This is a genomic window from Paenirhodobacter enshiensis (genome assembly GCF_000740785.1).
GTDB lineage: Bacteria > Pseudomonadota > Alphaproteobacteria > Rhodobacterales > Rhodobacteraceae > Rhodobacter > Rhodobacter enshiensis.
Genome location: NZ_JFZB01000003.1, coordinates 54,862 through 109,414 on the forward strand (window position 1 = coordinate 54,862; position 54,553 = coordinate 109,414).

Genomic DNA, 54,553 nt, shown 5'->3' on the forward strand with positions numbered 1-54,553 from the left:
CTTGCGGACGTTCTTGGCATCCGGCTTCGGCCAGGTCTTGCCGACGCGGATCTGCGAATTCTTGGGAAGCTTGAACTGAGCCATGGTTTTCACCCTCTCCAGTCGGTTCTGGCATAAAGCGCCCGCGTCGGCAGGCTGCCGTGTCTGTCTCTTGCGCACGGGATACGCGGCACCGATGCGCCGCGTCCTCCTCCCGCCCCGCCCGTCATCTCACGCCCCGCCGAACAGCTTGAGCCCGTTGTTCGCGATGCACTGCGTCGTCGCGGGCCGCTGGAAGACGGTCATGACCGTTTTCACGGTCTCGTCGGTGATGCCGAGCTTGGCCCCCTTGGCGATCGTCAGAACTTCGCCCATCGAGGCATTGTCGATCACGCAGTCGGTGACCGGCGCCGCATTGACGCCGGGCAGCTTCTTCGCGACGACCGTGTTGACGACCCCCTTGGCCTGATCCCGCACGGAGGTCTCTCCGGCGGAACAGGCCGCCAGAGAGAGGCCGAGCACGAGGGCCAGAGCCGCGCGCATCAGTAGACGCGCGCCTTGGGCGCGATCCGCTTCAGCTCGATGCCGCCATGGGCTTCGTCGGTCAGCGGGTCGATGTGCACCGGACGGTAGGTCAGCGTGACCTTGTTGCCGTCGACGTGGCTGATCGTGTGCTTGCGCCAGTTCACGTCGTCGCGGTCCGGATGATCCTCGGTCGCATGGGCGCCGCGCGATTCCTTGCGGGCCTCCGCGCCGACGATCGTCGTCAGGGCGTTCGGCATCAGGTTGGTCAGCTCGAGCGTTTCCATCAGGTCCGAGTTCCACACCAGCGAGCGGTCCGAAACCTTCAGATCGTCGAGCTTGGCCGCGACGGCGGTCATCTTCTCGACACCCTCGGCCAGAACCTTGTCGGTGCGGAACACCGCGGCGTCCGACTGCATGGTCTTCTGCATCTCGAGACGCAGATCGGCGGTCGGCACCGCACCGTTCGCATAACGCAGCGCGTCGAACCGGGCGAAAGCCTTGTCGATCTGGGCCGCGTTCGGCGTCGGGTTGGCGGAAGCGCGGTCGATGACCTCACCGGCGCGGATCGCGGCGGCGCGGCCGAAGACCACGAGGTCGATCAGCGAGTTCGAGCCGAGACGGTTCGCCCCGTGCACCGAGGCGCAACCGGCCTCGCCCACGGCCATCAGGCCGGGAACCAGCGCATCGGGGTTGTCCGCGGTCGGGTTGATGACCTCGCCCCAGTAGTTCGTCGGGATACCGCCCATGTTGTAATGCACGGTCGGCAGAACCGGGATCGGCTCCTTGGTCACGTCGACACCGGCGAAGATACGCGCCGATTCCGAGATGCCCGGCAGACGTTCGGCCAGCGCTTCCGGCGGCAGGTGCGAGAGGTTCAGGAAGATGTGATCCTTGTGCTCGCCCACGCCGCGGCCTTCGCGGATCTCGATCGTCATGCAGCGCGAAACCACGTCGCGCGACGCGAGGTCCTTGTAGTGGGGCGCATAGCGCTCCATGAACCGCTCGCCTTCGGAGTTGGTCAGATAACCGCCTTCGCCGCGTGCGCCCTCGGTGATCAGGCAGCCCGAACCATAGATGCCGGTCGGGTGGAACTGCACGAACTCCATGTCCTGCAGCGCCAGCCCGGCGCGTGCCACCATGCCGCCGCCGTCGCCGGTGCAGGTATGCGCCGAGGTCGCCGAGAAATAGGCACGGCCATAGCCGCCCGTCGCCAGCACGACCATCTTGGCCGAGAACAGGTGGAACGTCCCGTCATCGAGCTTCCAGCACAGCACGCCCTGGCACACGCCGTCGTCCGACATGATGAGGTCGATGGCGAAATACTCGATGTAGAATTCCGCGTTGTTCTTCAGCGACTGGCCATAGAGCGTGTGCAGAATGGCGTGGCCGGTGCGGTCGGCCGCGGCGCAGGTGCGCTGCACGGGCGGGCCTTCGCCGAATTCGGTGGTGTGGCCGCCGAACGGACGCTGATAGATCTTGCCCTCTTCGGTGCGGCTGAACGGAACGCCGTAGTGCTCCAGCTCGTAGACCGCGGCGGGGGCGTGACGCACCAGATATTCCTGCGCGTCGGTGTCGCCCAGCCAGTCAGAGCCCTTCACGGTGTCGTAAAGGTGCCACTGCCAGTTGTCGGGGCCCATGTTGGACAGCGAGGCGGCGATGCCGCCCTGCGCCGCGACGGTATGCGAGCGGGTCGGGAAGACCTTGGACACGCAGGCCGTGCGCAGCCCCTGCTCCGCCATGCCGAGCGTGGCACGCAGGCCGGCGCCGCCGGCGCCGACGACCACGACGTCATAGTTGTGGGTTTCGTAAGTGTATGATGCCATTTGCGTCGTCCCGGATTATTTCATCGCTTCGATCAGCGTGCCGAGGAACACCATCTTCCCCAGTGCGTAAAGCACGGTGAACATGATGACATAGGCAACGCCGTTGGCCGCGATGACCGCCAGTTCGCGGGTGATACCGCCGGTATAGTCCTCGATCATCGTCTTGGCGCCGCGCGCGAAGTGCAGCATCCCCACGACCGCGACCAGAGCCGTCACGATGGCCGGGAACGGACGCGAGAACAGCAGCACGACCTCGGCCTGAGGCCGGCCGATCGCGGTGCCGAGAACGAAGACGAAGCAGGGAACGAGGAAGACCAGCGACACCGCCGTCACGGTCATGAACCAGTGGTCATGCGTTCCCGTGCGGGCGGCGCCAAGGCCTTCGGCGCTCTTGCGGGGGGTCAGATAGCGCATTCGATGCTCCTCAGACCAGGATGATGGTGATGATCGTCAGCACCGTCGCGCCGATGAAGCAGGCCCAGCCCAGCTTCTCGGCGGTTTCGATCTCCAGCCCCTTGCCGGCGTCGAAATACAGGTGACGCAGCCCCGCGAGCAGGTGGTACCACACCGCCCAGGCGGACAGCGTGTAGACCAGCGCCCCGAACCACGAGGTGACGATCGCGTTGACGAAGTCGAAATAGCCGGGGCTCGTCGCCGCGGCGAGCAGCCACCACGCCGTCAGAAGCGCGGTGACGATCAGCGCATTGCCCGTGATACGCGTCATGATCGACGAGATCGAGGTCATCTGCGGGCGGTAGTACGGGCCGATCATGAAGGGGGAAAGGGGCCGTTCGACCCGTTTCGGTTCAGCCATGTTGGTTCCCTCTGTCGCTTGGCCGCCGGACGCCCTCTCCTCAAGGACACACGCGCGACTGGCCGGATTGCCGTTCCTGAATAGCGCAATTTTCAGACAAGTCACGCACCGAGAACGGCCATTTCGCCGTTTCCCGGCTGCGAACAGCCGAAATCTGCGTTTTGTGATCACATTTTTTTGGCTGTGATCACGATTTTCGCGCCCCTTGACCCCGTCGCGTGATTCTCCCCGAATATCATGACAATAACACTATGATATTCTTGAAATTCCGCGTCAGGCAACAGCCGCATCACAGATCGCCGAGCTTGACCGACGGGTCATAAGCCGTGCCCGGCACGTCTTTCACCACGGCCTGCGCGCAGCGCATCACGCCCTTCGACGCATCGAACGCATAGGCGGGGGAACCGTGCAGCTCCCACCCGGCCGACAGTGCCTTCGACACTTTGTGGCAAAACGCGGACGTGTCGTCCTCGGTCAGCAAGCGATAGAATTTCATCGTCTTTTCTCCATCCGGATCCCTGCGGGCAGATCCCCGCTGGCTGTCGCGCAGGGGCTCAGCCTGCCCGTCCCGCGCCCCGCCTCACTTTCGATTCGCCCCAAATATCCCGGGGGTGAGGGCCGCAGGCCCGAGGGGGCAGAGCCCCCTTTTCTTCCTCGGGGCGCGCAAACCCCGTCACCGCACGAGCCGCTCCTGCCCCGCCTCGCTGCGTGCCATCGCAGCGATGGCCGCCGCCTGACCAAGCACCCGGCGCGCTGCCACGACATGCAGATTCTCGACGATATGTCCGTCCAGAACCGCGACTCCATGGCCCGCTGCCGCTGCATGATCGTAAGCCGCAATCTGTCGCTGCGCGAGGGCGATCTCGTCCGCGGAGGGCGCGAAGACCGCATTGGCGGTATCCAGCTGCGCCGGATGGATCAGCGTCTTGCCGTCGAACCCCATATCGCGACCCTGCACGCACTCGGCCTCGAGCCCCGCCATGTCGCCGAACGCATTGTAAACGCCATCGAGGATCACCAGCCCCCGCTCGCGCGCGGCCATCAGACACAGCCCCAGCCCCGTCTGCATCGCCAGCCGGTCGGGCCGGTAGCGACACCCCATCTCCTTTTGCAGATCGTTCGTGCCCATCACCATGCCGGCAAGGGCCGGGTGCGCTGCGATGGCGCGCGCTTCGAACAGGCCGGAAATCGTCTCCATCATCGCCCAGAGCGGCACCCCCGGCAGCACTGCCGCCACCCGGTCGAGATCGCCCGGTGCCGAGACCTTGGGCACCAGAACGGCGTCATATCCCTCCCGGCTGGCCAGCGCCGCCAGATCCGCCGCCGCCCAGGGCGTTTCCGGCCCGTTGATCCGCACCAGCCGGAACCGCCTGCCATAGTCCGTGCCCGCCAGCGCCGCCAGCAGCCCCGCCCGCGCGCTGTCCTTCTCAGAGGGCGCCACGGCATCCTCCAGATCGAAGATGATCGCGTCGCAGTCCAGCCCCGCGGCCTTCTCCATCGCCCGCGGGCGCGCGCCTGGGATATAGAGCGCCGAGCGGAACGGCCGCACCGGGGCCGCTGTCGTTTCGGGGATCATGTCGCCTCCTCCTGTTCCTCCGCCGCCACAGAATCATGCCCGCGGCGCGCCGGCAAGCACCCCGCGCGCCCTTGTCAGCGCTAACGGACCCCGTTACCAAATCCCCACGCCCCGAACCGAGGATCTTCCATGCCCCGTCCCAAGATCGCCCTGATCGGTGCCGGCCATATCGGCGGCACCCTCGCCCATCTCGCTGCGCTGCGCGAACTGGGCGATGTCACCCTGTTCGACGTGACCGCGGGCACGCCCCGCGGCAAGGCCCTCGACATCGCCGAGGCGGCGCCCCCGGCCGGCTTCGACGCGGTTCTGACCGGCACCGACAGCTATGCCGACATCGAAGGCGCCGACATCTGCATCGTCACCGCCGGCGTGCCGCGCAAGCCCGGCATGACGCGCGACGATCTGCTGAGCGTGAACCTCGGCGTGATGAAGGCGGTGGGCGATGGGATCCGCACCCATGCCCCGGGGGCCTTCGTGATCTGCATCACCAACCCGCTCGACGCGATGACCTGGGCGTTGCAGCGCTACTCCGGCTTGCCGGCGGAACGGGTGGTGGGCATGGCGGGCGTGCTCGATTCGGCGCGGATGCGGCATTTCCTCGCCCTCGACATGGGGGTTTCGGTCAAGGACGTCTCGGCCTTCGTGCTGGGCGGGCATGGCGACACGATGGTGCCGATGATCCGTCACGCCACCGTCGCCGGCATCCCCCTGCCAGAGCTGATCGCCGCCGGCTGGACCACGGCGGAGCGCGTCGATGCCATCGTCGAACGCACCCGCAACGGCGGCGCCGAGATCGGCGCGCTCCTCGGCACCGGCTCGGCCTATTACGCGCCGGCGACCGCCGCACTTGAGATGGCCGAGGCGGTGCTGAAGGATCAGAAGCGCGTACTGCCCTGCTCGTGCCGGCTGAGCGGAGAGTTCGGGCAGAGCGGGCTGAACATCGGTGTTCTGACCATCCTCGGCGCGGCCGGCGTCGAGCGGATCGTCGAACTGTCCCTGACCGAAGACGAACAGCGCGAGTTCGAGGCCTCGGCCGCCGCGGTGCGCACGCTCATCGGGGCGTGCAGGGCGCTCGACCCTGCGCTCTGAGATCAGCGGGCGCGCAGGGGTTCCGGATCGAAGCCGAAAGCCTCGGCCGCGCGGACGATCAGCGCGGCCTCGCGCGCGATCAGCGCGCCGTCGAAGGCCGCGGCGCTCAGATCGGGCGGAGCGGGCAGGCGATGCGCGATACGCGCCGCGATCTGCGGGTCGGCATCCCACAACACCCCGCGCGCCCGCAGAACCCCGGCCTGAGCCGGGCTGAGGCAGCGCGCCGCAAGCCATTGCTCGCGGATCGCGGCCGCGTCGCCCGCAACCGCCGCCAGCGCGCTGAACTGCGCGCGACGATGCGCCCCATGCGGCGGCGCATTGGCATCGCGGTCAGCCAGCGCCCGGCGCACCATCTTCAGCGCGTAATGCAGCAGCGTCAGCCCGTCGAAATGCAGCAATCGCAGAAAGCCCGTCTCGGCCCGCACCAGATCGCGCCCTTCGCCACCGTAATCGCGCATCGGCTGATGGATGCCGAGAAAATGCCCCCGCCCGGCCCGCGCGATCGCCTTGCCGAGATGATGCCCCGCCAGCCCGACATTCAGCATCTCCATTGCCTTGCGGTCATAGACGGTGCGTCCCCGGGTCGGAAACTCTGGCCAGGGCAGGCGGAACGGCCCATCCAGAAGCCCGCCGGACGATGCCCCCGCCTCGCCGATCAGCCGCACGCGCTCGGCCACGCCGACATGCACCCAGTCGGTGCGCCGGCGCGCGAGGCGCAGCAGCAGCGCCACCGAAGGCGCCGGCAGGCCGAAACGGCGCACCGGCATCAGGAACTCATCGGCGTCGCAATGCAGCACCCAATCGAGTCCCGACTGCGCCAGCACCCGGCTGGCATGATACTTCTGTCGCATCAGATGGCGGCGCGGAGCCCGCCCCCTGTTCTGGCCGGTGTTCTGAAAAGCCCAGCCATCGGCCCCCGCATCGGTCAGCACCGCCCCCGGAACGCCGGACAGAAGATCGCGCGCTTCCTCGTTCGGACGGTCGAGCAGCACATGAACCTGGGCCGCGCCCAGCTCCAGATGATGCGCAACGAAAGCCGCGATCAGCGCCCCCGGCTCGTCGACCAGCGCCGCAACGCCCCAGCTGTCCATCTGCTCCGTCCGCCTTCCCGCATCCGTATCGCGGCGCAGTCTGGGCGATTCCACCCTCTGTCACAAGGGCACCCCGACTCCTCGTCATCCCCTGTCGCATCCTTGCCGCACAGGGGCGCCGGGCCTCGCCGGGTTTTGTGATCACGCATTTTGCGGGTGTGATCACAAATGTCGGTTTTCCGCCGATCCCGGGACATTCGACGCATTTATAAGTTTTTCAGCCCGTCCGTCTGTGTCAAAGCGGAACGGGAAATTCCAACGGAAGAGCGTCCGTCATGCACATACACGAGTATCAGGCCAAACAGCTGCTGAAAAGCTGCGGCTGCCCCGTGTCGAACGGCCGCGCCGTCCTGAAGGCGGACGAGGCGCTCGGCGCGGCCTCGGCGCTCGATGGGCCGCTGTGGGTTGTAAAGGCTCAGATCCACGCCGGTGGGCGCGGCAAGGGACATTTCAAGGAAGCCGAGGCCGGCACCGCCGGCGGCGTGCGCATCGCGCGCTCCGCCGAGGAAGCGGCGGCGCTGGCCAAGCAGATGCTCGGCCGCACGCTGGTGACGCGCCAGACCGGCCCGGCCGGCAAGGAAGTCAACCGCATCTACATCGAGGAAGGTTCGGACATCGCGCGCGAGATGTATCTGGCGCTGCTGATCGACCGCAAGACCTCGCGCGTGTCCTTCGTCTGCTCGACCGAGGGCGGCATGGACATCGAGGAGGTCGCGGCCTCCACCCCCGAGAAGATCCTGACCTTCACCGTCGATCCGGCGACGGGTCTGTCGGATTTCCACGGCCGGCGCATCGCCTTCGCGCTCGGGCTGACGGGCGCGCAGATCAAGCAATGCGTGGCGCTGATCCGCAACCTCTATGCCGCCTTCATCGGCAAGGACATGGAGATGCTGGAGATCAACCCGCTCGTCGTGACCACCGCGGGCGATCTGCGCGTGCTCGACGCCAAGGTCGGCTTCGACAACAACGCGCTGTACCGTCACCCCGACGTGCAGGCGCTGCGCGACGAGACCGAGGAAGACCCGAAGGAACTCGAAGCCTCGAAGTTCGAGCTGAACTACATCGCCCTCGACGGCGAGATCGGCTGCATGGTGAACGGCGCGGGTCTGGCGATGGCCACGATGGACATCATCAAGCTTTACGGTTCCAGCCCGGCGAACTTCCTCGACGTCGGCGGCAGCGCCGACAAGGAGCAGGTGACCGAGGCGTTCAAGATCATCACCTCGGACCCGAACGTGAAGGGCATCCTGGTCAACATCTTCGGCGGCATCATGCGCTGCGACGTGATCGCCGAGGGCATCCTCGCCGCGGTGACCGAGGTCGGGCTGAAAGTGCCGCTGGTGGTGCGCCTCGAAGGCACCAACGTGGAACTCGGCAAGAGCATCATCCGCAACTCGGGGCTGAACGTGATCCCGGCGGACAACCTCGCGGATGCCGCGCAGAAGATCGTCAACGCGGTGAAGGGCTGAGAGCATGTCTATTCTGATCGACAAGACCACGCGGGTTCTGTGTCAGGGGCTGACCGGCTCTCAGGGCACGTTCCATACCGAACAGGCCATCGCCTATGGCACGCAGATGGTCGGCGGCGTGACGCCGGGCAAGGGCGGGACCGAGCATCTCGGCCTGCCGGTGTTCAACTCGGTCCATGAGGCGGCGGCGAAAACGCAGGCCAATGCGACCGTGATCTACGTTCCGCCGCCCTTCGCGGCCGATTCGATCCTCGAGGCGATCGACGCCGAGATCGAGCTGATCGTGTGCATCACCGAGGGGATCCCGGTCCTCGACATGATGAAGGTGAAGCGCGCGCTGTCGGGCTCGAAATCGCGTCTGATCGGGCCGAACTGCCCGGGTGTGATGACGCCCGACGAGTGCAAGATCGGCATCATGCCGGGCAACATCTTCCGCCGCGGGTCGGTGGGCGTGGTGTCGCGCTCGGGCACGCTGACCTATGAGGCGGTGAAGCAGACGACGGACATCGGCCTCGGCCAGTCCTCGGCCATCGGCATCGGCGGCGACCCGATCAAGGGGACGGAACATATCGACATCATCGAGATGTTCCTCGACGATCCGGAAACCCACTCCATCATCATGATCGGCGAGATCGGCGGTTCGGCCGAGGAAGAAGCGGCCGAATACCTGACCGAGCAGAAGCGCAAGGGCCGCTGGAAGCCGGTCGCGGGCTTCATCGCCGGGCGCACCGCACCCCCCGGCCGGCGGATGGGCCATGCGGGCGCCATCGTCTCGGGCGGCAAGGGCGATGCCGGCTCGAAGGTCGAGGCGATGCGCCGCGCGGGCATCGTCGTCGCCGACAGCCCGGCGGGCCTCGGCGAGGCGATGATGCAGGCGATCAAGGGCGCCTGACACGAAATTGCGGGGCCGGACAGGCCCGGCGATCCCCCCCATCCCGACGAAATGGGGGGCATCTCGCAGCGGGGCGTAACGCGCTCCTCACGCGGGTGTCACCTCGGGCCGCTTGCGGCCCGGCCACGAAAGGTAGAGTTCGGCGAATGGCGCAGCCTCGCGCCACGTCCCCACGCGGCCCGGCCTCCGGACCGTCTGTCGATCGACCCCCACGGAGTGTGGAAAAGATGAAACTTCTGACCCTGGCCTCTACGGTCACACTCGCGGCGCTGGCGCTGTCCGGCTGCATGCAGGCGAATGGCGCGGCCGTCGCCCCGACCGGCCCCGACGATCTGGGCAAGCTCGCCCCGCCAGTGCCCAAGGACGACCGTTCGCATGGCGACTTCCAGAAAATGACCGGCATCAACGGCGACGCCATCGCCGCGATCAGCGGCACGCCGGCGATGTCGTATATCTATTACGATCCGGTTGCCGCGAACCATGCCGCGCTGCCGAATGCCCCGGCGAAGCTGTGCCAGTCCTACGGCAAGAAACTGAAGACTTTCCGCACCACCCAACCCGCTGACCGGGCGCTTCAGCCCGGCATGGACGTGCTGGCGGTGCAATGCTCGGGCTGACGTCAGCCCGTTAACCCCAGATCCGGGTCCGGCCGCCGATCGGCCGGACACCCAGGTTGCAGACAAGGACAACCGTCATGAACGACCAATCTTCCAACGAGGCCTTCGAAGCCTCGAGCTTCCTGCAAGGCGCCAACGCGGATTACGTCGAGCAGCTCTACGCCAATTACGCCAAGGATCCGGCCTCGGTCGATGCCAGCTGGCAGGCGTTCTTCGCCTCGCTCGGCGATGCAGAGACGGATGTGAAGCACGCCGCCAACGGCCCGGCCTGGACCCGGACCGACTGGCCGCAGTCGCCCTCGGGCGAGCTGATCGGCGCGCTGACCGGCGAATGGCCGGCGGTTCCGGCGAAGGAAGCCAAGGCGGCCGGCGACAAGATCAAGGCGAAGGCGGCCGATGCCGGCGTCCAGATCAGCGAAGAGCAGGTCCAGCGCGCTGTCCTCGATTCGGTGCGCGCGATCATGATCATCCGCGCCTTCCGCATCCGCGGCCACCTGATCGCCGATCTCGACCCGCTGCACATGCGCCCCGAAGAGGTCGTTCATTACCCCGAGCTCGACCCGGCGTCCTACGGCTTCACCGCCGCCGACATGGACCGGCCGATCTTCATCGACAACGTGCTCGGCCTCGTGCACGCCTCGATGCACCAGATCCTCGACATCCTGAAGCGCACCTATTGCGGCACCTTCGCGCTGCAGTACATGCACATCTCGAACCCCGAGGAATCGGCCTGGCTGAAGGAGCGGATCGAAGGCTACGGCAAGGAGATCCAGTTCACCCGCGAGGGGCGCCGCGCTATCCTCAACAAGCTGGTCGAGGCCGAAGGCTTCGAGAAGTTCCTGCACGTCAAATACATGGGCACCAAGCGCTTCGGCCTCGACGGCGGCGAAGCGCTGATCCCGGCGATGGAGCAGATCATCAAGCGCGGCGGCGCGCTCGGGATGAAGGAGATGGTGATCGGCATGCCGCACCGCGGCCGCCTGAACGTGCTGACCAACGTGATGGGCAAGCCGTTCCGCGCCATCTTCAACGAATTCCAGGGCGGTTCCTACAAGCCCGATGACGTCGACGGTTCGGGCGACGTGAAGTATCACCTCGGCACCTCGTCGGACCGCACCTTCGACGGCAACACGGTTCACCTGTCGCTGGTCGCGAACCCCTCGCACCTCGAAGCGGTCAACCCGGTGGTTCTGGGCAAGGTCCGCGCCAAGCAGGACCAGCTCAACGACACCGACCGCACCCAGGTTCTGGGCGTGCTGCTGCACGGCGATGCGGCCTTCGCCGGCCAGGGCATCGTGGCCGAGTGCTTCCAGCTCTCGGGCATCCGCGGTCACCGCACCGGCGGCACCATCCACATCGTGGTGAACAACCAGATCGGCTTCACCACGGCGCCGCATTTCTCGCGCTCCTCGCCCTATCCGACGGACATCGCGCTGATGGTGGAAGCCCCGATCTTCCACGTGAACGGCGACGATCCGGAGGCCGTGGTTCACGCCGCCAAGGTCGCGACCGAGTTCCGCCAGAAGTTCCACAAGGACGTGGTTCTGGACATCTTCTGCTATCGCCGCTTCGGTCACAACGAAGGCGACGAGCCGATGTTCACCAACCCGCTGATGTACAAGGCGATCAAGGGCCACAAGACGACCCTGCAGCTGTACACCGACCGGCTGGTCAAGGACGGCCTGATCCCGGAAGGCGAGATCGAGGACATGAAGGCCTCGTTCCAGTCGATGCTGAACGGCGAATTCGAGGCCGGCAAGACCTTCAAGCCGAACAAGGCCGACTGGCTCGACGGCAAGTGGACGGGGATGCAGCCGGAGGGCCGCGAATACACCCCCGGCGACACCGCCGTCTCGCCCGAGACCTTCGCCGAGGTCGGCAAGGCGCTGGTCAGCTATCCGGATGGATTCGACCTGCACAAGACGGTCAAGCGCAACCTCGAACACAAGGCGAAGATGTTCGAGACCGGCGAGGGCTTCGACTGGGCGACGGGCGAGGCTCTGGCCTATGGCTCGCTGCTGGCCGAGGGTCACGGCGTGCGTCTGTCGGGTGAGGACTCGGCGCGCGGCACCTTCTCGCAGCGCCATTCGGCCCTGATCGACCAGACCACCGAGGAACGCTTCTACCCGCTGAACCACATCAAGCCGGGTCAGGCGCATTACGAGGTGATCGACTCGGCGCTGTCGGAATACGCGGTGTGCGGCTTCGAATACGGCTACTCGCTGGCGGAACCGAACACGCTGACCCTGTGGGAAGGCCAGTTCGGCGACTTCGCCAACGGCGCTCAGATCATCTTCGACCAGTTCGTTTCCTCGGGCGAATCGAAGTGGCTGCGCATGTCGGGTCTCGTGCTGCTGCTGCCGCACGGCTACGAAGGCCAGGGGCCGGAGCACAGCTCGGCGCGTCTCGAACGCTATCTGCAGATGTCCGCGCAGGACAACTGGATCGTGGCGAACGTCTCGACGCCGGCGAACTACTTCCACATCCTGCGCCGCCAGATCAAGCGCAGCTTCCGCAAGCCGCTGGTGCTGATGACGCCGAAGTCGCTGCTGCGTCACCCGCTGTGCGTGTCGAAGGCCGAGGAATTCACCACCGGTTCGACCTTCCACCGCGTGCTGCACGATGACGCCGAGCGCGGCTATTCCGCCACCCAGCTGAAGCCCGACGCCGAGATCAAGCGCGTCGTGATCTCTTCGGGCAAGGTTTACTACGATCTGCTCGCCGAGCGTGACGCCCGCGGTCTGACCGATGTCTACCTGCTGCGTCTGGAACAGTTCTACCCGTTCCCGGCGAAGTCGCTGGAGCGCGAGCTGTCCCGCTTCAAGGGCGCCAAGGTGATCTGGTGCCAGGAAGAGCCGAAGAACATGGGCGGCTGGACCTTCGTCGAGCCGAACATCGAGGAGGTGCTGGTCAAGATCGGCGCGACGCACAACCGGCCGCGCTATGCCGGTCGCGTCGCCTCGGCCTCGCCGGCCACCGGCCTCGCCAAGATCCACAAGGCCGAGCAGGAAGCGCTCGTCAACGAAGCTCTGGAGGGCTGATCCATGACCGAAGTCCGCGTTCCCACGCTTGGCGAGAGCGTCTCGGAAGCCACCGTCGCCACCTGGTTCAAGAAGCCGGGTGACGCGGTGAAGGCCGACGAGATGCTGTGCGAGCTGGAAACTGACAAGGTGACCGTCGAGGTTCCGGCCCCCGCCGCGGGCGTGCTGGCCGAGATCGTCGCCAAGGAAGGCGAGACCGTGGGCGTGAACGCCCTGCTCGCCACGATCAGCGAAGCGGGGGCCGGTGCGGCCCCTGCCCAACCGAAAACCGAAAGCGCGGCTGCCCGGCAGACCGCAGCGCCGCAGTCGAATGAGGTCAAGATGACGGATGTGATGGTGCCCACCCTGGGCGAGAGCGTGTCGGAAGCCACGGTTGCCACCTGGTTCAAGAAGGTCGGCGATGCCGTCGCGCAGGACGAGATGCTGTGCGAACTCGAAACCGACAAGGTTTCGGTCGAGGTCCCCTCGCCCGTCGCCGGCGTGCTGACCGAGATCGTCGCCCCCGAGGGCGCGACCGTCGCCGCCGCCGCCCGTCTGGCCGTGGTCGCCGAAGGTGCGGCCGGTGCCGTCGCCGCTCCGGCGGCCGCCGCTGCCCCGGCCGCTGCCGCCGCTCCGGCCGGCAAGGATGTCGAGAACGCTCCCTCCGCCAAGAAGGCGATGGCGGAAGCCGGTCTCTCGGCCGCTCAGGTCACCGGCACCGGCAAGGACGGCCGCATCATGAAGGAAGACGTCGCTGCCGCGAAGGCCGCGCCGGTTGCCGCGCCTGCCGTGACCATCGCCCCGGCTCCGGCCTCGGTGCCGCGTTCGCCGGTTCCGGCCGATGACGCCGCCCGCGAGGAGCGCGTCAAGATGACCCGTCTGCGCGCCACCATCGCGAAGCGCCTGAAGGACGCCCAGAACACCGCCGCTCTGCTCACCACCTACAACGAGGTCGACATGACCGCGGTGATGGAGCTGCGCGCGGCCTACAAGGAGCAGTTCGAGAAGAAGCACGGCACCAAGCTCGGCTTCATGTCGTTCTTCGTGAAGGCCTGCTGCCACGCGCTGCAGGAGGTTCCCGAGGTCAACGCCGAGATCGACGGCGGCGACATCATCTACAAGCACTATGTCCACATGGGCGTTGCCGTCGGCACGCCGAACGGTCTGGTGGTTCCGGTCGTGCGTGACGCCGACCAGAAGGGCTTCGCCCAGATCGAGAAGGAAATCGCCGCCTACGGCAAGCGCGCCCGCGACGGCAAGCTGACCATGCAGGAAATGCAGGGCGGTTCGTTCACCATCTCGAACGGCGGCGTCTATGGCTCGCTGATGTCCTCGCCGATCATCAACCCGCCGCAGTCGGGCATCCTCGGCATGCACAAGATCCAGGACCGTCCGATGGTCGTGAACGGCCAGATCGTCATCCGCCCGATGATGTATCTCGCGCTCAGCTACGATCACCGCATCGTCGACGGCAAGGGCGCCGTGACCTTCCTCGTGCGCGTCAAGGAAGCGCTCGAGGATCCGCGCCGCCTGCTGATGGATCTGTGATCCGCACGCCCGGGTGACACGCGGGAGGCGGCCTGCCGCCTCCCTCCCTTTCCCTCTCCGGCCGGAATGCTCTTCCGGGGGCACCGCCGGAGACCCGGAGGCCGCTGACGCCTCCGGCATCCGTCAAAGGACTCTCCAAATGGCTGAATTTGATGTGATCGTGATCGGCGGCGGCCCCGGCGGCTATGTCTGCGCGATCCACTGCGCCCAGCTGGGCCTGAACACCGCCTGCGTCGAAGGGCGCGGCACGCTCGGCGGCACCTGCCTCAACGTCGGCTGCATCCCCTCGAAGGCGCTGCTGCACGCCACGCACGAGCTGCACGAGCTGCACGAGAACTTCGACAAGATGGGCCTCACCGAAGCCAAGGTGAAGGTCGACTGGAAGAAGATGCAGTCCTACAAGCAGGACGTCATCGACAGCAACACCAAGGGGATCGAGTTCCTGTTCAAGAAGAACAAGGTCACCTATGTGAAGGGCTGGGGCGAGATCGTCGCCGCCGGTCAGGTCAAGGTCGGCGACGAAGTGCATACCGCCAGGCACATCGTCATCGCCACCGGCTCGGAGCCCTCGGGCCTGCCGGGTGTCGAGGTCGCCTTCGACGAGGAAGTGATCGTCACCTCGACCGGCGCACTGTCGCTGCCGAAGATCCCGAAGTCGATGATCGTCGTCGGCGCCGGCGTGATCGGCCTTGAAATGGGTTCGGTCTATGCCCGCCTCGGCACCGAGGTGACGGTGGTCGAATATCTCGACGCCATCACCCCCGGCATGGATGCCGAGGTCGCCCGCAGCTTCCAGAAGATCCTGTCCAAGCAGGGCCTGAAGTTCGTTCTCGGCGCTGCGGTGCAGAAGGTCGAGAAGGGCAAGGGCAAGGCCTCGGTCAGCTACAAGCTGCGCAAGGACGACAGCGAAGCCACGCTGGAGGCCGATGTGGTCCTCGTGGCGACCGGCCGTCGCCCCTACACCAAGGGTCTCGGGCTCGAGGCGCTCGGCCTCGAGGTGCTGCCGCGCGGTCAGGTCAAGACCGATGCGCATTTCCAGACCAGCGTGCCCGGCATCTACGCCATCGGCGATGCGATCGTCGGCCCGATGCTCGCCCACAAGGCCGAGGACGAGGGCATGGCGCTCGCCGAGATTCTCGCCGGCAAGGCGGGTCACGTGAACTATGACGTGATCCCCGGCGTGATCTACACCACCCCCGAGGTCGCTTCGGTCGGCAAGACCGAAGAAGCGCTGAAGCAGGAAGGCCGCGCCTACAAGGTCGGCAAGTTCAGCTTCATGGGCAACGGCCGCGCCAAGGCGGTGATGCAGACCGAAGGCTTCGTGAAGATCATCGTCGACGCGGCGACCGACCGCATCCTCGGCGCCCATATCATCGGGCCGTCGGCGGGCGAGCTGATCCACGAGATCTGCGTCGGCATGGAATTCGGCGCCGCCGCCGAGGACATCGCGCTGACCTGCCACGCCCACCCGACCTTCTCGGAAGCGGTGCGCGAGGCGGCTCTGGCCTGCGGTCTGGGCGCGATCCACGCCTGATCCGTCAGAACACCCGAAATCGAAAGGGCGGCCCTCAGGGGCCGCCCTTTTGCTGTCCGGAGATCATCCGGCTGAGCCGGAGCGCGAAGGGCTCAGTGCCCCTCGCCTTTCGCCACGGCGTCCATCTTCGCCTGGAACTCGCGGCGCAGCGACTTGCGCAGCTCGGCCGCGCGCCAGCGGTGACGCTCCTCGGCGGTCTCGGGCTCCAGCGTCGGCACCGGGGTCGGCTTGCCGTCATCGTCGACCGCGACCATGGTGAAATAACAGCTGTTGGTGTGACGGCGGGTGCCCTTGGGGATGTTCTCCGCCTCGACCCGGATGCCGATTTCCATCGAGCTGTGGCCGGTGAAGTTCACCGACGCGGCGAAACGCACCAGCTCGCCCACGAGGATCGGCTCCTTGAAGGTCACCTGATCGACCGAGAGCGTCACCGCGTAGCGCCCCGAGTAGCGCGATGCGAGCGAGAATGCCACGCGGTCGAGCCACATCAGCAGCGCACCGCCGTGCACCTTGCCCGAGAAATTGGCGAGTTCCGGCGTCATCAGCACCGTCATCTCAAGCGTCTTGCGTTCCGATTCGGTCAGAGCCTGGGTCATGGGGAGAAATCCTTGTTTCCTGCGCGCACTTTGCGCGTGCAGCAAGAAAGATCAACCCCGCCGCGGCGTCATGCTGCGGTGCAGCATCGCCGTTTGCCCGCGATCACTGCGCCAGATGGCGCAGCCCCTGCGTGACGTCGGTGCGCACCGCGAGGCGCAGGCCCGGCTCGTCACCCGCCCGCAGCGCGGCCAGGATCAGCCGGTGATGGCGCGGCGGCTCGTTGCGGCGCAGCTTGCTGTAAAGCGCGCACATCGTCGGACCGAGCTGCAACCACACCGTCTCGATCACGGCGAGCATCGCCGGCGCCTGCGCGCGCAGGTAAAGCGTGCGGTGGAAATCCAGATTGGTGCGGATATAGGCCACCGGATCCTGTTTCGCGACGGCCTCGGCATTGGCGGTATTGATGACGCTCAGCCGGTCGATCAGCGCCAGATGCGCCCGCGGCAGCGCGCGCGAGGCCAGTTCCGGCTCGATCAGCGCGCGCAGGGCCGCCAGCTCCTCGATGCGCTCGTTCGACAGTTCCGGCGTGGTGACGCGCCCCGAGGACGAAAGGGTCAGCGCCCCCTCGGCGATCAGCCGGCGCAGCGCCTCGCGCACCGGGGTCATCGAGAGGCCGTATTGCCGGCCGAGCCCGCGCAGCGTCAGATGCTGTCCGGGCACAAGCTCGCCGAACATGATCTGCGTGCGCAGGGTGCGATACAGCCGATCATGCGCGGCGGTCTCGATCGGGCGTGTGGAAATGGTGGTCATGGTTCACAATTGGTCCGGCGGACAGCGCCGTCAACCTCCGTCCCCCCGAAAACGGATCGCCTGCAACGCGCCGCCCTCGCGCTTCAGCCAGGCGCGATGCGTGGCGTAATCGGGGCGCAGCCGCGCCACCACCGCCCAGAACGCCGGCGAGTGGTTCATCTGCGCCAGATGCGCCACCTCATGGGCCGCGACGTAATCGAGGACCGAAGGCGGCGCCATCGCCAGCCGCCAGGAATAGCTGAGCGATCCGTCCGCCGCGCAGGAGCCCCAACGCGAGCGCGTATCGCGCAGCGTGATCTTGCGAAACGGCCGGCCGAGCGCCGCCGCATAGCGCTCCGTCGCCTGTTGCAGCCGCAGCCGGGCGAGATGGCGCAGATAGGTCTCGACCCGGATCCCCAGGCGCGCCGGATCCTCGCCCACGACCAGCCAGTCGCCCTCGATCACCGGCGCCCGCGCCCGGCCGGGCACCAGCAGCAGCGCCCGCCCCTCGACCGGCAGGGTCATGCCGAAGGCGACCGGCTGCGGCCTCGGCATCCGCGAAAGCGCCTGACGCAGCCAGCCCGCCTGCGCGCGGGCGAAGGCCAGCCCCTCGGCCACCGAGGCCCGTTCGGGCAGCGTCAGCGAGACCGAGGCATCGATTCGCGACACCCGCAGACTGATCCGCCGCGCCCGCGCCGAACGCTTCAGCAGCAGCGTGACTCCGGGCAGTTCCGGCAGGACATGGGGTTGCGGCGGAACGGACATGGCCGGGGGGCCCCTTTCGGCGGGTTTCGGGCCCTGTCGCACCGCCCCTGCCCCGGAACGACCGCGCGATGCGAAAAGGCTTTGACACCCCGCGGGTCTTGTGGCAGTTGGCCTCGACTCTGTGCGAAAGAGCTTGCCAGGAGAATTCCATGCCGAAAGAGGAATGGGGCGTCAAGCGCCTCTGCCCGCATTGCGCGAGCCGCTTTTACGACCTGAATAAAGACCCGATGACCTGCCCGGTCTGCGACAGCAGCTTCACGCTCGAAAGCCTGACCAGCGCTGGCCGCAACCGCGCCCTGGTGCCGGAAAAGGCCCATGCCCGCGAGGCCGATCTGGACGTCGAGGATCTGAACGACGACGATCTGGACAATCCCGCCGCGGATACGGACATCGACGACGATCTGCTCGAGGACGACGACGACGATAACGTCTCGCTCGACGACATCGCGGATGTCGGCGGCGGCGAAGACGAACACTGAGCCCCTCAGGCGCGCCTGAGCGGGACGGGATCGGGGCGCAGGTCGGACCTGCGCCCCTTTTTCGTTTGCCCGGGATCCTTGCCGTGCCCCCGTTGCCAGCCGTCCGCAAAGGCGCTAGCCAGAACCACACCCCATTTCCCGTTTGCCCACGGAGGCCCAGATGAGCATCGACAAGGAAAGTGACGTCGCCGGAGACCTGCAGATCGGGCCGACCTCGCTCGGCATGGTGCGGATCTACGTGACCGGCGCCGGCTTCGAGCTGCCCTTCGACTTCGAACCCGAAGAGGCCGAGGACATCGCCGAGGAGCTGATGGCCGCTGCCGAACAGGCCCGCGCCATCGCCGACCGCGACGACAAGGACCAGAAGGGCAAGCCCGCTCCGAAGGGCAAACGCTGACCCCTGCGCCCCGGCCGCAAGCGCGAATTCGCGCTTGCAATCCCGCCGGCCTGCCGCTACACGGACGCCCGGAGCCGCCTTAGCTCAGTTGGTTAGAGCACTAGATTGTGGATCTAGGGGTCCCCCGTTCGAACCGGGGAGGCGGTACCACTCTCCCGAACATCGACGACATGACGTGTCTGCTTTTCGTGACACCTATGGCCCTCGCCGACCTGCCGCACGCGAAATCTCTCGTATCCGGATGAGCTGCTCTCCCCCTTCTCCCTGAACGGATCGAGGTCACGGACCCGACAAGCGCCCCGGAACGCCCTTCGGGTCCAGGGCGAGAGGCGACGCGTCCCTCCAGCCTGATGCCGACACGATCCGGCCCCCTCGCGCCAACCACCGACAGACACCCGATCCGACATCGGGCCCCGCAACAAGTCCGGACAACCGAACCGACGGCTCCGCCCCCGCCTCTTTCGCTTTGCTAAAAATATCCCGGGGGTGAATTTGCCTGAAAGGCAAAGAGGGGGCAGAGCCCCCCTTCGGACATCTCCGCCGAGACTCCCGGCGTCACAGCCGAATCGTCGAGATCTGCCTGCCGTAATCGGCTTCGCCCGCGTGGGTGGTGCGGCGATAGGAATAGAACCGCTCCGGATCCGAATAGGTGCAACGCCCGATCCAGCTCGCCTCGCCGATCCCCGCCTCGCGCAGCCGATGAAGCCCGAATCCCGGCAGATCGAACATCGGCCGCCCGTTCGGCCCACCCGAGAAGAACCGCCCATAGGCGTCATCCTCGACCAGAAAACTCTCCATGAAGTCATCCCCGACCTCATAGGCGCGCTGCGAGATGCACGGCCCGATCACCGCGACGGTCTCCTCGCGCCGCGCACCGAGCTTCTCCATCGCGTCGAGCGTCGCCTCCAGCACGCCGTTCAGCGCCCCCTTCCAGCCGGCATGCGCCGCGCCGATCACCCCGGCCTTGCGGTCGGCGAACAGCACCGGCTCGCAATCGGCGGTCAGGATGCTCAGCACCAGCCCCGGCCGGTCGGTCACCGCGGCATCGGCGCGCAGCGATTCGGAGGGCACATCCTGCAGCGTCACCACATCGGGCGAATGCACCTGATTGATCCCCACCAGCGCCTCGGGCGCGGCCTCCATCGCCTCGGCGACACGGCGGCGGTTCAGCGTGACGATCTCGCGCTGATCGCTCGATCCATAGCCGCAGTTCAGCCCCTGGAAGATGCCCGAGGACGCCCCCCCCTTGCGGGTGAAGAACCCGTGGCGAATCCCCCGAAGCTCGGGTGCGGTCAGAATTTCGAGGGTGCTGGACATGTCATAGCCTGCGTAGGGACAATCACGCGGCGTCGTCGAACCCCGGCGGCAGCGGAGCATGCGCCGGACGAATGGCGAGGCCTTTGAACAGGTGGCCCATTTCATCGGGGTGGGTCAAGCGCCGATGCGCGGCCACATGCGTTTCCAGCCGCTCCCCGCTCAGCCCGCGCGCCAGCGCCTGCGCCCGCGCCGTGATGCCGAGACGTTCGAGCAGCACGCCCTGCGCCGTCAGCCCCGAGACCTCTGCCCCCGCCGCCCGCGCGGCCTGCGCCAGCACCTCGAAATCGACATGCGCGGTCAGATCGGCAGCACCCGGCTCGGCGAAAGGATCGCAGGGCGCATGATCCTTCAGCGCCTGAAAGGTGTCGCCCAGACTGTGCCAGCCGCCGTAATCGACGATCAGCGCGCCCCCGCCGTGGCGCGCGATCCGCCCGGCGATCGCCGCGACGATCCCGGGTGCGGCGGGGCACAGCTCGACCACATCGCCCTCGCGGGTATCGGCAAGCCGCGGCTCCAGCGCGGCGACCGGCAGGGGCGCGGCGAGCCCCGGCACCAGACGATCCCCCTCGGCGCCGACGATGCGCTCCGCCCAGGCGGCACCGCGGCGCTCGTATTGCCGGATCGGCAGCGCGTCGAAGAACTCGTTCGCGACGAGGAACAAGGGCGCCTCGGGCAGATCCTCCACCCGGTCGAGCCAGGTGACGGCCCGGCCCTTCAGCGTCTCGCGCTGCACCCCGCGCAGCGTCGCCGAGGCCTCGATCAGATGGATGCGCGCGGCCTCCGCCATGCCCGGCACGGCGCGCATCGCGCGCAGCATGTCAGCCATCAGCGTGCCGCGCCCGGGCCCGGCCTCGGCCAGCACGAACGGCGCGGGCCGCCCCTGATCGAGCCAGACCTGCGCCAGACACAGCCCCAGCATCTCGCCGAACATCTGGCTGATCTCGGGGGCGGTGATGAAATCGCCCGCCCGGCCGAACGGATCGCGGGTGGCGTAATAGCCATGCGCCGGATGCAGCAGGCATTCGGCCATGTAACGGTCCAGCCGCATCGGCCCGGTCGCCGCGATCTCAGCCGCGATGATCCGGCCGAGTTCGGTCATGCCCGCGCCCGCTTCAGCGCGCGGATCGCGAAGAACAGTCCCACCGCGATCATCGGCAGCGACAGGATCTGCCCCATCGTCAGCCCGTAATCGCCGAATTGCAGCGCATAGCCGAGCGGATTGCCCGGCCCCTGGAATTCCGCATCGGGCTGACGGAAGAACTCGACGAAGGCGCGCGCGCAGCCGTAGCCCGTCAGGAACACCCCGACCGCCAGCCCCGGCCGCAACAACCCGCGCCCGAACAGCGCCAGCCCCCACAGAACCGAGCCGAGCACGATCCCCTCGAGCCCCGCCTCGTAAAGCTGCGACGGATGACGCGCGCAGAACCCGTCGATCTGCCCGGCGATGTCGTTGCACATCTGCGCCGCCTCGACCGGGAAGATCACGCCCCAGGGCTCATCCGTCGGCCGGCCCCACAGCTCGGGCTTGATGAAATTGGCGATCCGCCCGAGGAACAACCCGATCGGCGCCACCATCGCCACCGCATCGGCCAGCCGCAGCAGCCCGATCTTGTTGCGCCAGGCGAACCAGATGCAGGCGAGCGTGACCCCCAGAAACCCGCCATGGAAGGACATGCCGCCCTCCCACACCTTCAGCACCTCGGCCGGATGGGTCAGGTAATAGCCCGGCTCGTAGAACAGCACGAAACCGAGCCGCCCGCCCAGAACCACGCCCAGAACCACCGCGGTCAGCAGATCCTCGACCTTCTCGGGCGCCATCGGCGGGCTGCCGCCCCACAGCTTCGGGCGCCGCATCAGCGCGACGATGATCCGCCAGCCGGCCAGCAGCCCGACGATATAGGCCAGCGCATACCAGCGGATCGGCAGCCCGATGACCGGAATGACGAAGGCGTTCGGGTCGATATCGGGGAAGGAAATGGCCATGATCCGCTCTCAGCTGTGCGCGCGCGGCACAGGGGGGCCGCATCGCGGCGCAGGAAGCCCCGCACAGGACCGGAAGTCAACCTTGTGTCCGCCGCGCCCGAAGACCATATAGGGAAAAACCATGTGAGCGCGAGGACCGCGATGCAGACGCCGAACAAACTCTTCGACGAGATGTCCAAGCTGATGACCAACGCGATGGGCGTCGCCCAGGGCGCGAAGTCCGAGGCCGGGACCGCGATGAAAAGCTGGATGGACCGGTGGCTCGCCGATCACGATTTCGTCTCTCGCGAGGAATTCGATGCCGTCAGGCTGATGGCCCAGAAGGCCCGCGAGGAGAACGAGGCCCTCAGGGCCCGGCTCGACGCGCTGGAAGGCAAGACGAAATAAGACCGGCGTGTCCCCGGCTTGGGGGGGCGCATTGCACATCAGCCCCCCCGGTGGGGGCTGATGAACTGAGCTCTCCGCCCCCGTTCTCTTTCATCTTTCCGAAAATATCCCGGGGGTGAGGGCCGCAGGCCCGAGGGGGCAGAGCCCCCTTGCTTCGCCTTGCCGCCGGCACATCTCCGCCCGCGCCGGGCAGAACTGCCGCACCGCCCGCTCACTCCCCGATCGGCACCGCCCGCACCAGCGTCCCATCGGGGCGAAACAGCAGCACGCTGTCGCGATCGGTCACGACGATAGTGAATTCTTTCGCCACGGTCACTGCCTCGGCCTTCATGCCATCAGGCAGCGCGATCCGCGACGGCAGCGCGGGCAACGCCGTCCCCGGCGCACCCACGCTCCCCAGACGGGTGACAAGCAGCCCTATGACCGCTACAAGCCCGAAGATCATCACGGCGGTCAGCACCGTCACCAGAATTTTCAGAAAGCGCACCTCGGGCAGGCTGACCGCAGCAGGCTCCGGGCTGGTCGGATCGGAAGGCGTCATGTCTGGCATCTCGGAGAACATCCTGCGGGTCACGATCGGGGAAGCCCCCGCCGACCGTCTTGATAAGGCCTTGGCGGCCCTCGTGCCAGAGGAAGCGGCACTCTCGCGCTCGCGCCTCGCGCGGATGATCGCCGAAGGCGCCGTGCGCCGCGACGGCCAGCCCGTCACCGACCAGAAGGCCAGGGTCGCCGAGGGCGAGATCTACGAGATCACCCTCGATCCCCCCCGCACGGTCGAGACCGTGGCGCAGGACATCCCGCTCACCGTGGTCTGGGAAGACGAGGACCTGATCGTCATCGACAAGCCCGCCGGCCTCGTCGTCCACCCCGCCCCCGGCTCCGAGGACGGCACGCTGGTCAACGCGCTGCTGCATCACTTCGGCGGCCATCTCTCCGGCATCGGCGGCGAGGCGCGACCCGGCATCGTGCACCGCATCGACAAGGACACCTCGGGCCTTCTGGTGGTGGCGAAATCCGACCGCGCCCATCACAGCCTCGCCCGCCAGTTCGAGAAGCACAGCGTGCACCGTCATTATCTCGCCGTGGTGCATGGCGTGCCCTCGGCCGCCGATCCGCGGCTGCGCGGCACCCGCGGCGTCAGCTTCGAGCTCGGCGGCATCCTCAAGGTCACCTCGCAGCTCGCCCGCCACAAGACCGACCGCCAGCGTCAGGCGGTGATCTTCGAGGGCGGCCGTCACGCCATCACCCGCGCCCGCGTGGTCGAGGATTTCAACGGCGCCGCCGCTCTCGTCGATTGCTGGCTGGAGACCGGCCGCACCCATCAGATCCGCGTCCACATGGCCCATGCCGGCCACGGGCTGATCGGCGATCCGACCTATGGCGGCCGGCGCAAGCTGCAGACCAAACTGGTCGGCGAGGCGGGCGTCACTGCCGCGGGGGCCTTCCCGCGTCAGGCGCTCCACGCCGCGACGCTCGGCTTCGTGCATCCGGTCACCGGGGAGGAACTCGAATTCTCCTCGCCGCTGCCCGCGGACATGGAAGCACTGATCGCGGCTCTTCGCGCGGGTGCCGCGGCCGCCGGGGCTCACAACTGAACCCAAAAGTTCACTTTCTTGTCAGCCGCGCTTGCACCCCGGGCCAAAGCGCTTCATGTTTCGGTAAGGTTCCTGCGCCACAACGGGGCGCACAAAAGACCGGACAAGTCTTGAAACGACCGCCGCGGGTGCCCACCTGTTGCGGCCGATCAGGAAGAAAAGGGGTTCCATGACCACGACGTCCAGCTATGCCAACCTGCCCGCACCCAGCCCCGAACAGGGCCTGAACCGCTATCTGCAGGAAATCCGCAAGTTTCCGCTCCTCGAACCCGAGGAAGAATACATGCTGGCAAAACGTTGGGTCGACCATGAGGACCCGCAGGCCGCGCACAAGCTGGTCACCTCGCATCTGCGTCTGGCGGCCAAGATCGCCATGGGTTACCGCGGCTACGGCCTGCCGCAGGCCGAGGTGATCTCCGAGGCGAACGTCGGCCTGATGCAGGCGGTGAAGCGTTTCGACCCGGAAAAGGGCTTCCGCCTCGCGACTTACGCGATGTGGTGGATCCGCGCCGCAATTCAGGAATACATCCTGCGCTCGTGGTCGCTGGTGAAGCTCGGCACTACCTCGGCGCAGAAGAAGCTGTTCTTCAACCTGCGCAAGGCAAAGTCGAAGATCGGCGCCTATGAGGATGGCGATCTGCGCCCCGATGCGGTGAAACGCATCGCCCACGATCTGAACGTCACCGAGACCGAAGTGGTGGAGATGAACCGCCGCCTGTCGGGGGGCGATGCCTCGCTCAACGCGCAGGTCGGCTCGGCCGATGGCGACAGCGCCTCGCAATGGCAGGACTGGCTGGAGGACGAGACCGCGAATCAGGCCGAGACCTTCGCCGAGGCCGACGAGCTTTCCGCGCGGCGTGCCATGCTCGGCGCCGCGATGGACGTGCTGAACGAGCGCGAGCGCGACATTCTCACCGAACGGCGCCTGCGCGACGAGCCGGTGACGCTCGAAGAGCTGTCGGAGAAATACAAGGTCTCGCGCGAACGCATCCGCCAGATCGAGGTCCGCGCCTTCGAGAAGCTGCAAAACCGGATGCGCGAGCTGGCGAAGGACAAGGGCATGGTGATCCCGGCCTGACGGCCGGGGTCTTCCCGTTCCCGCACGCGCTCCGCACACCGGCAGAGCCCGAAAACGCCGTCAGCGGATCCGCCGGGGCCGCAGAATATGGCCCCGTTACCCCTGAAGGAACAGCTACGCCGGCCCTCTCGGACTCCGCGGCCTGAATCCGGTCTCCGTTACCGAACGGTAAAGCCTCACCCGCGCCGGAAGATCCGGGACACCAGAAGACGTTAAGCGCCGCGAAGGTTACGCGCCCCCTCTTCCGCACCATCCCCCACTCCACGGGGGCAGGCCCGGGTGACGAGCCCTCGCTCACGGGCCAGCGCCGCCCGCACTCCGGCCCGAAAGCCCGGTGCAACGCTCTCCTTGTCTTTCATCTTTCCGAAAATATCCCGCGGGGGTGAATTCGCGTCGCAGACGCGAAGAGGGGGCGCGAAGCCCCCTCCCTTGTTCCGTCCCGCAAAAGACCGACTTCAGCCCATCCGGGCGATGCGCTCCTCGAGCACGTCGAACGGCACGCCCGGCTCGTCCTTGGCGCAGCGGATCACCAGCGAGGTCTTCACGCTCGCCACGTTCTCGGCCGGCGTCAGCTCGCCCATCAGGAAGTTCTGGAAGGTCGACAGATCCGGCGCGACGCATTTCAGCACGAAGTCGATCTCGCCGTTCAGCATGTGGCACTCGCGCACCAGAGGCCAGGCGCGGCACCGGCTCTCGAAGCTCGACAGATCCGCCTCGGCCTGGCTTTGCAACCGCACCATCGCGAAGACCTGAACCTCGAAGCCCAGCTCGCGGGGGTTCACGTCGGCGTGGTAGCCCTGGATATAGCCCGCTTCTTCCAGTGTGCGCACCCGGCGCAGACAGGGCGGGGCGGAAATTCCCACCCGTTTCGCCAGCTCGACATTGGTCATACGGCCATCTGCCTGCAGCTCGGCCAGAATTTTCCGGTCGATCTCGTCAAGCTTTGTGCCGGCCATGGTCACCTCCGAATTTGAGCAGAACTTATCCGCAAGGCCGGGATTCCGCAATATTGTTTCTTGCCCGCGCCCCGCTTTGCAACGCGCCGCTTCGCCGCCGCATTACCTGCAGGGGAGGGGCGATGCAATGGGGGCTTCCCCGCCCCGGCTCCGTCCCTATATATCTTCCCCGCAGCTGACAGGAGAGGCCCCGATGTCCGACACCAAGAAAACCCGCGTTCTGATCATCGGCTCCGGGCCCGCCGGCTACACTGCGGCGATCTATTCCGCCCGCGCCATGCTGGATCCCGTTCTCGTGCAGGGGATGCAACCGGGCGGCCAGCTCACCATCACCTCCGACATCGAGAACTGGCCCGGCCAGACCGCCATCGGCGGGCCCGAGCTGATGGCCCAGATGGAAGAGCACGCCCGCGCCATGGGCACCGAGATCGTGATGGACATCATCACCTCGCTCGATCTGTCGCAGCGTCCGTTCACCGCGACCGGCGACAGCGGCACCACCTACAGCGCCGATGCGGTCATCCTCGCCACCGGCGCGCAGGCGCGCTGGCTCGGCCTGCCGTCCGAGGAGAAGTTCAAGGGCTTCGGTGTCTCGGCCTGCGCCACCTGCGACGGGTTCTTCTACCGCGGCAAGCATGTCGTGGTGATCGGCGGCGGCAACACCGCGGTCGAGGAAGCGCTGTTCCTGACCAATTTCGCCTCGAAGGTCACCGTGGTGCACCGCCGCGACAGCTTCCGCGCCGAGAAGATCATGCAAGACCGGCTGTTCCGCAACCCGAAGGTCGAGGTGCTGTGGAACCACACCGTCGAGGAGATCCTCGGCACCGAGGCGCCGACGCTCGGCGTGACCGGGGTGAAGCTGCGCAACACCGTGACGGGGGCCGAGAGCACGCTCGATTGCGACGGGTTCTTCGTGGCGATCGGCCATGCCCCGGCCTCGGAACTGGTCAGGGATCAGCTTGAGCTGCACCACGGCGATTACGTCAGGGTCGAGCCCGGCACCGCCCGCACCTCGATCCCCGGCGTCTTCGCCGCGGGCGATCTGACCGATCCGACCTATCGTCAGGCCGTCACCTCGGCCGGGATGGGCTGCATGGCGGCACTCGACGCCGAACGCTGGCTCGCCGAACAGGACGGCTGACGGACGGCCGTTCCGATCCCGGGGAGGCGCGGCCGACGCCCTCCCCCTTTCGGGGCATATTATCGCGGCATTGACCCTTTCCACAAAAGCGCCATGCCTTTTTCTTGAATTTAAACGGTTCATCGTTCTATTCGACCCGATGACCGCGATGTGCGCAGTCAAACAGTCAACAGGTTCGTCATGCCCCTATCCAACCTCGTCCCGATCCCCGAGCTTTACGTTTCCTACGAGTCCGCGCAGAAGCTGAAGGGCGAGGCGGCAGAGCTGCTGTCGTGGGATCTGACGCCGCGCCAGATCTGCGATCTGGAGCTGCTGATGAACGGCGGGTTCAATCCGCTCAAGGGCTTCCTGTCCGAAGCCGATTACAACGGCGTCGTCGACACCATGCGCTTGGCCGACGGCACGCTCTGGCCGATGCCGATCACCCTCGACGTCAGCGAGAAATTCGCCGAGCAGATCGCCCCCGGCACCGATATCGCGCTGCGCGACCAGGAAGGCGTGATCCTCGCCATCCTGTCGGTCACCGACAAGTGGAGCCCGGACAAGCATCACGAGGCCGAGAAGGTCTTCGGTGCCGACGACCTCGCCCACCCGGCGGTGAACTATCTGCACAATGTCGCAGGCCCGGTCTATCTCGGCGGCCCGATCACCGGTATCCAGCAGCCGGTTCACTACGATTTCAAGGCCCGCCGCGACACCCCGAACGAGCTGCGCGCGCTGTTTCGCAAGATGGGCTGGCAGAAGATCGTCGCCTTCCAGACCCGCAACCCGCTGCACCGCGCGCATCAGGAGCTGACCTTCCGCGCCGCGCGCGAGGCGCAGGCGAACCTGCTCATTCACCCCGTCGTCGGCATGACGAAGCCGGGCGACGTCGATCACTTCACCCGCGTGCGCTGCTACGAGGCGGTGCTCGACCAGTATCCCGCATCGACCACGGCGCTCAGCCTGCTGAACCTGGCGATGCGCATGGCCGGCCCGCGCGAGGCAGTCTGGCACGGGCTGATCCGCAAGAACCACGGCTGCACGCATTTCATCGTCGGCCGCGATCACGCCGGTCCGGGCAAGAACTCGCAGGGCGAGGACTTCTACGGCCCCTATGACGCGCAGGAGCTGTTCCGCGAATACGAAGACGAAATCGGCCTGAAGATGGTCGACTTCAAGCAGATGGTCTACGTCCAGGAACGCGCTCAGTACGAGCCCGCCGACGAGATCGCCGACAGCGACAAGGTGACGATCCTGAACATCTCGGGAACCGAGCTGCGCCGGCGCCTGCGCGAAGGCCTCGACATCCCCGAGTGGTTCTCCTTCCCCGAAGTGGTGGCAGAGCTGCGCCGCACCTCGCCGCCGCGCTCGAAACAGGGCTTCACGGTGTTCTTCACCGGCCTGTCGGGCTCGGGCAAGTCGACCGTTGCCAACGCGCTGATGGTCAAGCTGATGGAGATGGGCGGCCGCCCGGTGACGCTGCTCGACGGCGACGTGGTGCGCAAGCACCTGTCCTCGGAGCTCGGCTTCTCGAAAGAGCACCGCGACATCAACATCAAGCGGATCGGCTTCGTCGCCTCCGAGATCACCAAGAACGGCGGCATCGCGATCTGCGCGCCGATCGCGCCCTACACCGCGACCCGCCGCGCCGTGCGCGAGATGATCGAGGCCCATGGCGCATTCATCGAGGTCCATGTCGCCACGCCGATCGAGGAATGCGAAGCCCGCGACCGCAAGGGGCTCTACAAGCTCGCCCGCGAAGGCAAGATCAAGGAGTTCACCGGCATCTCCGACCCCTACGAGGCGCCCGAACACCCCGAGCTGCGCATCGACACCACCGGCGTCGACGTCGACCATTGCGCCCATGAGGTGATCCTCAAGCTCGAATCGATGGGCCTGATCAAGGGCTGATCCGCCCGGCAAGGCGCAAGAACGGCCGCCCCGCCTCTCCGGCGCGGGCGGCCGTTTCATATTCGCGACACGGCTCCGGAAACGCCCCTGCTTTCATCTTTCCGAAAATATCCCGCGGGGGTGAATTCGCGTCGCAGACGCGAAGAGGGGGCGCGAAGCCCCCTCCCTTGTTCTTCCGGGAAATCCGCGCGCGTGAATGATGCTCAGTGCACGCTCAGCGCGGTCGCATCGTTCTCGCGTGCGAGCGCGAAGGCCATCCAGCGATCCTTGACCAGTGCCAGCCGCTCGCCATTCGCGGCATGCAGCGCATAGAGGTGATCGAGGCCCCGCACCTGCGCCTGCACCTCGGCCGGCAGCTCGGTCACGGCGACAGGGCGGACATAGACGATCCGCTCGCCGGTCTCGGCACCGAAATCATACTTCGTATCCATGGCTTCCTCCTGCCCTGAGTGACGTCACCTGCGCCGGATCGGGATGCGCTCGACCTGGGGTTCGGGCACCGCGCGACGCAATTCGACATGCAACAACCCGTTTTCCAGCCGCGCCCCCTCGACCTCGACCCCGTCGGCCAGCACGAAACTGCGCTGGAATGCGCGCGCTGCGATGCCACGGTGCAGGAACACCCGCTCCCCCGTCTCCTCGGCCTGACGGCCGCGGATGACCAGAGCCCGGTCCTCCATCGTGATCGCGAGGTCCTCCTCGGCAAATCCCGCCACCGCGAGCGTGATGGCAAAGGCATCCGGGCCGGACTGCTCGATGTTGTAGGGCGGATAGCTGTCCGAGCCGGTCTTCGCCGTGCGCTCGACAAGGCGCTCCAGCTGGTCGAAGCCCAGCAGATAAGGATGCGCGCCAAAGCTCAGTTTCGTCATCAGGCAAGCCCCGTTCAAGCGACATTGCGGTTCGGGCCCCAACCTGCGGCAGCCCGCGTTCCCCCGATATGGGAAGCGCGAAAGCGCCCCGCAAGGGCGCCCTTCCACCGCGCGGAACGAAAAAATCCCCCCACGACAGCCAGAGTTTTGCTATATTTCAGAGAACCTTGCGGAAGCCTTGCCGCGCCACCGACCGGAAGCCCGAAATGAACGCCCATTCCGACACCCCTTTCGAGATGAATTCCGAGGAAGTGCTGCGCGTCAGGCTCGAGGTTCTCAGGCGCGAGCACCGCGACCTCGACGAGGCGATCTCGGCTCTCGTCGCCTCAGGCCATGCCGATCAGCTGCGCATCGTGCGACTGAAGAAGCAAAAGCTCGCCCTCAAGGACCAGATCGCCCGGATCGAGGACCAGCTCACCCCCGACATCATCGCCTGACCCTGCAAGGCAGAGCAAACCTGTATCCCGCCCGGCCCGTGACCCTTGCCCGCGGCGGGTCTGCGCCTATAGTGCCGGACGAGCTGCAAGAGAGGCACAGATGGGCGTGAAGGTTGGAATCATCATGGGGAGCCAGTCCGACTGGGCCACCATGAGCGAGGCGGCGAAGATCCTCGACGAGCTGGGCATCCCCTACGAGAAGAAGATCGTCTCGGCGCATCGCACGCCCGACCGGCTGTGGAGCTATGGCAAGACCGCGGTCGAGCGTGGCCTGCACGTCATCATCGCCGGTGCCGGCGGCGCGGCGCATCTGCCGGGCATGATGGCCTCGAAGACCCGCGTGCCGGTGATCGGCGTGCCGGTGCAGACCCGTGCGCTCTCGGGCGTCGACAGCCTTTACTCGATCGTGCAGATGCCCAAGGGCTTCCCGGTCGCGACCATGGCGATCGGCGCCGCGGGCGCGGCGAATGCCGGGCTGATGGCCGCGGGCATCCTCGCGATCACCGATGCCGATCTGGCCACGCGGCTCGACGCCTGGCGCGCCGCCCTTTCCGCTTCCATTCCTGACGAGCCCCAAGATGACTGAGACCCTCTCCCCCGGCGCCACCATCGGTATCCTCGGCGGCGGCCAGCTCGGCCGGATGCTGTCGGTCGCGGCCTCGCGCCTCGGCTTCAAATGCCACATCTTCGAACCCGGCGCCGAGCCCCCCGCCGGCCAGGTGGCCCACAAGGTCACCACCGCCTCCTATGACGATCACGCCGCGCTGCGCGCCTTCGCCGAGAGCGTCGACGTGGTGACCTACGAGTTCGAGAACGTGCCCACCGCCGCACTCGACCTGATCGAATCGATCCGCCCGATCCATCCGAACCGCAAGGCGCTCGCCACCTCGCAGGACCGGATCGTGGAAAAGAGCTTCCTGAACGGCATCGGCCTGGCGACCGCCCCCTGGGCCGAGGTGACGGACCGCGCCTCGCTCGACGCCGCCATCGCCAAGGTCGGCACGCCCTCGATCCTCAAGACCACGCGCCTCGGCTATGACGGCAAGGGCCAGATGCGGCTGAAATCGCCGGCAGATGCCGATGGCGCTTTCGCGGCGATGGCCGGGGCGACCTGCGTTCTCGAAGGCTTCGTCGATTTCTCCTGCGAGATTTCGGTGATCGCGGCGCGCGGCCTCGACGGCTCGGTGTCCTGCTTCGATCCGGGCGAGAACGTCCACCGCGACGGCATCCTGCACACGACGACGGTGCCGGCTTCGGTGCCCGGCTCCGTCGCCGCGGATGCAGTGCTGATCGCCGGCCGGATCCTGAACGCGCTCGATTACGTCGGCGTGCTGGGGGTGGAGCTGTTCGTCACACCCAAGGGCCTTCTGGTGAACGAGATCGCGCCGCGCGTGCACAACTCGGGCCACTGGACGCAGGCGGGTTGCACCGTCGACCAGTTCGAGCAGCACATCCGCGCCGTCGCCGGCTGGCCTCTGGGCGACGGCAAGCGCTATGCCGATGTCGAGATGCTGAACCTGATCGGCGATGACGTGGCGCAGATCCCCGCCCTCGCACGCGAGCCGCGCACCCAGATCCATCTTTACGGCAAGGCCGATGTGAAGCCCGGCCGCAAGATGGGCCACGTCAACCGGGTGCTGTAAGACAAAAAAGATAGGGGCTCTGCCCCTCTTGCCCCTGACGGGGCAATTCACCCCGGGATATTTTCGGAAAGCCGAAAGGCAGAGGAACGCTCTTCCTTTCGATTCGCCGCAAATATCCCGGGGGTGAATTCGGCGTAGCCGAAGAGGGGGCAGAGCCCCCTTCTGCCGCGCCGCAAGGCTCAGATCTGCGAATAGAAGCCTTCGTAGATCGGAACCAGAGTGTCGGTCTCGAACAGCGAGCTGACCGAGGTGCCCGACCAGGTATTCAGGATCGCCTGAGCGAACATCGGCGCGGTCGGCACGATGCGGATGTTCGGCGCGGCGAGCGTCTCTTCCGTCGGGTTGATCGAATCGGTGATCACCAGCGTCTTCATCACCGAAGCCTTCACCCGGTCGACCGCCGGACCCGAGAGGACGCCGTGCGTGATATAGGCGTGAACCTCGGTCGCGCCGGCTTCCATCAGCACCTCGGCCGCTTTGCACAGCGTGCCGGCGGTGTCGCAGATGTCATCGACGATGATGCACTTCTTGCCCGACACGTCGCCGATCACCGTCATGCCGGCGACTTCACCGGCCTTTTCGCGGCGCTTGTCGACGATGGCGAGCGGCGCGTTGATCCGCTTCGCCAGTTCGCGGGCACGGGCCACGCCGCCGACGTCGGGCGAGACCACCATCATGTTGTCCATCTGGCCGCGGAAGTTGTGCAGGATGTCCAGCGCGAAGATCGGCGAAGCATAGAGGTTGTCGACCGGAATGTCGAAGAACCCCTGAATTTGCGCCGCGTGCAGATCCAGCGTCAGCACCCGGTTGATGCCCGCCTCGGTCAGCAGGTTGGCGACCAGCTTCGACGAGATCGGCGTGCGCGCCTTCATCCGGCGATCCTGACGGGCATAGCCGAAATACGGGATCACCGCGGTGATCCGGTCGGCCGACGACCGCTTCAGCGCGTCGGCCATGATCAGCAGTTCCATCAGGTTGTCGTTCGCCGGATTCGACGTCGGCTGGATGATGAACATGTCCTCGCCGCGCACGTTCTCGTAGACCTCGACGAAGATCTCCTGATCGTTGAACCGTTCGACCCGGGCGTCGACCAGATTGACCGACATGCCGCGGTGCATCGACATGCGGCGCGCGATGGCCTGGGCGAGCGGCATGTTGGCGTTGCCGGCGATGAGTTTGGGTTCAGTCATGACGGACATGTGGGCCTCTGGTCTGCGCCGGCGGCGGTCGGCGGATTGGGAAGGAAGATTGCGCACGCCTTAGCACCACGCTAGCGTCCCCGCAAATATTCGCGGCAAGGGAAACAGCCCGGAATGGCCCATATCGACTACTTTTTCGGTCTCGTGAGCTCGTGGAGCTACCTCGCGGGGCTACGGCTCGAGGAAATCGCCGCCCGGCACGGGGCGAGCATCACCTATCGCCCGCTCGATCTGCTGGCGCTGTTCGACCGCACCGGAGGCACCCGACCGGCAGCGCGCCACCCGAACCGGATCGCCTACCGCGATCAGGAGCGGGCCCGGTGGAGCCGCCGTCTGGGGCTGCCGATCGTGGCGAAACCGACGATCTTCCCGCCGAATGTGGCGCCGGCCTCCTATGCGCTGATCGCCGCGCAGTCGGCCGCGGAACGCAGCGGCACCGGCGACGTGGGCGGGCTTGCCCATGCGCTTCTCGCCACGACATGGGCCGAGGACCGCGATGTCGCCTCGGACGCGGTGATCCGCGAGAAGCTGGCGGCCTTCGGCTTCGATCCGAACCTCGCCACCACCGGCCTGTTCGAGGGCGCCCTCGCCTATGAGAAGAACCTCGACGAGGCCATCGAGCGCGGCGTCTTCGGTGCCCCCTTCTACATCGTGCGCGAGACCGACCAGCGGTTCTGGGGACAGGACCGGCTCGATTTCCTTGACGAGCATCTGGACAGCCTGTGATGGACCTCGCGCCCCGGCATGGCGTCGACACTGCGGCGCAGCGGTTCGGCACGGGCGAGCGTGCGGCGCTGGCGATCCACTGTATGCTCGGCACCTCCTCGATGTGGGAGCCGGTTCTGGCGCCTCTGGGGGCTACGATCGCCGCCACCGCCTTCGATCTTCCGGGGCACGGAAAGTCGGGCCTCTGGCCCGTCGACGATACGCCCGGCGCCTACCAGACGCTTGCCACCCGGATCGCGGCAAGCTTCATCGACCGGCCGGTCGACCTGATCGGACACAGCTTCGGGGCGGTGGTCGCGCTGCGTCTCGCCGTCGCCGCCCCCGAAGCCGTGCGCAGCCTGACACTCATCGAGCCGGTGCTGTTCTCGGCCGTCGCGGACACGTCCGAGGGACATCTCTGGCGCCGCCGTCAGGACGATTACGAGACGCTTTACGCCGCCGGCGATGCCGAGGGCGCAGCGCGCGATTTCGTCGGGAAATGGGGGGTCGGCACCCCGTGGGAGGCGCTGTCCGACCGTCACCGCGCCCGCTTCACCGCGCAGATGCCGATCGTCGCCAGCGTCTCGGCATCGAATTTCAGCGATCCCGGGCAGATCTGTCGGCCGGGCGGCTTCGAGGCAATCGACGCCCCGGTCCTGCTGATTCACGGCAGCGACAGCCCGCCCGTCATGGCCGAAATCTGCGAGGCCATCGCCGGACGGTTGCCGGATGTGGGCGTCGCCTCGGTGCCCGGGGCGGGGCACATGCTGCCGCTGACCCATGCGCGGCAACTGAGCGATCTGATCGCACTCAACCTCGAGCGCAGCTGATCAGCGGATCAGGCTGAGGAACGTGTCCACCTCGGCCCCGGTCGTCGCCCAGGAGCAGACGAAGCGCGCCGCGATCATCTCGTCGGCCGGGCCTTCCGGGGCGGGATCGTCGGGCCAGAAGTAATACTCGGCCCCCGCCTTGCGCAGCCGGGCGTGAACCAGACGCGGCAGCACGGCGAAGACCTCGTTCGCCTCGGTCGGGTGCAGCAGGCTCGCGCCCGGCACGCCGAGGATCCCTTCGGACAGCCGCGCCGCCATCGCATTGGCATGGCCCGCCATCTCCAGCCACAGCCCGCCGCCGAGATAGCCCAGCATCTGCGCCGCGAGGAAGCGGCTTTTCGAGAACAGATGCCCCGCCCGCTTGCGGCGCAGCTCGAATTCCCAGGCGCGTTCCGGATCGAAGATCACCACCGCCTCGACGCCCATGCAGCCGTTCTTGGTGCCGCCGAGCGAGAGCACATCGACCCCCGCCTTCCAGCTCAGCTCCGCCGGGGTGCAGCCGAGTGCGGCGAGCGCATTCGCGAAGCGCGAGCCGTCCATATGCACCGGCAACCCGTAGGCCTGCGCCACCGCCGCGATCTCGCCCACGCTGTCGGGGGCGTAAAGCGTGCCCGCCTCGGTCGCGTTGGTCAGCGAGACCATGCCGCGCTGGATATGATGCACCCCGCCCGGCCCGGTGGTCGCGATGGTCTGCATCAGCGCCCCGGCCGACATCCGGCCATGCTCGCCCTCGACGAGAACGAGCTTCGCGCCATCGGTGAAGAATTCCGGCGCGCCGCATTCGTCGACCTCGATATGCGCCTCGCGGTGGCAGAACACCGCCTGCCAGGGCCGGGTCAGGATGGCGCACGACAGCGCATTCGCCGCGGTGCCGGTGGCGACGAAATAGACAGCGGCCTCGGGGGCCTCGAACAGGGTGCGGATCCGCGCGACGGCGGCCTCGCTGACCGCATCGGCGCCATAGGATGGCACATGCCCGGCATTCGCCGCATTCAGCGCCGCCATGATCTGCGGGGCCACGCCCGAGGTGTTGTCAGAGGCGAAATGCATCAGGGCTCCTCGATGATATACTGGTCCCAGTCGTCTTCCGGGACGTCGAGTTCGGACACCACCCGGCCGCGCACCGACTGGCCGACCTCGTGCACCGTATCGCGCGAGCCGGAAATCAGGTAGTGCCACTCCGGCAGGGGCTGACCATAATGGCGCAGCCGGTAGGCGCAGGTCTTCGGCATCCAATAGGCGATCTCGGCGATCGACTTCGGGGTCAGCTGCACGCATTCGGGCACGAAATCGCGCCGGTTTTCATAACTCATGCACTGACAGGTCTCGCAGTCGAGCAGCCGGCACCCGACGCTGGTGAACTCGAGTTCCCCGGTGTCCTCGTATTCCAGCTTGTTCAGGCAGCATTTGCCGCAGCCGTCACACAGCGCTTCCCATTCGGCCGGGTTCAGACGGTCGAGGGGCAGGGTCCAGAACTGGGGGCGCAGCGCGGTCATGGCGGGAAACTGGCGCAAACGCGCGGGAAACGAAAGCGAAAGGTTACTCTGCCGCGAGGATTTCGCGCGCGCGGTCGCTGTCGGCCTGCATCTGCGCGATCAGCGCCGGCAGCCCGTCGAAGCGCAGCTCGGGGCGCAGGTAGTCGATCAGCGCGACCGACAGGTGCTGGCCGTAAAGGTCGCCTTTGAAGTCGAAGATGAAGGTTTCGAGATTCGGGGCGTTCTCGCCGAACATCGGGCGCACGCCGAGGCTGGCGACACCGCCATAGCTGCCGGCCTGCGGCCCGGTCAGCACATCGACGCGCACCGCATAGACGCCGAGCTTCGGCAGATGCAGGCCGCTCACCGACATGTTGGCGGTCGGAAAGCCCAGATCGCGGCCGCGCTTGTCGCCGTGCAGCACCGGCCCCTCGATGCGATGCGCATGGCCGAGCATCCGGGCCGCGTCGCGCGGACGGCCCTCGCTGAGCGCGCGGCGGATCGCGGTCGAGGACACCTCGACCCCCTCGAAGGCGACGAGGGGCGCGAGCGTGACGCCGAAGCCGAAACGCCCGCCAAGCTCGCGCAGGGTCTCGCCATTGCCCGAGCGTTTGTGCCCGAAGCAGAAATCCTGCCCCACGGTGACATGGCTGACGCCGAGGCCCTCGTGCAGGATCTCGCGGGCGAAGTCCTCGGCCGACATGCCGGCGAGGGCGAGGTCGAAGGGGAGTTCGAACAGCTTCTCGACGCCGAGCTTGTCAAGCCGGTTCGCCCGGGCTTCGGCGTTCATCAGCCGGAACGGGGTTTTCGAAGGCGAGAACAGCTCGCGCGGGTGGGGTTCGAAGGTGACGACGCCGAGGGGCCCGTGCTTGCGCGCCTCCTCGATGATCGAGCGATGCCCGAGGTGAATTCCGTCGAAATTCCCCATCGCGACGGAGGCGCCGCGCGCCGATTGCGGCAGATCCTGCCACCGGGTGTATCGCTGCATCGTCATCGCCTTCCGCTTCCGGGCGTTCCAGTATGTGTGCGCGCGCACACGGCCCCGCGTCCGTCTTGTCATCCCTTGCGCCCCCCGGGCCATCGCGGGCCGGAAAGCGTGCAGGTTTTTCCTATCGCGCAGCCGCCCCCGGGTTGCAAGGGTTCCGGGCTGTGCGCGCAGGCACAGCCCCCCGGGCGCGCCACGGGGGCTCAGCGCAGCCGGCCGATGGTGTAGCGCGGTGCGCGCTGGCGCGCCTGCAGCCAGTCGTCGAGGAGTGTCTGATCAGGCGCATCGCCGTCCGGACCGAACTGCCCCGAGGCAAGACCGCCCGCGACGAAAAGCACGTCGAGCCCCTCGCCCTCGCCGCCCGCGACATCGGTGTTGATGCCGTCGCCGATCGCGAGGATCCGCGCCTCGCCGCCGCCGAGACGGCGCCTTGCGAGATCGTAGATCGGCGGATGCGGCTTGCCGAAATAGAACGCCTCGCCGCCCATGTCCTCATACAACGCGGCCAGAGCGCCGGCGCAGTAGATCCGCCGCTCGCCCATGTCGACGACGATGTCGGGGTTGGCACAAAGCATCTTCAGCCCGCGGCCCTTGGCGAGCAGGAACTTGCCGCGGTAATCTTCGGGGACTTCGGTCATCTCGTCGAACGGGCCGGTGCAGACGATGCCCTCGGCCTCCTCGAAGGCGACGCGCTCGATGTCGGCGCGGCCCTGCCAGTCCTCGGGGACCTCGGTGAAGAAGGCGTCGTCCTTCGACGGGCCGAGGTGCCAGACCTTGCGGCCGACGGCACCGGCGAACATCGCGTCCTGCGCCGCGTCGCCCGAGGTCACGATCAGGTCATAGGCGTCATGGGGCACCTTCATGCGGTCGAGCGAGGCCCGCACCTGCGCCTGAGGCCGCGGCGCGTTGGTCAGCAGAACGACCTTGCCGCCCGTGGCGCGGAAGGCGCGCAGGGCCGCCACCGCCTCGGGAAAGGCCGCGACGCCGTTATGCAGACAGCCCCACAGATCGCAGAACAGCGCGTCATAGGAAGCCGAAATCTCGGACAGGGATTGGATGATGCGGGTCATGGTGCCTCCGGCCCCGGGGCGCGCGCGGGGAGGGAGGCCCCTTGCGCGGGTTCTTGTGCGGCCCGGTTATGGCACGATGGCGCGGAAAGGCAAACCGTCCGTCGGGGGTCTGCTCCGCGGAACAGCACAGGCAGGAGGGGGCTCTGCCCCGCAAATAAGTGAAAGGGAGGGGGCTCTGCCCCCTCGGGCCTCGCGGCCCTCACCCCCGGGATATTTTCGGCAAAGCGAAAGAGAACGCGGGGAGAAGACAGACAAACGGGCGGGGATGACCCCGCCCGGATGGGACTTTGCCTTGTGCCCGGCGCGCAGCGCGCGCGGAAGCGGTCAGAGGAAGCGGATCAGACCTTGAGGGCCGGGATGATCTGCTTCTTGCGCGACATGATGCCCGGCAGAACGACGGTATCGCCCTCGACGGTGCAGCCGAAGGAGGCCTCGGCGATGCGCTTGACCAGATCGTTCGGCACCAGCAGCGTCGCTTCCTCGTTCAGGATGTCGACGACGAAGAGCAGCACCTGATCGGCACCGTCTTCGGTGGCGACGCCCGGCATCGCGGCCATCAGGCTTGCCTTGCGGTCGAGGATCAGCTTCGGCGCGGTGGTCTCGAGGACCGAAACCCGCAGCTCGGTGCCGTCGACGGTGTATTCCTTCGAATCCATCCGCAGCAGCGCGGCATCGGAGAAGGCCGAGACATCGGATTTCGCCTCGAACATCGCCGCGGCGAGTTCCGGGATCGCGACGCCGAGATCGGCGGCCAGCGCCTGAGCCACGGCCTTGTCATGCTCGGTCGTGGTGGGCGAGCGGAATTCGAGCGTGTCGGAGAGGATGCACGACAGCATCGCGCCCCGGATCGCCTTCGGCGCCTTCGCGAGATCGGCACCGATCAGGTCGTGCATGATCGTCGCGGTGCAGGCGAGCGGACGGATGGTGATCTCGATCGGGCCCTTGGTCTCCAGCCCGCCGACCAGCTTGTGATGGTCGACGATGGCGAGGATGTCTGCCTTGTTGATGCCGTCGGGCAGCTCGGCCGGGTTGTTGGTGTCGACGATGACGACCTTTTCGCCCTCGATCACGCCGGGGATGATCTCCGGCTTCTCGAAGCCCCAGTGACGGAGCAGGAAGGCGGCTTCGGTGTTGGGTTCGCCGAGCAGCGCCGGAGTGGCGGGCGTGCCCTTCACCTCGGTCAGATACCAGGCCCAGATGATGGGCGAGAAGGTCGCGTCGGTGTCGGGCGACTTGTGGCCGAAAACCTTGATGGTCATGGGATACCTCGAAAACGATTTCGCGGGCGTTTTAGCCGGTCGGGGGGGCTTTGTCACGCCTTGCGGGACGCACGCGCCAGTCGCCCCGAACGCCCTTCCGGCGCGGCGATCGGTCCTTCAGTCCTTGCGCGTGATCGTCCAGCCGTCGGCGCGCAGCAGTTCGAGCACGCCCTCCTTCCCCGACAGATGCAGCGCCCCCACCGCGACGACAACCGGCCCCTCGGCAGCGGCGGCCTCGATCACCGGGATCCAGGCGTGGTTGCGCCCGGCCGTCAGCACCGTGTCGGTCAGCTGCATCTGACGGTCGACCAGCTCCGGCGACTCGCCCGCCCGGGTGGCGAGCAGGCGCGACATCTCGAAGATCAGACGCGGCTTGCGCTCGAAATACAGGTCGCTCATCGTGGCCATCGCGGCGGGGGTCTCGTCCGCCTCGGCCGTCGCGGCGCGCAACAGGTCCAGACTGTCGGCGGGCGCGATCCGGTCGAACAGGGTGAAGACGGTGTTCCAGGGCTCGACCGCGCGGATCGGCAGGCCGCGCGCCTGAGCTGCCGCGATCAGCCCCATGTCCACGCCGCCCTTGCCCTGCGCCAGTTCGGGCGTGGCGCAGGTCGGAATCGCCAGCATCATCGCCAGAAGGGCAGGCTTCATCTTCGCCGCCACGACCGCCGGCAGACCGTGCTCCTCCGCGACCTTGATCAGGCGCTGCCAATCGGCATCGGAAAGCTGTTCGGGCAGGGTCGGGCCGGAGGTGATGAAGGTCAGATCCGGGTCCGAACTCATTGCGTCCTTGAGGGTTTTCTGCTCCTCCGGGCCAGCCTCGACCAGCAGCGCCTTCGCCCCGTCGAGCGCCGGCGTCAGCGTGTCGAGAAACCCGGTCACCCGGTCGTCGGGCATGTGATAAGTTCCGATCAGGGTCAGCTGCTGCGCCCCCTTCGTAGCCCCGAACACCAGTCCCTCGGCCCAGGGGGCAGCGTTGGCATCGGCGGTCAGCCGGGCCTGCTGTTCAGGAGCGAGGGCATTGAAGAGATTGTCGCCGACGCAGACGGCACCGGCCGGCAGACCGAACCAGAGCAAAGAAATCAATGGGGCAATGAACGAACGCAACATGTCATGTCCTTGTCGGAAAAAGCGATCACCATGGCGACCGGACGGACCGCAGCCCGGGGGCGCGCGACGGACCATGACATGCCCCCTCCGCCATGGCCAGCCCCGCCCCACCGCGGCACGTGGCGGAACAGCGACGATGACGGAGGGGCAAATTTTTCCGCCCCCCGGTGTTGACAGCCCCGGGGGGGCGTGACTAACTCCCTCGCCGTTAGCACTCGATAACGTTGAGTGCTAAACCCATTCGAACCTGGAACCTTAGGGAGTATCCCAGATGGCATTCAAACCGCTTCATGACCGTGTGCTGGTCAAGCGCGTGCAGAGCGACGAAAAGACCAAGGGCGGCCTGATCATCCCGGATTCGGCCAAGGAAAAGCCGGCCGAGGGCGAGATCGTCGCGGTCGGCGAAGGCGCGCGCAAGGACTCGGGCGAGCTGATCGCTCCCTCGGTCAAGGTCGGCGATCGCGTCCTGTTCGGCAAGTGGTCGGGCACCGAAGTCACGCTGAACGGCGAAGAACTGCTGATCATGAAAGAATCCGACATCATGGGGATCATCGCGTAATTCGCCCCCGGCGATTCCCGCGTTCCCCTGATCTCAAAGCTATTCTGAAGGAGCCAAAACAATGGCAGCCAAGGACGTCAAGTTCTCGACCGATGCCCGCGACCGGATGCTGAAAGGCGTCAATGTCCTCGCGGATGCCGTCAAGGTCACCCTGGGCCCGAAGGGCCGCAACGTCGTCATCGACAAGTCGTTCGGCGCTCCGCGCATCACGAAGGACGGTGTGTCGGTCGCGAAGGAAATCGAACTCGCCGACAAGTTCGAGAACATGGGCGCGCAGCTCGTGAAGGAAGTCGCCGCCCGCACCAATGACGAGGCTGGCGACGGCACCACGACCGCGACCGTTCTCGCTCAGGCGATCATCAAGGAAGGCCTGAAGTCGGTTGCCGCCGGCCTCAACCCGATGGACCTGAAGCGCGGTATCGACCTCGCGACCGCCAAGGTCGTGGCTTCGATCAAGGCCGCCTCGCGTCCGGTCGCCGACAGCGACGAAGTTGCCCAGGTCGGCACCATCTCGGCCAACGGCGAAGCCCAGATCGGCCGCTTCATCGCTGACGCGATGCAGAAGGTCGGCAACGAGGGTGTCATCACCGTCGAAGAGAACAAGGGCATGGAGACCGAAGTCGAAGTGGTCGAAGGCATGCAGTTCGACCGCGGCTACCTGTCGCCCTACTTCGTGACCAACCCCGACAAGATGGTCGCCGATCTCGAAGACTGCTACATCCTGCTGCACGAGAAGAAGCTCTCGTCGCTTCAGCCGATGGTGCCGCTCCTCGAGGCCGTCATCCAGTCGACGAAGCCGCTCCTGATCATCGCTGAAGACGTCGAAGGCGAGGCTCTGGCCACGCTGGTCGTCAACAAGCTGCGCGGTGGCCTGAAGATCGCTGCCGTCAAGGCTCCGGGCTTCGGCGATCGCCGCAAGGCCATGCTGCAGGACATCGCGATCCTGACCGGCGGTCAGGTGATCTCGGAAGACCTCGGCATGAAGCTCGAGAATGTCACCATCGACATGCTCGGCAAGGCCAAGAAGATCTCGATCTCGAAAGAGAACACCACGATCGTCGACGGCGCTGGCGACAAGGCCGAGATCGAGGCGCGCGTCGGCCAGATCCGCACCCAGATCGAGGAAACCACCTCGGATTACGACCGTGAGAAGCTGCAGGAGCGTGTCGCGAAGCTCGCCGGTGGCGTTGCGGTGATCCGCGTCGGCGGTCTGACCGAAGTCGAAGTGAAAGAGCGCAAGGACCGCGTGGACGACGCGCTGAACGCGACCCGTGCGGCCGTTCAGGAAGGCATCGTCGTCGGCGGTGGCGTGGCTCTGGTTCAGGGCAGCAAGGCGCTCGACGGCGTCAAGGGCGAGAACGCGGACCAGGATGTTGGCATCAGCATCATCCGCAAGGCCCTCGAAGCGCCGCTGCGTCAGATCTCGGAGAACGCGGGCGTCGACGGCGCCGTCGTTGCCGGCAAGATCCGCGAATCGGACTCGACCTCGTTCGGCTTCAACGCGCAGAGCGAAGAATATGGCGACATGTTCAAGTTCGGCGTCATCGACCCGGCCAAGGTCACCCGCACCGCGCTGGAGAACGCCGCGTCGGTCGCCGGCCTGCTGATCACCACCGAGGCGATGATCGCCGACAAGCCCGAGCCGAAGGCCGCTGCCGGCGGTATGCCCGACATGGGCGGCATGGGTGGCATGGGCGGCATGATGTAATCATCCCCGCCGGGAGTATCGGAAAGGGCGCCTTCGGGCGCCCTTTTTGTTTCGGGCGCCCCCTCCTATCCTCTCTTGTGATCGGTCGTCGCGCGCCGCTAACCTGACGGAGCGCCGCCACGCGCGCACCCTCCCGGAGCCCCCGATGCAGACCCCCCGTCGTTTTCTTCCATCGCTGTCGCTGCTGCAGGCGTTCGAGGCGGCGGCCCGGCTGCAATCCGTCACCGCCGCCGCACAGGAGCTGTCGCTGACCCAAAGCGCGGTGTCGCGCCAGATCCGCGCTCTGGAAACGCAATTGGGAACGGCGCTGTTTCACCGCGAGAAGCAGACGATCCGACTGACCTCGGGAGGGGCCTGCTATGCGCGTGAGGTGCGCGACGCGCTGCGCAAGATCTCGCAGGCGTCGATGAACCTGCGGGCCAATCCGGGCGGCGGCACGCTGTCGCTGGCGATCCTGCCGACGTTCGGCACGCGCTGGCTGGCGCCGCGGCTGCCGCGGTTTCTGGCGGATAATCCGGGGATCACGCTGAATCTGGCGACGCGGCTGGCGCCGTTCGACTTCGCCACGGAAGCGGTCGATGCCGCGATTAACTTCGGCCTTCCCGGCGACTGGCCCGGCGTCGAAAGCCTCCGGCTGATGGGAGAACAGGTCGTGCCGGCCTGCGCACCCGCGCTGCGCGAGCGGCTCGGCTTCGCCACGGCCGCCGATCTGCGCGGCGCGCCGCTGCTGCATCTGACGTCACGCCCCGACGCGTGGGAGCGGTATTTCCTGCATCACGGGGTCGATGCCGAAAACGTTTACGGGATGCTGTTCGACCAGTTCGCCACCGCGGCACAGGCGGCGGTGGCGGGCCTCGGCGTCGCGCTCCTGCCCAGCTTCCTGATCGGGGACGAGCTCGCCTCAGGGCAGCTGGTGCGCGCCCTCGATCTGCCGATGCGCCCGACCGAGGCCTACCGGCTGAGCTGGCCGAAAGAGCGCGAAGACTACCCGCCGCTCGCCCGGTTCCGCAGCTGGCTGAGCGCCGAGACCAGAATCTTCGAAGCCGGCGAACCTGAAATCGCCACGTCCCGGAAGACCGACGGCTGATCGCGGTTCAGACAATCGCCTGTTCGAGGAAGGGCTTGTTTTCGGCGATGCGCTCATAGCGCATGTCGCTCAGATCGAGGCTGCGATAGCCCCCGTAGACGATCAGCTCCATCACCGCGCGTCCGACCGCCGGCCCCTGCTGCAACCCGTGCCCCGAGAACCCGTTCTGGAATACGAAATTCGTCACCTCGGGATGACGACCGACAATGCCGTTCTGATCGAAGGTGTTGTAATCGTAATGACCCGCCCAATAGCGAACGACCTTCAGCGCCTCGAAATTCGGCGAGCGCTCGGCCAGCGCCGGCCAGCACTGCTCCTCCCATTCGGTATAGCCGGGTTCGAAATCGTCATAGGCGGGCGTGACATCCGGATCGGGCACGCCGCCGACCAGGTGATAGCGGCCCTCGGGCCGGGTCCAGACCCCGCTCGGATCGACCATCAGAGGCAGGCGGCCATCGTTCACCCGCGCGGTGCCCTCGGGGCTGTCGGCGGAATCGAAGACGAAGATGGTGCGCTTGCGCGGTTCGACCGGCAGCTCGATCCCGGCCATCGCCGCCACCTTGCCGCCGCGCGGCCCGGCGGCATTGACGACGGTGCCGGCACCGACCTTGGCGCCCGATTTCAGCGTGACACCGGTGACGCGGTTTCCCTCGCGCGCGATGCCGACCACCTCGTCTGCGATGAAATCGACGCCAAGCGCCTTCGCCTTGTTGCGCGCCCCCATCATCAGGCCGGTGTTGTCGAACCATCCCTCGCCCTTCAACCCGTAGGAGGCGAGCAGGATGTCGTCGGTATTGAGATGCGGGAAGGCCCATTTCAGCTTGTCGGCGTCCCACAGCTCGACCTCGGCGCCGGCGGCGCGCTGGACGGCGTGGTTCTCGCGCAGGATGCGGACCTGCTCGTCGGTATTCGCGAGGAACAGATAACCGCCCGGATGATAGCCAAGGCCGGGCCGGTCGCCATCGACCTCCATCAGATCGGGGAAGGCCTGAATGAACTCCAGGCCGAACTGCCCGATCCTGACATTCGCGGTGTTCGAGAACTGCACCCGGATCCCCGAGGCCGACAGCGCGGTCGAGGCGGTCGCGTAGCTCGGATCGCGTTCGACGACCAGAACCGAACCGTCGAAATCCGGGTTGGTCGCCAGCCAGAACGCCGTCGACGCCCCCATCACCGCACCGCCCACGATCACGACATCGTAACAATCGCGCATCTGTCCCTGTCCCGTTCTTCCGGCACACTTCCGGCCGGCTGTTTCGTTGCCTCAATCTGCGGCGGTTTCGCGTCCCGGGGCCAATTCGGAATGCGCGAGGGGTCATTCTGCTGTGGAATGACCCCGCGGCACCGTGCCGGCACGCGCGGGGAAAGGAAACGTTAACCAGCCATTCAGGGCCTGCGGATATTCAAGGTAGATGGACGGGGCGGTTGCTGCTATGTCGCCCACAACCGGAGGGAACGATGCTGCGCAAGATCTGGACCGAATTCATCCTGCTGCTTCTGCGCCGCCCCGCCCGCTATCAGGTGGCGGCGCTGTGCTGGCGTCCGGCCGGGGCGCCAGAGGGCGCCTCCGGGACCGATGCCCCCCGAACCGACGAAATCGAGGTGCTGGTGGTGTCCTCGCTGACCACGCACCGCTGGATCCTGCCCAAGGGCTGGCCGAAGGACGGGCGCAGCGGCGCCGAAACCGCGCTGGAAGAGGCCTGGGAAGAGGCCGGCATCCGCATCATCGGCGAGCCCCCGGTGCATATCGGCCGCTACGCCTATCACAAGCGGCTGCGCGGAGACGTGCCCGTGCGCACGCTGGTCGATGTCTTTGCGGTGCGCATCCGCGGGCTGCTCGACCATTACCCCGAGGAAGGCCGGCGCGAACGGGTCTGGCTGTCGCCCGCCGAAGCCGCCGATCGCGTTCAGGAACCCGAGCTGAAAGCACTGCTGCGCGACTGCGCCCGGCGGATCAGCGCCGCGGCCGCGCAGGCCTGAACCGGGACATCAGGAAGAGACGCACGTGGACAAGCGAACCGAACCCTCCCGCCCCGTTTCCCCCGAAACTGCCGAGAAATCCGGACGCCCGGAACCCGGCTGGCAGGCGCTCGACCGGGATCTGAACAGGATCTCGCGCGTCGAATACGCGACCATTTACCTGTCGCGCTCGTTGGTCGCGGTGGGGCTGGGGCTGGTTTTCGTGGCGCTGGCGGCGCTGTGGGCGGCGCTGATCGTGGGCGGCACGCCGGGCGGGCTGACCATCGTCGTGGCCGCGGCCTTCGGTGCCTACCTGGCACTGAATATCGGCGCGAACGACGTGGCGAACAACATGGGTCCGGCGGTCGGGGCGAATGCGCTGCCGATGCTGGGCGCACTGGTCATTGCCGCGGTGTGCGAGACGGCGGGTGCCCTGATCGCCGGCAGCGACGTCGTGAGCACCATCGCCAGCGGCATCGTAGCGCCCTCGAGCTTCTCCGACGGCTCGGTCTTCGTGCTGGCGATGCTGGCGGCGCTGCTGTCCTCGGCGCTGTGGATCAATCTGGCGACCTGGATCGGCGCGCCGGTCTCGACCACCCATGCCATCGTGGGCGGCGTGATGGGCGTAGGGGCGGCGGCAGCCGGGCTCGGTGCGGTCGAATGGGGCACCATGTCGCGCATCGCGGCCAGCTGGGTGATCTCGCCGATCATGGGCGGCGGGCTCGCGGCGCTGGCGCTGTGGGTCATCAACCGCCTGATCATCGAGCGCGACGACAAGGTTGCCGCGGCCCGCACCTGGGTGCCGGTGCTGATCGGGGTGATGGCCTGGGCCTTCGGAACCTATATCGCGCTCAAGGGCCTGAACAACCTGTTCCCGGTGACGCTCGGGACGGCGGCGCTGATCGGTCTGGCGGTGGGCGGGCTGTCGTGGCTGGCGGCGCGGCCCTATGTGCGGCGGCAGGCGGCACATCTCGATAACCGCAACCGCTCGCTCAAGGTGATGTTCCAGCTGCCTCTGGTGCTGTCCGCCGCTTTGCTGAGCTTCGCGCATGGCGCGAATGACGTGTCGAACGCGATCGGGCCGCTCGCTGCGATCGTGCAGACGATGAGCGGTGCGCAACAGGGCGGAACCCTCGATATCCCGCTGTGGGTGATGGTGATCGGGGCGCTTGGAATCTCGGTCGGGCTGATGCTGTTCGGACCGCGGCTGATCCGCATGGTCGGCGACCAGATCACCAAGCTGAACGCGATGCGCGCCTATTGCGTCGCGTTGTCCGCGGCGATCACGGTGATCGCGGCCTCGTGGCTGGGGCTTCCGGTCAGCTCGACCCATATCGCGGTGGGCGGAATCTTCGGCGTCGGCTTCCTGCGCGAGGCGATCGAGGCACGGCGCATGGCCTCCGGCCCGGGCGAGGACACCCCGCCCCACCTCGCCCACGAGGAACGGCGCCGGCGCAAGCTGGTCCGGCGCTCGCATTTCATGACGATCCTTGCGGCGTGGATCATCACCGTTCCGGCCACGGCGCTGCTCTCGGCACTGGTGTTCCGGGCGCTGCGGCTGGTCTGAGACAAGGGAGCCCCCGGGCAGGACGAAACCGGATCCGCCTCACAGACTGGCAAACCGCTCCTGCGTCATCAGGGTGATATCCTCTGCGCTCAGCCCGCCGGCATTTGCCACCTCGACCACCCTTTCGCCGTTGAAGGTGACCCAGGCAGAGCCCGGCGTTCCGGACGGCTCGACCGTGACATGCGCCCCACTCAGATCGCTTTCGGTGTCACAGACCAGAACGATCCGGTCCGTCCCCGGCTGGTAATCGGTGATCGAGGCCGGAGCCTCTGGCGCGATCCAGTCGCCAAGGGTGAAGTCGTCCGCCCCCTCGCCTCCCGACAGCACATCGCCCGATCCGCCGACCAGCGTGTCGTCGCCCGTTCCGCCGTTCAGATAATCGCCCGAGGCCCCGCCGGTCCCGGCCGAAGCCGGGTCCGTGCCCGCACTGTCTTCCTGTGACGCCTCAGTGCAGTCCTGCGCCGTCGCCCCGATCGCGCGAGTCTCCGGACCGGCCGCGGCAGAACCGTCGCCCTGCGCCACGGCAGACCAGTCCGCGGCCGGAACCCCGCTGCCGATCAGCAGATCGTCGCCCGTTCCGCCATCCACGACATCTTGCCCGGAGCCTCCGGACAGCACGTCATCGCCGCAACCGCCCTGCAGGCTGTCGTCGCCCGCGCCACCGTCGAGACGGTCGTCTCCCTCGCCACCGATCAGGGCATCCGCCCCGGCTCCGCCCGCCAGACTGTCGGCCCCCGGCCCGCCCGACAGAGCATCGTCCCCCGCCCCGCCGTCCAGAGCATCGTCCCCCTCGCCACCGTCCAGCGTATCCGCCCCCGCTCCGCCGGACAGACTGTCATCCCCGCCGTCGCCGGTCAGGGCATCGGCGCCGGCATCGCCTGACAGGGTGTCGTCCCCGCCATAGCCGTCGATCTGGTCGTTTCCGTCGCCGCCGGAAATCCGGTCATCCGCCGCATCGCCCCACAGCTTGTCCGCCCCCGGGCCCGCCGTGGGCGAGGCCGCACGCTCCGGCGTATCGAACCCGTCCGAGGTCGCCGTCCCGGTCGCGGGATCGACGACATCGCCATCCTGCCCGGTATCGCCCGCCTCTGCACCGGCATCGTTTTCCTGCGCCGCATCGGCCTCGTCTGCGCCGTCCTTCATCTGACCGGCCAGATCCAGCAGATCCGGCCCGGTTCCCGCGCCGTCCCCGCCCCCCGGGTCCGCCGCATCGCCGCCCTCTGCATCCGGATCCGCTTCCTCGCCCGGCAACGGCACGATCAGCGCCAGCGCCGAACCGAACACCATCATCCCCACGAATCCGGCCATCATGAACATGATACCCCCCACACACCGCTACCCGAGCGAAGGGATGCCACCGTTACCAGAGTCGCGAAAGAGCGAAGGCCGGGCAATCCCCGGCCTTAACCATTGTTTTCAATGCGATAGTTAACGAAACCCGTTCAGACCCAAAGTTCCGGCTGCCGCTCGTAACCGATGTAAAGCGGATGCTTCGGCGCCCCGGCCTTGGTCAGCCCGAGATGGAACAGCTCGCGCCCGGTTCCGCGCAACAGCGCCTCGACATGCCGGCCGCGGTCCAGATGCGCACCATGCGAGCCCCAGGCACAGACGATCCTCGCCCCCGGCCCCGCAGCCCAGTCCACGCTGTCGAGGATCGCACGGTCATTCTCCGGCCCGACGGGATCGGGCTGGGCGCGCATGTCCTTCGGATCGGTGGCGCGCCAGGCGAAGATATTGGTCACCCGGAACGCGCCGAAGCCAAGCGTGCGCGCCCGCCGCTCGCAGCGTTCGACGGTCGGGTCATTCTGCACCTCGGTCGCGGTCGAGGGGTTGAGCATCACGAACAGCGCCCGCGGCCCCGCCGCATCCCAGGTCCGGGTCAGCAGGTAACGATAGCGCTCATCGTCGGAGTAGACCGCGACCGAGGGCGCATCGCCCTTGACATGCTCTCGCGTGATCATCTCTCGCCCTTTCGGCTTTCCACAAATATCCTGGGGGTGAGCGCGGCACGCGCGAGGGGGCAAAGCCCCCTGCCCGTCCACCGCCAAAGCCCCGCCTACAGGTTGAACACCCGCGCCGGATGCAGCTCGCCGCCCATGTAGCGGCCGACGGCGACCGGACGGCCCTCGTAGCTCGCCCAGACTTCCTCGCCGAATTCGACGCCCGTCGCGATCACCATGCCCGGATTGCCGTGGCTCAGCCGCACCGCACCCTCGGCCGTCGCGCGCACCTCGGTCAGATCCTCGAGCCCGATCTCCAGCGGCTGCACCAGCGCATCGAGTTCCGGCGTCCGCGCCAGCCGCTCGACGGTTTCCAGCGTCTGCGCATCGGTCACGCTGAACGGCCCCGCCCATTCGCGGCGCAGCCATTGCACATGGCCAAGACAGCCGAGCGCGCGGCCCAGATCGCGCGCGATCGAGCGCACATAGCCGCCCTTGCCGCAGACCATCTCGAATTCCGCGGTATCGGCATCGGGACGACCGATCAGGATCAGGCTCTCGACGAACAGGGGCCGCGCCGCGAGCTCCATCCGCTCGCCCTCGCGCGCCAGATCATAGGCCCGCTCGCCATCGACCTTCACCGCCGAGAACTGCGGCGGAACCTGCTGGATGTCGCCGCGAAACGCCGGCAGCGCCGCTTCGATCTCGGCGTCCGAGGGCCGCGCGGCAGAGGTCTCGATCACCTCGCCCTCGGCATCGTCGGTGGTGGTCGCGGCGCCAAAACGCACGAGGAAGCGATAGCATTTCATCGCGTCGGTGACATAGGGCACCGTCTTCGTCGCCTCGCCGAAGGCCACCGCGAGAACCCCCGTCGCCGCGGGGTCCAAAGTCCCCGCATGGCCCGCCTTCTTCGCGTCGAGCGCCCAACGCAGCTTGCTCACGACCGCGGTCGAGGTCACCCCCGCCGGCTTGTCGATCACGATCCAGCCCGAAATGTCGCGACCCTTCTTGCGGCCCATTGGTCCCTCCGGTTTCAGAAGGCCCGCCTGCTAGCGCGGGACGGGCCGAAGGTCAATCGTGCGCGACCATGCCGACGATCGGGCCGACCGGAAAACCGAAGTCGTTGCGCCCCTCTCCGGGCACCGCGAGCCGAGAGATCGAGCCGTCGAAATACAGCGCGTCCCGCGCCCCCAGAGCATCGCGGAAGAACCGCGCGAAGCGGTGGAAATTCACCGGCTTGTCCGAGATCGCGAACCATGCCGTCTGCCCGTCCGCCGAAACGCCCACGCCGTTGCGGATGTAAACGCTGTCGCTGTCCGCGAGGAACCGCGGATGCAGCTCTCCGCCCAGCACCAGCATCGGCCCCGACTGGGTGGCATAACGGCACGCCGGCCGGCGCGCGGCATACTCCGACGTCTCGAAGATGCTGAACCCGGTGCCGCCGTCGGGCGTGCCGATGCACAGCACACCGTTGGGCGTCAGGCTGAAATTGCCGCCGCTCGAACGCGTCACCAGCGGCGCGATTTCCTGCCCGTCCTCGACATAGAGACCCACCGGGCTGCGATCGGCTTCGAACATGCCGGCATTCATCGCGAAGACCAGTCGCTCGCCCGGTTTCAGCACGTCCTGCACCCGCGCCGGAGAGCCGATCGGCGCATCGCCCGATTTCAGCCACAGCCGCACGTCGTCGGTGGCCTTCGCCTCGCAGACGGTGAAGGGAATGTCCTCGAAATCGACGGTGCGACAGGGGTCCTCGGCCAGCGCGGCGCGCGGCACGAGGACCGAAAGCGTGAAGAGCAGACTAGCCCAGAGCGTCCGCATCGTCGTCATCGTCGTCGCGCTTGGCGATATCGCGCTGCACCGTCTCGTCCGAGAACATCCGCCGCGTCTCGTCGAGACGGTCGAAAGTGTCATCGAGGCGGAAACGCAGCTCGGGCGTCGATTTGGTGGTCAGCCCCTTCGAGACGTGATGGCGCAGCTCGCCGCTGTGCCGGCGCAGTGCCGCGAGCATCGCCTGACCGCTCTCGCCGCCGAGCGTGCCGCCCAGCGGCGCCACATAGACCGTCGCCACCTTGAGGTCGGGCGAGCAGCGCACCTCGCCCACGGTGATCGAGATCTTGTTCAGGTCGGGGTCATGGACCTCGGCCCGGATCAGCACGTCCGAAAGCGTGCGCCGGATGAGTTCGCCCACCCGGAGCTGTCGTTGCGAAGGGCCATCGCCCGAGGAAAAACGGTTCTTTGCCATATCCCGCACATAGTCGGTTGCGATGCGTCCCGCAACTCGGGCCTTTGCGAGAACCGGCCCGAAGGATAAGAAATCCCCCGACAGCAAGGAGAAACACATGACCGACCTTCCCGGAATCGTCATCACCGGAGCCTCGGGGCGCATGGGGCGGATGCTGATCCGCGCGGTAACGGAGGCGGAGGCAGCCGGCAAGGCCCGCCTCGCGGGTGCGCTGGTGCGTCCGGGGCACGCCTGGGTCGGCCGCGACGTGGGCGAGGCGATGGGCGGCGCGCCGCTCGGCGTCACCGTGACCGACGACCCGCTCGAAGCCTTCGCGAAGGCGCGCGCGGTGATCGACTTCACCACGCCCGAGGCCTCTCTCGGCTTCGCGCGGCTCGCGGCGCAGGCCCGCGCGGTCCATGTGATCGGCACCACGGGCTTCGAGAAGGCGCAGCTTGCCGCCCTCGACCCCTGCGCGCGGCACGCGGTGATCGTGCGGGCGGGCAACATGGGGCTCGGGATCAACCTGCTGACGCAGATGGTGCGCAAGGCGGCCGAGGTTCTGGACATCGAGTGGGACATCGAGGTGGTCGAGGCGCATCACAACCGCAAGGTCGACGCGCCATCGGGCACGGCGCTGATGCTCGGTCAGGCGGCGGCCGACGGGCGCGGCATCGAGCTCGACGAAAATACCGAGGCGGGGCGCAATGGCATCACCGGCCCGCGCAAACCGGGCGCCATCGGGTTCTCCTCGATCCGCGGCGGCGACATCGTGGGCGAGCATGACGTGATCTTCGCCACCGCCGGCGAGCGGGTGATCCTGCGCCATGTCGCGACCGACCGGATGATCTTCGCCCGCGGCGGGGTCAAGGCGGCGCTCTGGGGGCTCGAGCGCAAGCCCGGCCAGTATGACATGATGGACGTTCTCGGCCTGTGATGCGGGGCTAAGGAGGGGGCTTTGCCCCCTCGCCCTGCGGGCTCACCCCCAGGATATTTGAGGCGAATCGAAAGCAGGCGCCGCTCCGGGATGGAGGGCGCCTGTGCTCTTTCGCTTTGCTGAAAATATCCTCGGGGGTCCGGGGGCAGACAGCCCCCGGGGCCGGGCACGGGGACGCGATCAGAAGTCGATCGCGAGGCCCTTCTTCTCCCAGTCGCCATAGCGCACCGGCTCCGGCCCGTCTCGGCCGCCGAGTTCGGTCGGCAGCGCCGTTCCCTTTGCCGCCTTGCGCCGTTCCTCGGCCTCGGCCAGCGCGCGCAGCGCGGCGGGGGGCAGATCGGTCTTCGCCTGTTCGCTCATGATCGGACTCCGGTTCCTTGTCAGGGGCTCGGTTCCGATATAGTCCGCGCGCAAACCCGCAACAAGGGAAGGAGATCGGGCCCATGTCCGGCATCGACCTCGCACGACGCGCCGCCTGCGCGCTGATCACCGGTGTTCTCGACGAACGCCAGACGCTGGCCGAGCAGATCGGCGCCGAAGCACTCGACGGGCTCTCGCCTTCCGAGCGCGCCCGCGCGCAGCGATTGGCGCTCGATTGCCTGCGCAATCTGCCGCGCGTCGAGGCGATGCTGAAGCCGCATCTGCGCCGCCGCCCGCCCGCCGACGTGCTGGCGCTGCTGCGCCTCGGCACGACCGAGCTGTGCGTCGAGGGCGTGCCCGCGCATGGCGTGGTCAATGCCGCGGTGGCGCTGGTGCATTCGGGCGGGCGCCGGGTCGAGGGCTATGCCGGTCTCGTCAACGCGGTGCTGCGCAAGGTGGCCGAGGACGGCGCGCGCTGGTCCGCCCTGCCGGTGCCGGCGCTGCCCGGCTGGCTGCGCGGACGGCTGATGTCGGCCTGGGGCAAGGTCGCCGTGATGCGGATGGAAGAGGCACACCTCGCCGGTGCCCCCCTCGATCTGACGGCGCGCGGCGATGCGGCGGCGCTGGCCGGGGCGACCGGCGGGCAGCTTTTGCCGACGGGCTCGGTGCGTCTGGCCTCGGGCACGCAGGTCACCGCGCTGCCGGGCTATGCCGAAGGCGAGTGGTGGGTGCAGGACGCGGCCGCGGCACTGGCCGCCCGTGCCGTCGCGGCACAGCCGGGAGAAGAGATTCTCGATCTTTGCGCCGCACCGGGCGGAAAGACGCTGCAACTCGCCGCCGCGGGCGCGCAGGTCACCGCGCTCGACATCTCCGAAGGGCGGCTCGAACGGCTGCGCGAGAACCTCGACCGCTGCCGGCTGAGCGCCGAGGTGATCGCCGCCGACGCGCTGATCTGGGAGCCGGAGCGGCGCTTCGACGCCATCCTGCTCGACGCGCCCTGTTCCGCCACCGGCACGATCCGCCGTCATCCCGACCTGCCGCAGGTCAAGCAATCCTCCGACATCCGCGATCTCGTCGCGCTTCAGGCGGCGCTGCTCGACCGCGCGCTCGGCTGGCTGAAACCGGGCGGGCGACTGGTTTACTGCACCTGTTCGCTCCTGCCCGACGAGGGCGAGGCGCAGATCGCCGCCGCCCTCGTCCGGCATCCGGGGCTGAGCGTCGAGCCGGTCGAGATCGCCGGCACCGATCCCGAGTGGCACACCGGGAACGGCGCGCTGCGGCTGCGGCCCGACTACTGGCCCGAAATGGGCGGCATGGACGGCTTCTTCATCGCCCGCCT

At 67.3% G+C, this 54,553-nt stretch carries 58 protein-coding genes and 1 tRNA gene (2 of these 59 running past the window's edge); 27 read left to right on the plus strand and 32 right to left on the minus strand.

What is annotated here, in order from left to right; translation table 11 throughout:
* From CG50_RS02255 to CG50_RS02285, 7 genes are all read right to left on the minus strand, one after another.
* A protein-coding gene (locus CG50_RS02255; protein ID WP_036634752.1) for a succinate dehydrogenase iron-sulfur subunit crosses the window boundary here: on the minus strand, nt 1-84 show its 5' portion. The gene continues 696 nt to the left of window position 1, outside the view; the window shows 84 of its 780 coding nt (coding positions 1-84); its start codon is at nt 82-84; its stop codon lies off the left edge, out of view.
* 126 nt (nt 85-210) lie between these two features.
* Nucleotides 211-522 carry a hypothetical protein gene (locus CG50_RS02260; RefSeq protein ID WP_036634755.1) on the minus strand — a complete coding sequence of 104 codons (312 nt, stop codon included), beginning with the start codon at nt 520-522 and terminating at the stop codon, nt 211-213.
* Complete coding sequence (gene sdhA / locus CG50_RS02265) at nt 522-2,327, minus strand: succinate dehydrogenase flavoprotein subunit (RefSeq protein WP_036634758.1); 1,806 nt, start codon at nt 2,325-2,327, stop codon at nt 522-524. Before sdhA ends, CG50_RS02260 begins: the two co-directional genes overlap by 1 nt.
* Nucleotides 2,328-2,342: 15 nt before the next feature.
* A complete protein-coding gene (locus tag CG50_RS02270) occupies nt 2,343-2,741 on the minus strand; it encodes a succinate dehydrogenase, hydrophobic membrane anchor protein (RefSeq protein WP_036634760.1) in 399 nt (132 codons plus the stop codon).
* 10 nt (nt 2,742-2,751) lie between these two features.
* Nucleotides 2,752-3,141: a succinate dehydrogenase, cytochrome b556 subunit gene (gene sdhC / locus CG50_RS02275; RefSeq protein WP_036634761.1), complete on the minus strand. Its 390-nt coding sequence runs from the start codon at nt 3,139-3,141 to the stop codon at nt 2,752-2,754.
* Nucleotides 3,142-3,430: 289 nt separating this feature from the next.
* Entirely contained in the window at nt 3,431-3,637 is a 207-nt protein-coding gene (locus CG50_RS02280) for a DUF1737 domain-containing protein (RefSeq protein ID WP_036634762.1), read from the minus strand.
* 177 nt (nt 3,638-3,814) lie between these two features.
* On the minus strand, nt 3,815-4,717 hold the full coding sequence (locus tag CG50_RS02285) for an HpcH/HpaI aldolase/citrate lyase family protein (protein ID WP_051909386.1): 903 nt from the start codon (nt 4,715-4,717) through the stop codon (nt 3,815-3,817).
* 129 nt (nt 4,718-4,846) lie between these two features.
* Between CG50_RS02285 and mdh the strand changes: the two genes are divergently transcribed.
* Nucleotides 4,847-5,806 (plus strand): malate dehydrogenase, encoded by a 960-nt coding sequence (gene mdh, locus CG50_RS02290; protein ID WP_036634763.1) that lies wholly within the window; start codon nt 4,847-4,849, stop codon nt 5,804-5,806.
* Between the two features lie 2 nt (nt 5,807-5,808).
* Here the strand turns inward: mdh and CG50_RS02295 are convergent, their stop codons facing one another.
* Nucleotides 5,809-6,897, minus strand: coding sequence for a glycosyltransferase family 2 protein (locus tag CG50_RS02295; protein WP_036634764.1), 1,089 nt, complete (start codon nt 6,895-6,897; stop codon nt 5,809-5,811).
* A gap of 275 nt (nt 6,898-7,172) precedes the next feature.
* On the opposite strand from CG50_RS02295, the gene sucC reads away from it, so the two are divergent.
* The 6 genes from sucC to lpdA all read left to right on the plus strand — a co-directional run bounded on the left by sucC (nt 7,173) and on the right by lpdA (nt 15,977).
* Nucleotides 7,173-8,366 carry an ADP-forming succinate--CoA ligase subunit beta gene (gene sucC / locus CG50_RS02300; RefSeq protein ID WP_036634765.1) on the plus strand — a complete coding sequence of 398 codons (1,194 nt, stop codon included), beginning with the start codon at nt 7,173-7,175 and terminating at the stop codon, nt 8,364-8,366.
* 4 nt (nt 8,367-8,370) lie between these two features.
* A complete protein-coding gene (gene sucD / locus CG50_RS02305) occupies nt 8,371-9,258 on the plus strand; it encodes a succinate--CoA ligase subunit alpha (protein ID WP_036634769.1) in 888 nt (295 codons plus the stop codon).
* A 227-nt stretch (nt 9,259-9,485) separates the two neighbouring features.
* Nucleotides 9,486-9,875, plus strand: a complete 390-nt coding sequence (locus CG50_RS02310) for a hypothetical protein (protein ID WP_036634771.1) — start codon at nt 9,486-9,488, stop codon at nt 9,873-9,875.
* Between the two features lie 77 nt (nt 9,876-9,952).
* A complete protein-coding gene (locus tag CG50_RS02315) occupies nt 9,953-12,916 on the plus strand; it encodes a 2-oxoglutarate dehydrogenase E1 component (RefSeq protein ID WP_036634772.1) in 2,964 nt (987 codons plus the stop codon).
* A 3-nt stretch (nt 12,917-12,919) separates the two neighbouring features.
* Complete coding sequence (gene odhB, locus CG50_RS02320; RefSeq protein ID WP_036634773.1) at nt 12,920-14,443, plus strand: 2-oxoglutarate dehydrogenase complex dihydrolipoyllysine-residue succinyltransferase; 1,524 nt, start codon at nt 12,920-12,922, stop codon at nt 14,441-14,443.
* A gap of 139 nt (nt 14,444-14,582) precedes the next feature.
* A complete protein-coding gene (gene lpdA, locus CG50_RS02325) occupies nt 14,583-15,977 on the plus strand; it encodes a dihydrolipoyl dehydrogenase (protein WP_036634774.1) in 1,395 nt (464 codons plus the stop codon).
* Between the two features lie 92 nt (nt 15,978-16,069).
* Here lpdA and CG50_RS02330 read toward each other — a convergent pair whose 3' ends face one another.
* The 3 genes from CG50_RS02330 to CG50_RS02340 all read right to left on the minus strand — a co-directional run bounded on the left by CG50_RS02330 (nt 16,070) and on the right by CG50_RS02340 (nt 18,068).
* The gene (locus CG50_RS02330; RefSeq protein WP_036634776.1) at nt 16,070-16,573 is read right to left on the minus strand and encodes an acyl-CoA thioesterase; all 504 of its coding nucleotides are present in this window, start codon (nt 16,571-16,573) and stop codon (nt 16,070-16,072) included.
* Nucleotides 16,574-16,676: 103 nt separating this feature from the next.
* On the minus strand, nt 16,677-17,324 hold the full coding sequence (locus CG50_RS02335; protein ID WP_036634779.1) for a GntR family transcriptional regulator: 648 nt from the start codon (nt 17,322-17,324) through the stop codon (nt 16,677-16,679).
* Between the two features lie 30 nt (nt 17,325-17,354).
* Nucleotides 17,355-18,068: a M48 family metallopeptidase gene (locus tag CG50_RS02340; RefSeq protein WP_036634782.1), complete on the minus strand. Its 714-nt coding sequence runs from the start codon at nt 18,066-18,068 to the stop codon at nt 17,355-17,357.
* Nucleotides 18,069-18,217: 149 nt separating this feature from the next.
* Between CG50_RS02340 and CG50_RS02345 the strand changes: the two genes are divergently transcribed.
* From CG50_RS02345 to CG50_RS02355, 3 genes are all read left to right on the plus strand, one after another.
* Nucleotides 18,218-18,547, plus strand: a complete 330-nt coding sequence (locus tag CG50_RS02345; protein ID WP_036634785.1) for an FYDLN acid domain-containing protein — start codon at nt 18,218-18,220, stop codon at nt 18,545-18,547.
* A gap of 160 nt (nt 18,548-18,707) precedes the next feature.
* Entirely contained in the window at nt 18,708-18,944 is a 237-nt protein-coding gene (locus CG50_RS02350) for a DUF6324 family protein (RefSeq protein WP_036634787.1), read from the plus strand.
* A gap of 73 nt (nt 18,945-19,017) precedes the next feature.
* Nucleotides 19,018-19,094 (plus strand) — tRNA-His (locus CG50_RS02355).
* Between the two features lie 405 nt (nt 19,095-19,499).
* Here the strand turns inward: CG50_RS02355 and pgeF are convergent.
* The 3 genes from pgeF to lgt are packed head-to-tail and all read right to left on the minus strand — an operon-like array spanning nt 19,500 to nt 22,244.
* Nucleotides 19,500-20,261, minus strand: coding sequence for a peptidoglycan editing factor PgeF (gene pgeF / locus CG50_RS02360; protein ID WP_036634789.1), 762 nt, complete (start codon nt 20,259-20,261; stop codon nt 19,500-19,502).
* 22 nt (nt 20,262-20,283) lie between these two features.
* Nucleotides 20,284-21,360, minus strand: coding sequence for a class I SAM-dependent methyltransferase (locus tag CG50_RS02365; RefSeq protein ID WP_036634796.1), 1,077 nt, complete (start codon nt 21,358-21,360; stop codon nt 20,284-20,286).
* The gene (lgt, locus tag CG50_RS02370) at nt 21,357-22,244 is read right to left on the minus strand and encodes a prolipoprotein diacylglyceryl transferase (RefSeq protein ID WP_036634802.1); all 888 of its coding nucleotides are present in this window, start codon (nt 22,242-22,244) and stop codon (nt 21,357-21,359) included. Before lgt ends, CG50_RS02365 begins: the two co-directional genes overlap by 4 nt.
* 141 nt (nt 22,245-22,385) lie before the next feature.
* Here lgt and CG50_RS02375 point away from each other — a divergent pair, with 141 nt between their 5' ends.
* A complete protein-coding gene (locus tag CG50_RS02375) occupies nt 22,386-22,631 on the plus strand; it encodes an accessory factor UbiK family protein (RefSeq protein WP_036634805.1) in 246 nt (81 codons plus the stop codon).
* 211 nt (nt 22,632-22,842) lie between these two features.
* Here the strand turns inward: CG50_RS02375 and CG50_RS02380 are convergent, their stop codons facing one another.
* The gene (locus CG50_RS02380; protein ID WP_081880242.1) at nt 22,843-23,172 is read right to left on the minus strand and encodes a DUF6476 family protein; all 330 of its coding nucleotides are present in this window, start codon (nt 23,170-23,172) and stop codon (nt 22,843-22,845) included.
* On the opposite strand from CG50_RS02380, the gene CG50_RS02385 reads away from it, so the two are divergent.
* Together CG50_RS02385 and rpoH are read left to right on the plus strand one after the other, a co-directional pair.
* A complete protein-coding gene (locus tag CG50_RS02385) occupies nt 23,171-24,226 on the plus strand; it encodes an RluA family pseudouridine synthase (protein ID WP_036634809.1) in 1,056 nt (351 codons plus the stop codon). The two genes, CG50_RS02380 and CG50_RS02385, sit on opposite strands and share 2 nt — an antisense overlap.
* Before the next feature lie 169 nt (nt 24,227-24,395).
* Complete coding sequence (rpoH, locus tag CG50_RS02390; RefSeq protein ID WP_036634811.1) at nt 24,396-25,304, plus strand: RNA polymerase sigma factor RpoH; 909 nt, start codon at nt 24,396-24,398, stop codon at nt 25,302-25,304.
* A gap of 455 nt (nt 25,305-25,759) precedes the next feature.
* On the opposite strand, the gene CG50_RS02395 is transcribed toward rpoH, so the two are convergent.
* A complete protein-coding gene (locus CG50_RS02395; protein ID WP_036634817.1) occupies nt 25,760-26,260 on the minus strand; it encodes an Lrp/AsnC family transcriptional regulator in 501 nt (166 codons plus the stop codon).
* A 193-nt stretch (nt 26,261-26,453) separates the two neighbouring features.
* Here CG50_RS02395 and trxB point away from each other — a divergent pair, with 193 nt between their 5' ends.
* Nucleotides 26,454-27,401, plus strand: a complete 948-nt coding sequence (gene trxB, locus CG50_RS02400; RefSeq protein WP_152559404.1) for a thioredoxin-disulfide reductase — start codon at nt 26,454-26,456, stop codon at nt 27,399-27,401.
* A 180-nt stretch (nt 27,402-27,581) separates the two neighbouring features.
* Complete coding sequence (locus CG50_RS02405) at nt 27,582-29,294, plus strand: bifunctional sulfate adenylyltransferase/adenylylsulfate kinase (protein ID WP_036634819.1); 1,713 nt, start codon at nt 27,582-27,584, stop codon at nt 29,292-29,294.
* A gap of 203 nt (nt 29,295-29,497) precedes the next feature.
* Here CG50_RS02405 and CG50_RS02410 read toward each other — a convergent pair whose 3' ends face one another.
* Together CG50_RS02410 and CG50_RS02415 are read right to left on the minus strand one after the other, a co-directional pair.
* Nucleotides 29,498-29,725 (minus strand): DUF1150 family protein, encoded by a 228-nt coding sequence (locus CG50_RS02410; RefSeq protein ID WP_036634821.1) that lies wholly within the window; start codon nt 29,723-29,725, stop codon nt 29,498-29,500.
* Between the two features lie 24 nt (nt 29,726-29,749).
* Nucleotides 29,750-30,163, minus strand: coding sequence for an Hsp20 family protein (locus CG50_RS02415; protein WP_036634825.1), 414 nt, complete (start codon nt 30,161-30,163; stop codon nt 29,750-29,752).
* A 206-nt stretch (nt 30,164-30,369) separates the two neighbouring features.
* Between CG50_RS02415 and CG50_RS02420 the strand changes: the two genes are divergently transcribed.
* From CG50_RS02420 to CG50_RS02430, 3 genes are all read left to right on the plus strand, one after another.
* Entirely contained in the window at nt 30,370-30,600 is a 231-nt protein-coding gene (locus CG50_RS02420; protein ID WP_036634826.1) for a YdcH family protein, read from the plus strand.
* Nucleotides 30,601-30,700: 100 nt separating this feature from the next.
* Nucleotides 30,701-31,186: a 5-(carboxyamino)imidazole ribonucleotide mutase gene (gene purE / locus CG50_RS02425; protein ID WP_036634827.1), complete on the plus strand. Its 486-nt coding sequence runs from the start codon at nt 30,701-30,703 to the stop codon at nt 31,184-31,186.
* Complete coding sequence (locus CG50_RS02430; RefSeq protein ID WP_036634834.1) at nt 31,179-32,243, plus strand: 5-(carboxyamino)imidazole ribonucleotide synthase; 1,065 nt, start codon at nt 31,179-31,181, stop codon at nt 32,241-32,243. The genes purE and CG50_RS02430 overlap by 8 nt, the downstream gene beginning before the upstream one ends.
* 179 nt (nt 32,244-32,422) lie before the next feature.
* On the opposite strand, the gene CG50_RS02435 is transcribed toward CG50_RS02430, so the two are convergent.
* A complete protein-coding gene (locus CG50_RS02435) occupies nt 32,423-33,442 on the minus strand; it encodes a ribose-phosphate pyrophosphokinase (RefSeq protein ID WP_036634835.1) in 1,020 nt (339 codons plus the stop codon).
* 114 nt (nt 33,443-33,556) lie between these two features.
* Between CG50_RS02435 and CG50_RS02440 the strand changes: the two genes are divergently transcribed.
* Together CG50_RS02440 and CG50_RS02445 are read left to right on the plus strand one after the other, a co-directional pair.
* Entirely contained in the window at nt 33,557-34,168 is a 612-nt protein-coding gene (locus tag CG50_RS02440; RefSeq protein WP_036634838.1) for a 2-hydroxychromene-2-carboxylate isomerase, read from the plus strand.
* On the plus strand, nt 34,168-34,977 hold the full coding sequence (locus CG50_RS02445; protein ID WP_036634839.1) for an alpha/beta fold hydrolase: 810 nt from the start codon (nt 34,168-34,170) through the stop codon (nt 34,975-34,977). Before CG50_RS02440 ends, CG50_RS02445 begins: the two co-directional genes overlap by 1 nt.
* Here CG50_RS02445 and CG50_RS02450 read toward each other — a convergent pair whose 3' ends face one another.
* The 6 genes from CG50_RS02450 to CG50_RS02475 all read right to left on the minus strand — a co-directional run bounded on the left by CG50_RS02450 (nt 34,978) and on the right by CG50_RS02475 (nt 40,873).
* Complete coding sequence (locus CG50_RS02450) at nt 34,978-36,027, minus strand: threonine aldolase family protein (RefSeq protein WP_036634842.1); 1,050 nt, start codon at nt 36,025-36,027, stop codon at nt 34,978-34,980.
* Nucleotides 36,027-36,473: a YcgN family cysteine cluster protein gene (locus tag CG50_RS02455; protein ID WP_036634844.1), complete on the minus strand. Its 447-nt coding sequence runs from the start codon at nt 36,471-36,473 to the stop codon at nt 36,027-36,029. Before CG50_RS02455 ends, CG50_RS02450 begins: the two co-directional genes overlap by 1 nt.
* 43 nt (nt 36,474-36,516) lie before the next feature.
* Nucleotides 36,517-37,440, minus strand: coding sequence for a bifunctional riboflavin kinase/FAD synthetase (locus CG50_RS02460; RefSeq protein ID WP_036635032.1), 924 nt, complete (start codon nt 37,438-37,440; stop codon nt 36,517-36,519).
* 200 nt (nt 37,441-37,640) lie between these two features.
* On the minus strand, nt 37,641-38,507 hold the full coding sequence (locus tag CG50_RS02465) for a TIGR01459 family HAD-type hydrolase (protein ID WP_036634846.1): 867 nt from the start codon (nt 38,505-38,507) through the stop codon (nt 37,641-37,643).
* A gap of 338 nt (nt 38,508-38,845) precedes the next feature.
* A complete protein-coding gene (locus CG50_RS02470) occupies nt 38,846-39,766 on the minus strand; it encodes a manganese-dependent inorganic pyrophosphatase (protein WP_036634847.1) in 921 nt (306 codons plus the stop codon).
* A 117-nt stretch (nt 39,767-39,883) separates the two neighbouring features.
* Complete coding sequence (locus CG50_RS02475) at nt 39,884-40,873, minus strand: TraB/GumN family protein (RefSeq protein WP_161785374.1); 990 nt, start codon at nt 40,871-40,873, stop codon at nt 39,884-39,886.
* Between the two features lie 271 nt (nt 40,874-41,144).
* On the opposite strand from CG50_RS02475, the gene CG50_RS02480 reads away from it, so the two are divergent.
* From CG50_RS02480 to CG50_RS02490, 3 genes are all read left to right on the plus strand, one after another.
* Complete coding sequence (locus tag CG50_RS02480; protein WP_036634849.1) at nt 41,145-41,432, plus strand: co-chaperone GroES; 288 nt, start codon at nt 41,145-41,147, stop codon at nt 41,430-41,432.
* Between the two features lie 61 nt (nt 41,433-41,493).
* On the plus strand, nt 41,494-43,140 hold the full coding sequence (gene groL, locus CG50_RS02485) for a chaperonin GroEL (protein WP_036634851.1): 1,647 nt from the start codon (nt 41,494-41,496) through the stop codon (nt 43,138-43,140).
* Nucleotides 43,141-43,285: 145 nt separating this feature from the next.
* A complete protein-coding gene (locus CG50_RS02490) occupies nt 43,286-44,227 on the plus strand; it encodes a LysR family transcriptional regulator (RefSeq protein ID WP_036634853.1) in 942 nt (313 codons plus the stop codon).
* A 7-nt stretch (nt 44,228-44,234) separates the two neighbouring features.
* Here CG50_RS02490 and CG50_RS02495 read toward each other — a convergent pair whose 3' ends face one another.
* Nucleotides 44,235-45,440 (minus strand): NAD(P)/FAD-dependent oxidoreductase, encoded by a 1,206-nt coding sequence (locus tag CG50_RS02495; protein WP_036634855.1) that lies wholly within the window; start codon nt 45,438-45,440, stop codon nt 44,235-44,237.
* Nucleotides 45,441-45,685: 245 nt separating this feature from the next.
* Between CG50_RS02495 and CG50_RS02500 the strand changes: the two genes are divergently transcribed.
* Nucleotides 45,686-46,207: an NUDIX hydrolase gene (locus CG50_RS02500; protein ID WP_051909390.1), complete on the plus strand. Its 522-nt coding sequence runs from the start codon at nt 45,686-45,688 to the stop codon at nt 46,205-46,207.
* Between the two features lie 121 nt (nt 46,208-46,328).
* Nucleotides 46,329-47,753: an inorganic phosphate transporter gene (locus tag CG50_RS02505; RefSeq protein ID WP_051909410.1), complete on the plus strand. Its 1,425-nt coding sequence runs from the start codon at nt 46,329-46,331 to the stop codon at nt 47,751-47,753.
* A 39-nt stretch (nt 47,754-47,792) separates the two neighbouring features.
* On the opposite strand, the gene CG50_RS17480 is transcribed toward CG50_RS02505, so the two are convergent.
* The 5 genes from CG50_RS17480 to rbfA all read right to left on the minus strand — a co-directional run bounded on the left by CG50_RS17480 (nt 47,793) and on the right by rbfA (nt 51,938).
* A complete protein-coding gene (locus CG50_RS17480; RefSeq protein ID WP_051909392.1) occupies nt 47,793-49,070 on the minus strand; it encodes a calcium-binding protein in 1,278 nt (425 codons plus the stop codon).
* A gap of 125 nt (nt 49,071-49,195) precedes the next feature.
* A complete protein-coding gene (locus CG50_RS02515) occupies nt 49,196-49,714 on the minus strand; it encodes a DUF1643 domain-containing protein (protein WP_036634858.1) in 519 nt (172 codons plus the stop codon).
* A 95-nt stretch (nt 49,715-49,809) separates the two neighbouring features.
* Nucleotides 49,810-50,712 (minus strand): tRNA pseudouridine(55) synthase TruB, encoded by a 903-nt coding sequence (gene truB, locus CG50_RS02520; protein WP_036634860.1) that lies wholly within the window; start codon nt 50,710-50,712, stop codon nt 49,810-49,812.
* Nucleotides 50,713-50,764: 52 nt separating this feature from the next.
* A complete protein-coding gene (locus CG50_RS02525; RefSeq protein WP_036634863.1) occupies nt 50,765-51,514 on the minus strand; it encodes a phosphodiester glycosidase family protein in 750 nt (249 codons plus the stop codon).
* Nucleotides 51,495-51,938 carry a 30S ribosome-binding factor RbfA gene (gene rbfA / locus CG50_RS02530; protein ID WP_036634866.1) on the minus strand — a complete coding sequence of 148 codons (444 nt, stop codon included), beginning with the start codon at nt 51,936-51,938 and terminating at the stop codon, nt 51,495-51,497. Before rbfA ends, CG50_RS02525 begins: the two co-directional genes overlap by 20 nt.
* A gap of 97 nt (nt 51,939-52,035) precedes the next feature.
* On the opposite strand from rbfA, the gene dapB reads away from it, so the two are divergent.
* Nucleotides 52,036-52,854 carry a 4-hydroxy-tetrahydrodipicolinate reductase gene (gene dapB / locus CG50_RS02535; RefSeq protein ID WP_036634868.1) on the plus strand — a complete coding sequence of 273 codons (819 nt, stop codon included), beginning with the start codon at nt 52,036-52,038 and terminating at the stop codon, nt 52,852-52,854.
* Nucleotides 52,855-53,034: 180 nt separating this feature from the next.
* On the opposite strand, the gene CG50_RS02540 is transcribed toward dapB, so the two are convergent.
* Nucleotides 53,035-53,214 (minus strand): DUF1674 domain-containing protein, encoded by a 180-nt coding sequence (locus tag CG50_RS02540; RefSeq protein ID WP_036634871.1) that lies wholly within the window; start codon nt 53,212-53,214, stop codon nt 53,035-53,037.
* Nucleotides 53,215-53,297: 83 nt separating this feature from the next.
* Here CG50_RS02540 and CG50_RS02545 point away from each other — a divergent pair, with 83 nt between their 5' ends.
* Nucleotides 53,298-54,553, plus strand: the 5' portion of a protein-coding gene (locus CG50_RS02545; protein WP_036634874.1) for an RsmB/NOP family class I SAM-dependent RNA methyltransferase. The gene runs 10 nt beyond the window's last position; 1,256 of the gene's 1,266 nt are visible here — the first part of the coding sequence; it begins with the start codon at nt 53,298-53,300; its stop codon lies off the right edge, out of view.

Bases quoted from the DNA above. Each gene is read 5' to 3' on its own strand.
- CG50_RS02500 (WP_051909390.1), top strand. From the start codon at position 45,686: ATGCTGCGCAAGATCTGGACCGAATTCATCCTGCTGCTTCTGCGCCGC.
- CG50_RS02430 (WP_036634834.1), top strand. From the start codon at position 31,179: ATGACTGAGACCCTCTCCCCCGGCGCCACCATCGGTATCCTCGGCGGC.
- CG50_RS02340 (WP_036634782.1), bottom strand. From the start codon at position 18,068: ATGTCCGTTCCGCCGCAACCCCATGTCCTGCCGGAACTGCCCGGAGTC.
- CG50_RS02480 (WP_036634849.1), top strand. From the start codon at position 41,145: ATGGCATTCAAACCGCTTCATGACCGTGTGCTGGTCAAGCGCGTGCAG.
- CG50_RS02350 (WP_036634787.1), top strand. From the start codon at position 18,708: ATGAGCATCGACAAGGAAAGTGACGTCGCCGGAGACCTGCAGATCGGG.
- CG50_RS02280 (WP_036634762.1), bottom strand. From the start codon at position 3,637: ATGAAATTCTATCGCTTGCTGACCGAGGACGACACGTCCGCGTTTTGC.
- odhB (WP_036634773.1), top strand. From the start codon at position 12,920: ATGACCGAAGTCCGCGTTCCCACGCTTGGCGAGAGCGTCTCGGAAGCC.
- sucC (WP_036634765.1), top strand. From the start codon at position 7,173: ATGCACATACACGAGTATCAGGCCAAACAGCTGCTGAAAAGCTGCGGC.
- CG50_RS02295 (WP_036634764.1), bottom strand. From the start codon at position 6,897: ATGGACAGCTGGGGCGTTGCGGCGCTGGTCGACGAGCCGGGGGCGCTG.
- CG50_RS02285 (WP_051909386.1), bottom strand. From the start codon at position 4,717: ATGATCCCCGAAACGACAGCGGCCCCGGTGCGGCCGTTCCGCTCGGCG.
- sdhC (WP_036634761.1), bottom strand. From the start codon at position 3,141: ATGGCTGAACCGAAACGGGTCGAACGGCCCCTTTCCCCCTTCATGATC.
- CG50_RS02410 (WP_036634821.1), bottom strand. From the start codon at position 29,725: ATGGATACGAAGTATGATTTCGGTGCCGAGACCGGCGAGCGGATCGTC.
- CG50_RS02490 (WP_036634853.1), top strand. From the start codon at position 43,286: ATGCAGACCCCCCGTCGTTTTCTTCCATCGCTGTCGCTGCTGCAGGCG.
- CG50_RS02515 (WP_036634858.1), bottom strand. From the start codon at position 49,714: ATGATCACGCGAGAGCATGTCAAGGGCGATGCGCCCTCGGTCGCGGTC.
- CG50_RS02440 (WP_036634838.1), top strand. From the start codon at position 33,557: ATGGCCCATATCGACTACTTTTTCGGTCTCGTGAGCTCGTGGAGCTAC.
- CG50_RS02470 (WP_036634847.1), bottom strand. From the start codon at position 39,766: ATGACCATCAAGGTTTTCGGCCACAAGTCGCCCGACACCGACGCGACC.
- purE (WP_036634827.1), top strand. From the start codon at position 30,701: ATGGGCGTGAAGGTTGGAATCATCATGGGGAGCCAGTCCGACTGGGCC.
- mdh (WP_036634763.1), top strand. From the start codon at position 4,847: ATGCCCCGTCCCAAGATCGCCCTGATCGGTGCCGGCCATATCGGCGGC.
- CG50_RS02315 (WP_036634772.1), top strand. From the start codon at position 9,953: ATGAACGACCAATCTTCCAACGAGGCCTTCGAAGCCTCGAGCTTCCTG.
- dapB (WP_036634868.1), top strand. From the start codon at position 52,036: ATGACCGACCTTCCCGGAATCGTCATCACCGGAGCCTCGGGGCGCATG.
- CG50_RS17480 (WP_051909392.1), bottom strand. From the start codon at position 49,070: ATGTTCATGATGGCCGGATTCGTGGGGATGATGGTGTTCGGTTCGGCG.
- groL (WP_036634851.1), top strand. From the start codon at position 41,494: ATGGCAGCCAAGGACGTCAAGTTCTCGACCGATGCCCGCGACCGGATG.
- CG50_RS02405 (WP_036634819.1), top strand. From the start codon at position 27,582: ATGCCCCTATCCAACCTCGTCCCGATCCCCGAGCTTTACGTTTCCTAC.
- CG50_RS02445 (WP_036634839.1), top strand. From the start codon at position 34,168: ATGGACCTCGCGCCCCGGCATGGCGTCGACACTGCGGCGCAGCGGTTC.
- CG50_RS02465 (WP_036634846.1), bottom strand. From the start codon at position 38,507: ATGACCCGCATCATCCAATCCCTGTCCGAGATTTCGGCTTCCTATGAC.
- truB (WP_036634860.1), bottom strand. From the start codon at position 50,712: ATGGGCCGCAAGAAGGGTCGCGACATTTCGGGCTGGATCGTGATCGAC.
- CG50_RS02310 (WP_036634771.1), top strand. From the start codon at position 9,486: ATGAAACTTCTGACCCTGGCCTCTACGGTCACACTCGCGGCGCTGGCG.
- CG50_RS02475 (WP_161785374.1), bottom strand. From the start codon at position 40,873: ATGTTGCGTTCGTTCATTGCCCCATTGATTTCTTTGCTCTGGTTCGGT.
- CG50_RS02460 (WP_036635032.1), bottom strand. From the start codon at position 37,440: ATGCAGCGATACACCCGGTGGCAGGATCTGCCGCAATCGGCGCGCGGC.
- lpdA (WP_036634774.1), top strand. From the start codon at position 14,583: ATGGCTGAATTTGATGTGATCGTGATCGGCGGCGGCCCCGGCGGCTAT.
- CG50_RS02385 (WP_036634809.1), top strand. From the start codon at position 23,171: ATGTCTGGCATCTCGGAGAACATCCTGCGGGTCACGATCGGGGAAGCC.
- CG50_RS02420 (WP_036634826.1), top strand. From the start codon at position 30,370: ATGAACGCCCATTCCGACACCCCTTTCGAGATGAATTCCGAGGAAGTG.
- CG50_RS02270 (WP_036634760.1), bottom strand. From the start codon at position 2,741: ATGCGCTATCTGACCCCCCGCAAGAGCGCCGAAGGCCTTGGCGCCGCC.
- CG50_RS02345 (WP_036634785.1), top strand. From the start codon at position 18,218: ATGCCGAAAGAGGAATGGGGCGTCAAGCGCCTCTGCCCGCATTGCGCG.
- pgeF (WP_036634789.1), bottom strand. From the start codon at position 20,261: ATGTCCAGCACCCTCGAAATTCTGACCGCACCCGAGCTTCGGGGGATT.
- CG50_RS02395 (WP_036634817.1), bottom strand. From the start codon at position 26,260: ATGGCCGGCACAAAGCTTGACGAGATCGACCGGAAAATTCTGGCCGAG.
- CG50_RS02525 (WP_036634863.1), bottom strand. From the start codon at position 51,514: ATGCGGACGCTCTGGGCTAGTCTGCTCTTCACGCTTTCGGTCCTCGTG.
- CG50_RS02540 (WP_036634871.1), bottom strand. From the start codon at position 53,214: ATGAGCGAACAGGCGAAGACCGATCTGCCCCCCGCCGCGCTGCGCGCG.
- rpoH (WP_036634811.1), top strand. From the start codon at position 24,396: ATGACCACGACGTCCAGCTATGCCAACCTGCCCGCACCCAGCCCCGAA.
- CG50_RS02365 (WP_036634796.1), bottom strand. From the start codon at position 21,360: ATGACCGAACTCGGCCGGATCATCGCGGCTGAGATCGCGGCGACCGGG.
- trxB (WP_152559404.1), top strand. From the start codon at position 26,454: ATGTCCGACACCAAGAAAACCCGCGTTCTGATCATCGGCTCCGGGCCC.
- CG50_RS02415 (WP_036634825.1), bottom strand. From the start codon at position 30,163: ATGACGAAACTGAGCTTTGGCGCGCATCCTTATCTGCTGGGCTTCGAC.
- CG50_RS02455 (WP_036634844.1), bottom strand. From the start codon at position 36,473: ATGACCGCGCTGCGCCCCCAGTTCTGGACCCTGCCCCTCGACCGTCTG.
- rbfA (WP_036634866.1), bottom strand. From the start codon at position 51,938: ATGGCAAAGAACCGTTTTTCCTCGGGCGATGGCCCTTCGCAACGACAG.
- CG50_RS02450 (WP_036634842.1), bottom strand. From the start codon at position 36,027: ATGCATTTCGCCTCTGACAACACCTCGGGCGTGGCCCCGCAGATCATG.
- CG50_RS02260 (WP_036634755.1), bottom strand. From the start codon at position 522: ATGCGCGCGGCTCTGGCCCTCGTGCTCGGCCTCTCTCTGGCGGCCTGT.
- lgt (WP_036634802.1), bottom strand. From the start codon at position 22,244: ATGGCCATTTCCTTCCCCGATATCGACCCGAACGCCTTCGTCATTCCG.
- CG50_RS02375 (WP_036634805.1), top strand. From the start codon at position 22,386: ATGCAGACGCCGAACAAACTCTTCGACGAGATGTCCAAGCTGATGACC.
- CG50_RS02495 (WP_036634855.1), bottom strand. From the start codon at position 45,440: ATGCGCGATTGTTACGATGTCGTGATCGTGGGCGGTGCGGTGATGGGG.
- sdhA (WP_036634758.1), bottom strand. From the start codon at position 2,327: ATGGCATCATACACTTACGAAACCCACAACTATGACGTCGTGGTCGTC.
- CG50_RS02435 (WP_036634835.1), bottom strand. From the start codon at position 33,442: ATGTCCGTCATGACTGAACCCAAACTCATCGCCGGCAACGCCAACATG.
- CG50_RS02335 (WP_036634779.1), bottom strand. From the start codon at position 17,324: ATGACCACCATTTCCACACGCCCGATCGAGACCGCCGCGCATGATCGG.
- CG50_RS02330 (WP_036634776.1), bottom strand. From the start codon at position 16,573: ATGACCCAGGCTCTGACCGAATCGGAACGCAAGACGCTTGAGATGACG.
- sucD (WP_036634769.1), top strand. From the start codon at position 8,371: ATGTCTATTCTGATCGACAAGACCACGCGGGTTCTGTGTCAGGGGCTG.
- CG50_RS02380 (WP_081880242.1), bottom strand. From the start codon at position 23,172: ATGACGCCTTCCGATCCGACCAGCCCGGAGCCTGCTGCGGTCAGCCTG.